This is a genomic window from Streptomyces sp. NPDC111656, from assembly GCF_055656965.1.
This window is the reverse complement of the sequence record NZ_JBVKCA010000015.1, coordinates 1-55,212: the sequence shown is the minus strand read 5'-3', so window position 1 is coordinate 55,212 and position 55,212 is coordinate 1. Positions and strand designations below refer to the sequence as shown.

Annotated in this window: 53 protein-coding genes and 11 pseudogenes (1 of these 64 only partly in view); 25 read left to right on the top strand and 39 right to left on the bottom strand. The window is 68.3% G+C overall.

The genetic code is table 11. From position 1 onward, the window contains the following. The 12 genes from pyrF to ACZ7M3_RS35360 form a co-directional block, all read left to right on the top strand. Positions 1–347: the final stretch of an orotidine-5'-phosphate decarboxylase gene (pyrF, locus tag ACZ7M3_RS35415; protein ID WP_329329302.1), read on the top strand. 400 nt of this gene lie to the left of the window's left edge; the window shows 347 of its 747 coding nt (coding positions 401–747); its start codon lies beyond the left edge, outside the window; it ends in the stop codon at positions 345–347. Position 348: 1 nt separating this feature from the next. After that, positions 349–1,167, top strand: coding sequence for a BtpA/SgcQ family protein (locus ACZ7M3_RS35410; protein WP_472068803.1), 819 nt, complete (start codon positions 349–351; stop codon positions 1,165–1,167). A gap of 29 nt (positions 1,168–1,196) precedes the next feature. After that, entirely contained in the window at positions 1,197–1,859 is a 663-nt protein-coding gene (gene tmk / locus ACZ7M3_RS35405) for a dTMP kinase (protein ID WP_472068801.1), read from the top strand. Between the two features lie 58 nt (positions 1,860–1,917). Further along, a complete protein-coding gene (locus ACZ7M3_RS35400) occupies positions 1,918–2,697 on the top strand; it encodes a hypothetical protein (protein ID WP_452974812.1) in 780 nt (259 codons plus the stop codon). Between the two features lie 8 nt (positions 2,698–2,705). Continuing rightward, positions 2,706–2,984 (top strand): PqqD family protein, encoded by a 279-nt coding sequence (locus ACZ7M3_RS35395; protein ID WP_328982668.1) that lies wholly within the window; start codon positions 2,706–2,708, stop codon positions 2,982–2,984. A 41-nt stretch (positions 2,985–3,025) separates the two neighbouring features. Further along, positions 3,026–4,009: a diiron oxygenase gene (locus ACZ7M3_RS35390; RefSeq protein ID WP_472068799.1), complete on the top strand. Its 984-nt coding sequence runs from the start codon at positions 3,026–3,028 to the stop codon at positions 4,007–4,009. A gap of 365 nt (positions 4,010–4,374) precedes the next feature. Then, positions 4,375–6,612: an asparagine synthase (glutamine-hydrolyzing) gene (gene asnB / locus ACZ7M3_RS35385; protein WP_472068797.1), complete on the top strand. Its 2,238-nt coding sequence runs from the start codon at positions 4,375–4,377 to the stop codon at positions 6,610–6,612. A gap of 4 nt (positions 6,613–6,616) precedes the next feature. After that, the gene (locus ACZ7M3_RS35380) at positions 6,617–7,624 is read left to right on the top strand and encodes an ABC transporter ATP-binding protein (RefSeq protein WP_472068795.1); all 1,008 of its coding nucleotides are present in this window, start codon (positions 6,617–6,619) and stop codon (positions 7,622–7,624) included. Further along, a complete protein-coding gene (locus ACZ7M3_RS35375) occupies positions 7,621–8,424 on the top strand; it encodes an ABC transporter permease (RefSeq protein ID WP_472068793.1) in 804 nt (267 codons plus the stop codon). The genes ACZ7M3_RS35380 and ACZ7M3_RS35375 overlap by 4 nt, the downstream gene beginning before the upstream one ends. Positions 8,425–8,437: 13 nt before the next feature. Beyond that, entirely contained in the window at positions 8,438–9,235 is a 798-nt protein-coding gene (locus tag ACZ7M3_RS35370) for an ABC transporter permease (protein WP_472068791.1), read from the top strand. A gap of 62 nt (positions 9,236–9,297) precedes the next feature. Then, positions 9,298–9,786 carry a GHMP family kinase ATP-binding protein gene (locus ACZ7M3_RS35365; RefSeq protein ID WP_472068789.1) on the top strand — a complete coding sequence of 163 codons (489 nt, stop codon included), beginning with the start codon at positions 9,298–9,300 and terminating at the stop codon, positions 9,784–9,786. A gap of 1,033 nt (positions 9,787–10,819) precedes the next feature. Then, positions 10,820–12,418, top strand: coding sequence for a TROVE domain-containing protein (locus ACZ7M3_RS35360; protein WP_472068787.1), 1,599 nt, complete (start codon positions 10,820–10,822; stop codon positions 12,416–12,418). Between the two features lie 531 nt (positions 12,419–12,949). On the opposite strand, the gene ACZ7M3_RS35355 is transcribed toward ACZ7M3_RS35360, so the two are convergent. Continuing rightward, positions 12,950–13,615, bottom strand: a complete 666-nt coding sequence (locus tag ACZ7M3_RS35355) for an FAD-dependent oxidoreductase (RefSeq protein ID WP_472068785.1) — start codon at positions 13,613–13,615, stop codon at positions 12,950–12,952. Positions 13,616–13,922: 307 nt separating this feature from the next. On the opposite strand from ACZ7M3_RS35355, the pseudogene ACZ7M3_RS35350 reads away from it, so the two are divergent. Continuing rightward, positions 13,923–15,327: pseudogene (locus ACZ7M3_RS35350) on the top strand (IS701 family transposase). A 224-nt stretch (positions 15,328–15,551) separates the two neighbouring features. Here the strand turns inward: ACZ7M3_RS35350 and ACZ7M3_RS35345 are convergent. Continuing rightward, positions 15,552–16,592: a tetratricopeptide repeat protein gene (locus tag ACZ7M3_RS35345; RefSeq protein WP_472068783.1), complete on the bottom strand. Its 1,041-nt coding sequence runs from the start codon at positions 16,590–16,592 to the stop codon at positions 15,552–15,554. Between the two features lie 39 nt (positions 16,593–16,631). Beyond that, positions 16,632–16,895: a hypothetical protein gene (locus ACZ7M3_RS35340; protein WP_472068781.1), complete on the bottom strand. Its 264-nt coding sequence runs from the start codon at positions 16,893–16,895 to the stop codon at positions 16,632–16,634. A 318-nt stretch (positions 16,896–17,213) separates the two neighbouring features. Between ACZ7M3_RS35340 and ACZ7M3_RS35335 the strand changes: the two genes are divergently transcribed. Continuing rightward, the gene (locus ACZ7M3_RS35335) at positions 17,214–17,663 is read left to right on the top strand and encodes a hypothetical protein (RefSeq protein ID WP_261687379.1); all 450 of its coding nucleotides are present in this window, start codon (positions 17,214–17,216) and stop codon (positions 17,661–17,663) included. Between the two features lie 689 nt (positions 17,664–18,352). Here ACZ7M3_RS35335 and ACZ7M3_RS35330 read toward each other — a convergent pair. The 4 genes and pseudogenes from ACZ7M3_RS35330 to ACZ7M3_RS35315 all read right to left on the bottom strand — a co-directional run. Further along, positions 18,353–18,911, bottom strand: a pseudogene (locus ACZ7M3_RS35330) (transposase); the annotation flags it as partial. A 386-nt stretch (positions 18,912–19,297) separates the two neighbouring features. Then, a complete protein-coding gene (locus tag ACZ7M3_RS35325; RefSeq protein ID WP_472068779.1) occupies positions 19,298–19,513 on the bottom strand; it encodes a DUF6243 family protein in 216 nt (71 codons plus the stop codon). A 436-nt stretch (positions 19,514–19,949) separates the two neighbouring features. Then, entirely contained in the window at positions 19,950–20,609 is a 660-nt protein-coding gene (locus ACZ7M3_RS35320; protein WP_472068777.1) for a response regulator transcription factor, read from the bottom strand. After that, on the bottom strand, positions 20,609–21,703 hold the full coding sequence (locus tag ACZ7M3_RS35315) for a sensor histidine kinase (protein ID WP_472068775.1): 1,095 nt from the start codon (positions 21,701–21,703) through the stop codon (positions 20,609–20,611). Before ACZ7M3_RS35315 ends, ACZ7M3_RS35320 begins: the two co-directional genes overlap by 1 nt. Before the next feature lie 299 nt (positions 21,704–22,002). On the opposite strand from ACZ7M3_RS35315, the gene ACZ7M3_RS35310 reads away from it, so the two are divergent. Together ACZ7M3_RS35310 and ACZ7M3_RS35305 are read left to right on the top strand one after the other, a co-directional pair. After that, the gene (locus ACZ7M3_RS35310; RefSeq protein ID WP_472068774.1) at positions 22,003–22,599 is read left to right on the top strand and encodes a DUF308 domain-containing protein; all 597 of its coding nucleotides are present in this window, start codon (positions 22,003–22,005) and stop codon (positions 22,597–22,599) included. A 176-nt stretch (positions 22,600–22,775) separates the two neighbouring features. Continuing rightward, positions 22,776–23,822: a DUF3710 domain-containing protein gene (locus ACZ7M3_RS35305; RefSeq protein WP_472068772.1), complete on the top strand. Its 1,047-nt coding sequence runs from the start codon at positions 22,776–22,778 to the stop codon at positions 23,820–23,822. Between the two features lie 253 nt (positions 23,823–24,075). Here the strand turns inward: ACZ7M3_RS35305 and ACZ7M3_RS35300 are convergent. The 3 genes and pseudogenes from ACZ7M3_RS35300 to ACZ7M3_RS35290 form a co-directional block, all read right to left on the bottom strand. Beyond that, positions 24,076–24,282: pseudogene (locus tag ACZ7M3_RS35300) on the bottom strand (amidohydrolase); the annotation flags it as partial. Between the two features lie 60 nt (positions 24,283–24,342). Continuing rightward, positions 24,343–25,112, bottom strand: a pseudogene (locus tag ACZ7M3_RS35295) (transposase family protein). Between the two features lie 130 nt (positions 25,113–25,242). Beyond that, a complete protein-coding gene (locus tag ACZ7M3_RS35290; protein WP_472069153.1) occupies positions 25,243–25,674 on the bottom strand; it encodes a hypothetical protein in 432 nt (143 codons plus the stop codon). Between ACZ7M3_RS35290 and ACZ7M3_RS35285 the strand changes: the two are divergent. Next, positions 25,613–25,834 (top strand): annotated as a pseudogene (locus ACZ7M3_RS35285) (DciA family protein); the annotation flags it as partial. The gene ACZ7M3_RS35290 and the pseudogene ACZ7M3_RS35285 sit on opposite strands and share 62 nt — an antisense overlap. Before the next feature lie 357 nt (positions 25,835–26,191). Here ACZ7M3_RS35285 and ACZ7M3_RS35280 read toward each other — a convergent pair. The 3 genes from ACZ7M3_RS35280 to ACZ7M3_RS35270 form a co-directional block, all read right to left on the bottom strand. Next, positions 26,192–26,554 carry a hypothetical protein gene (locus tag ACZ7M3_RS35280; RefSeq protein ID WP_472069151.1) on the bottom strand — a complete coding sequence of 121 codons (363 nt, stop codon included), beginning with the start codon at positions 26,552–26,554 and terminating at the stop codon, positions 26,192–26,194. A gap of 101 nt (positions 26,555–26,655) precedes the next feature. Continuing rightward, positions 26,656–26,973 carry a hypothetical protein gene (locus ACZ7M3_RS35275; protein WP_472068770.1) on the bottom strand — a complete coding sequence of 106 codons (318 nt, stop codon included), beginning with the start codon at positions 26,971–26,973 and terminating at the stop codon, positions 26,656–26,658. Between the two features lie 456 nt (positions 26,974–27,429). Continuing rightward, complete coding sequence (locus ACZ7M3_RS35270; RefSeq protein ID WP_472068768.1) at positions 27,430–28,062, bottom strand: DUF2461 family protein; 633 nt, start codon at positions 28,060–28,062, stop codon at positions 27,430–27,432. A gap of 400 nt (positions 28,063–28,462) precedes the next feature. Here ACZ7M3_RS35270 and ACZ7M3_RS35265 point away from each other — a divergent pair, with 400 nt between their 5' ends. Next, on the top strand, positions 28,463–29,026 hold the full coding sequence (locus ACZ7M3_RS35265; protein WP_472068766.1) for a dihydrofolate reductase family protein: 564 nt from the start codon (positions 28,463–28,465) through the stop codon (positions 29,024–29,026). A 56-nt stretch (positions 29,027–29,082) separates the two neighbouring features. Further along, positions 29,083–30,024 (top strand): transposase, encoded by a 942-nt coding sequence (locus ACZ7M3_RS35260; protein ID WP_472069129.1) that lies wholly within the window; start codon positions 29,083–29,085, stop codon positions 30,022–30,024. A gap of 16 nt (positions 30,025–30,040) precedes the next feature. Here ACZ7M3_RS35260 and ACZ7M3_RS35255 read toward each other — a convergent pair. From ACZ7M3_RS35255 to ACZ7M3_RS35190, 14 genes and pseudogenes are all read right to left on the bottom strand, one after another. Continuing rightward, positions 30,041–31,003 (bottom strand): annotated as a pseudogene (locus ACZ7M3_RS35255) (ISAzo13 family transposase); the annotation flags it as partial. 52 nt (positions 31,004–31,055) lie between these two features. Beyond that, positions 31,056–31,709, bottom strand: a pseudogene (locus ACZ7M3_RS35250) (IS256 family transposase); the annotation flags it as partial. A gap of 124 nt (positions 31,710–31,833) precedes the next feature. Then, on the bottom strand, positions 31,834–33,009 hold the full coding sequence (locus ACZ7M3_RS35245) for a hypothetical protein (RefSeq protein WP_472068765.1): 1,176 nt from the start codon (positions 33,007–33,009) through the stop codon (positions 31,834–31,836). A 135-nt stretch (positions 33,010–33,144) separates the two neighbouring features. After that, positions 33,145–33,276, bottom strand: a pseudogene (locus tag ACZ7M3_RS35240) (IS701 family transposase); the annotation flags it as partial. 153 nt (positions 33,277–33,429) lie between these two features. Beyond that, positions 33,430–34,637 (bottom strand): IS3 family transposase gene (locus tag ACZ7M3_RS35235; RefSeq protein ID WP_472068763.1). Its coding sequence is split into 2 segments (ribosomal slippage): positions 33,430–34,343 and positions 34,343–34,637, totalling 1,209 coding nucleotides; the frame shifts between segments, so codons are not numbered across the junction. A gap of 136 nt (positions 34,638–34,773) precedes the next feature. Then, positions 34,774–35,322, bottom strand: coding sequence for a GNAT family N-acetyltransferase (locus tag ACZ7M3_RS35230; RefSeq protein ID WP_472068761.1), 549 nt, complete (start codon positions 35,320–35,322; stop codon positions 34,774–34,776). 293 nt (positions 35,323–35,615) lie between these two features. Beyond that, positions 35,616–36,620: a class I SAM-dependent methyltransferase gene (locus ACZ7M3_RS35225; RefSeq protein WP_472068759.1), complete on the bottom strand. Its 1,005-nt coding sequence runs from the start codon at positions 36,618–36,620 to the stop codon at positions 35,616–35,618. A 185-nt stretch (positions 36,621–36,805) separates the two neighbouring features. Further along, positions 36,806–37,135, bottom strand: a complete 330-nt coding sequence (locus tag ACZ7M3_RS35220; protein ID WP_472068757.1) for an RRQRL motif-containing zinc-binding protein — start codon at positions 37,133–37,135, stop codon at positions 36,806–36,808. 922 nt (positions 37,136–38,057) lie between these two features. After that, on the bottom strand, positions 38,058–38,678 hold the full coding sequence (locus tag ACZ7M3_RS35215; RefSeq protein ID WP_261692215.1) for a hypothetical protein: 621 nt from the start codon (positions 38,676–38,678) through the stop codon (positions 38,058–38,060). After that, entirely contained in the window at positions 38,654–38,971 is a 318-nt protein-coding gene (locus ACZ7M3_RS35210; protein WP_472068755.1) for a hypothetical protein, read from the bottom strand. The genes ACZ7M3_RS35215 and ACZ7M3_RS35210 overlap by 25 nt, the downstream gene beginning before the upstream one ends. A 16-nt stretch (positions 38,972–38,987) precedes the next feature. Next, positions 38,988–39,428: a hypothetical protein gene (locus ACZ7M3_RS35205; protein WP_472068753.1), complete on the bottom strand. Its 441-nt coding sequence runs from the start codon at positions 39,426–39,428 to the stop codon at positions 38,988–38,990. 315 nt (positions 39,429–39,743) lie between these two features. Then, a complete protein-coding gene (locus tag ACZ7M3_RS35200) occupies positions 39,744–40,460 on the bottom strand; it encodes a hypothetical protein (protein ID WP_472068751.1) in 717 nt (238 codons plus the stop codon). 251 nt (positions 40,461–40,711) lie between these two features. Then, complete coding sequence (locus ACZ7M3_RS35195) at positions 40,712–40,855, bottom strand: hypothetical protein (RefSeq protein WP_472068749.1); 144 nt, start codon at positions 40,853–40,855, stop codon at positions 40,712–40,714. Beyond that, positions 40,855–41,760 (bottom strand): hypothetical protein, encoded by a 906-nt coding sequence (locus ACZ7M3_RS35190; RefSeq protein WP_472068747.1) that lies wholly within the window; start codon positions 41,758–41,760, stop codon positions 40,855–40,857. The genes ACZ7M3_RS35195 and ACZ7M3_RS35190 overlap by 1 nt, the downstream gene beginning before the upstream one ends. A gap of 285 nt (positions 41,761–42,045) precedes the next feature. On the opposite strand from ACZ7M3_RS35190, the gene ACZ7M3_RS35185 reads away from it, so the two are divergent. Then, the gene (locus ACZ7M3_RS35185; protein WP_472068745.1) at positions 42,046–42,444 is read left to right on the top strand and encodes a helix-turn-helix domain-containing protein; all 399 of its coding nucleotides are present in this window, start codon (positions 42,046–42,048) and stop codon (positions 42,442–42,444) included. 98 nt (positions 42,445–42,542) lie between these two features. On the opposite strand, the gene ACZ7M3_RS35180 is transcribed toward ACZ7M3_RS35185, so the two are convergent. Together ACZ7M3_RS35180 and ACZ7M3_RS35175 are read right to left on the bottom strand one after the other, a co-directional pair. Beyond that, positions 42,543–42,890, bottom strand: coding sequence for a WhiB family transcriptional regulator (locus tag ACZ7M3_RS35180; protein WP_472068743.1), 348 nt, complete (start codon positions 42,888–42,890; stop codon positions 42,543–42,545). Between the two features lie 312 nt (positions 42,891–43,202). Next, positions 43,203–43,715: a diguanylate cyclase domain-containing protein gene (locus ACZ7M3_RS35175; RefSeq protein WP_472068741.1), complete on the bottom strand. Its 513-nt coding sequence runs from the start codon at positions 43,713–43,715 to the stop codon at positions 43,203–43,205. A gap of 528 nt (positions 43,716–44,243) precedes the next feature. On the opposite strand from ACZ7M3_RS35175, the gene ACZ7M3_RS35170 reads away from it, so the two are divergent. Further along, on the top strand, positions 44,244–44,564 hold the full coding sequence (locus ACZ7M3_RS35170) for a hypothetical protein (RefSeq protein WP_472068739.1): 321 nt from the start codon (positions 44,244–44,246) through the stop codon (positions 44,562–44,564). Between the two features lie 23 nt (positions 44,565–44,587). On the opposite strand, the gene ACZ7M3_RS35165 is transcribed toward ACZ7M3_RS35170, so the two are convergent. Continuing rightward, positions 44,588–44,734 carry a hypothetical protein gene (locus tag ACZ7M3_RS35165; RefSeq protein WP_382320967.1) on the bottom strand — a complete coding sequence of 49 codons (147 nt, stop codon included), beginning with the start codon at positions 44,732–44,734 and terminating at the stop codon, positions 44,588–44,590. A 704-nt stretch (positions 44,735–45,438) separates the two neighbouring features. Between ACZ7M3_RS35165 and ACZ7M3_RS35160 the strand changes: the two genes are divergently transcribed. Next, positions 45,439–45,741, top strand: a complete 303-nt coding sequence (locus tag ACZ7M3_RS35160; RefSeq protein WP_382320965.1) for a helix-turn-helix domain-containing protein — start codon at positions 45,439–45,441, stop codon at positions 45,739–45,741. 449 nt (positions 45,742–46,190) lie between these two features. Here the strand turns inward: ACZ7M3_RS35160 and ACZ7M3_RS35155 are convergent, their stop codons facing one another. The 4 genes from ACZ7M3_RS35155 to ACZ7M3_RS35140 all read right to left on the bottom strand — a co-directional run bounded on the left by ACZ7M3_RS35155 (position 46,191) and on the right by ACZ7M3_RS35140 (position 50,956). Beyond that, positions 46,191–48,458, bottom strand: coding sequence for a tetratricopeptide repeat protein (locus ACZ7M3_RS35155; RefSeq protein WP_472068736.1), 2,268 nt, complete (start codon positions 48,456–48,458; stop codon positions 46,191–46,193). Positions 48,459–49,138: 680 nt separating this feature from the next. After that, the gene (locus ACZ7M3_RS35150) at positions 49,139–49,471 is read right to left on the bottom strand and encodes a hypothetical protein (protein WP_472068734.1); all 333 of its coding nucleotides are present in this window, start codon (positions 49,469–49,471) and stop codon (positions 49,139–49,141) included. Next, entirely contained in the window at positions 49,468–49,932 is a 465-nt protein-coding gene (locus ACZ7M3_RS35145) for a Pycsar system effector family protein (protein ID WP_472068732.1), read from the bottom strand. The genes ACZ7M3_RS35150 and ACZ7M3_RS35145 overlap by 4 nt, the downstream gene beginning before the upstream one ends. Positions 49,933–50,296: 364 nt before the next feature. After that, on the bottom strand, positions 50,297–50,956 hold the full coding sequence (locus tag ACZ7M3_RS35140; protein ID WP_472068730.1) for a hypothetical protein: 660 nt from the start codon (positions 50,954–50,956) through the stop codon (positions 50,297–50,299). Positions 50,957–51,115: 159 nt separating this feature from the next. Between ACZ7M3_RS35140 and ACZ7M3_RS35135 the strand changes: the two genes are divergently transcribed. Next, positions 51,116–51,697, top strand: a complete 582-nt coding sequence (locus ACZ7M3_RS35135; protein WP_472068728.1) for a YrhB domain-containing protein — start codon at positions 51,116–51,118, stop codon at positions 51,695–51,697. A 48-nt stretch (positions 51,698–51,745) separates the two neighbouring features. Here ACZ7M3_RS35135 and ACZ7M3_RS35130 read toward each other — a convergent pair. From ACZ7M3_RS35130 to ACZ7M3_RS35115, 4 genes and pseudogenes are all read right to left on the bottom strand, one after another. After that, positions 51,746–52,060: pseudogene (locus ACZ7M3_RS35130) on the bottom strand (IS982 family transposase); the annotation flags it as partial. Between the two features lie 414 nt (positions 52,061–52,474). After that, positions 52,475–52,684, bottom strand: a pseudogene (locus tag ACZ7M3_RS35125) (hypothetical protein); the annotation flags it as partial. A gap of 89 nt (positions 52,685–52,773) precedes the next feature. After that, complete coding sequence (locus tag ACZ7M3_RS35120) at positions 52,774–53,079, bottom strand: hypothetical protein (RefSeq protein ID WP_472068726.1); 306 nt, start codon at positions 53,077–53,079, stop codon at positions 52,774–52,776. Positions 53,080–53,167: 88 nt separating this feature from the next. Then, positions 53,168–53,854: a DUF4232 domain-containing protein gene (locus ACZ7M3_RS35115; protein WP_472068724.1), complete on the bottom strand. Its 687-nt coding sequence runs from the start codon at positions 53,852–53,854 to the stop codon at positions 53,168–53,170. Positions 53,855–54,253: 399 nt separating this feature from the next. On the opposite strand from ACZ7M3_RS35115, the gene ACZ7M3_RS35110 reads away from it, so the two are divergent. Further along, positions 54,254–54,595, top strand: a complete 342-nt coding sequence (locus ACZ7M3_RS35110) for an SMI1/KNR4 family protein (RefSeq protein WP_472068722.1) — start codon at positions 54,254–54,256, stop codon at positions 54,593–54,595. Positions 54,596–54,654: 59 nt separating this feature from the next. On the opposite strand, the gene ACZ7M3_RS35105 is transcribed toward ACZ7M3_RS35110, so the two are convergent. Continuing rightward, complete coding sequence (locus ACZ7M3_RS35105; protein ID WP_472068720.1) at positions 54,655–54,828, bottom strand: hypothetical protein; 174 nt, start codon at positions 54,826–54,828, stop codon at positions 54,655–54,657. A gap of 122 nt (positions 54,829–54,950) precedes the next feature. On the opposite strand from ACZ7M3_RS35105, the pseudogene ACZ7M3_RS35100 reads away from it, so the two are divergent. Then, positions 54,951–55,212, top strand: a pseudogene (locus tag ACZ7M3_RS35100) (IS6 family transposase); the annotation flags it as partial.

The window sequence follows — 55,212 nt, the reverse complement described above, 5'->3', positions numbered from 1 at the left end:
GCGTCGACCGCGAGACCCTCAACGGCGACCTGAACGTGCGCGGCTCAGTCGAGGACGAGGTCCGCCGACGAGCTCTGCTCGCCGCCGAAGCCGGTCTCGACGGCATCGTGTGCGCCCCGTCCGAGATCGAGCGGGTCCGCGCGGAGCTGCCGGACGACTTCTTCTACGTGACGCCCGGGACCCGCTCGCCGGGCACCAGCGACAACGACCACAAGCGGACCGGCACCCACAGCGAGGCGCTGGCAGGCGGCTCGTCGCTGCTCGTCGTGGGCCGGTCCGTCCACGACGCGTTGGGGCCGCGGCAGGCTGCCCAGCGGATCCTCGCCGAGATCGAGGGAGCAGCCTGACATGTTTGCGCTGCCGGAGAAGGCCGTCATCGCCTGTGTGCACCTCCCCCCCACCCCTGGGTCACCGAGGTACGGAGGACGGATCGACCACATCTACGAGTCCGCGATCTCCGATGCCGAGATCTTCCTGAGGCACGGCGTCGACGCCCTGATCGTCGAGAACTTCAGGGACGCGCCCTTCCATCCCGGGACCGTCCCCGCCGAGACGACGGCCACGGTCGCCGGGGTCACACGCGAGATCGTACGGATGTCCGACGTGCCGACCGGCGTCGCGGTCCTGCGGAACGACGCCTCGGCGGCACTCGCCATTGCCACGGCCACGGGCGCGGACTTCATCCGCGTCAACGTGCACATCGGCGCCGTGCTCTCAGAGCAGGGCATTCTGGCCGGCAACGCGCACGAGACACTGCGGCTGCGCCGGGCCCTCGAAAGCGACGTGGCGATCTTCGCCGACGCACGGGTGAAGCACTCGCAGCCGTTCGTCTACGGGGATCTCGCGACCGAGGTCCGAGACCTCTCCCAGAGGGCGGACGGGATCATCGTGTCGGGGGAACTGACCGGCGTCGAGACCAGCCCCGAGGACCTGCTGACGGCGCGTGCGGCGACCGCCGGCCCGCTTCTGGTCGGAAGCGGTGTCACCCCGGAGAACCTGGCGGCGGTCTTCGCCCCCGCCGACGGATTCATCGTCGGCAGCTACTTCAAGGTGGACGGAGTGCCCGGGAATCCGGTGGACGAGTCCCGTGTGTCGGCCCTCATGGACCGGGTGCGCTCGCTGCGCCGGAGCGCGGGCGTTGAGACCACCGAGACCCGCGCACGATGACGACGAATCGACGAGGACAAGGACGGAACATGCAGGAGCGCAGGGTCGACGACGCGGCCATGGCGGAGCTTTTCCAGCCGGAGAGGACCGACGAGGGGCTGCTCATTTCGATCGTCGGGTTCGACGGTTCGGGCAAGACCACCCAGATCGAGCGCGTCGCGGAGGCCTTCCGCGCACAGGGTCGCGAGGTCGTCGAGACCCGACAGCCTTCCGACTGGTACCGGCAGCTGGCCGAGGTCCAGGTCTTCCACGGGCAGGGAGGTTCGGCGGAGACGGCCCGCATCCTGTCGCTGCTGGCCGCGGCTGACCGCCACCGCCACGTCATGGAAGTGATCAACCCCGCCCTGGAACGGGGGGCTGCCGTGATCTGTGACCGCTACGTCTACGCCACCTTCGGTGTCTTCGTGCACCGCGGTGTCGACTTCTCCTTCCTGGCCACCATCAACCAGGGCATCCCGCGCCCCGATCACGCCTTCTACCTGAAGCTCCCCACCGACGAGCTGATCCGGCGTCTGCGGGAGCGGGACGGCGACCGTCTGCAGCACGAGGAGAAGTCGGCCGACCGCGTCGAGTCGATCACCCGCACCTACGAGGAGCTCGGCACGGAGCTGGTTCACATCGACGGTACGGCCTCCCGGGAGGACGTCACCGCCGAGATCCTCCGTCACATGAAGGACTCCCTCTTCCGGTGATCCCGCCAGGTGTCCGTACGTCCCCCACCAGCCATGAGACCGGAAGGCCGACTGCCGCATGAGCATCGATTTCTCCAGCTGCCTCGATGATCTGGGGGCCCGGGGGCTGCTACCCGAGCGGTACGAAACCGCCTTTGTCGTCGGATCCCAGGCGCGAGGGTGGGGCAACGCGCTGAGCGACGTGGACATCTGCCTCGTGACCCGTGATCCCTGGACCAGCGACGACCACGGTCTCATTCACGTACTGCTCACCCCGGACACCGTCACCACCGAGGGATTCCACACCGGCGAGCTCGCCTGGGAGCTCAAGTACTGGCTCGACGGCCAGGTGGACCAGATGATCGAGAAGGTGGCCTGGAGCGCCTTCAACGGCTCGACCCTCGTGGGCCAGCGTCTCACCCGGGAGGAGGAGAAATTCCTCGACCGGATGCTGACCTGCGTCCCCCTTGCTGGCGCCGACTGGATCCTGCGGCGCCAAGAGGAGATCAAGCAGTCCGCGTTCCAGGCGTTCGTGACGACGGAATGCCTCAATCTCGCGGACGACTACGTCATCGACGCCACGGGACAGCTCGAAGCGGGTGATGTGGACAGCGCGGTGCTCTGCGCCCGGATGGCCTTCGGCCATGCGGTGGACGCCGTGCTCGCGTCGCACGGGGACCTCGGGAGGCTGAACAAGTGGCGGGCGCGCCGGCTTTCGAGCATCGGGCCTGAGGAGATCTCGTACGAGGAGTACTGGAAAGTGGAGACGATGCGGACCTTCGACCCGGCCGCACCGGAGGAATGGGTCCGGGAGACCGCTTGGCTCTGCAAGCGCCTGGCCATGGAAGTGCAGGTCTGAAACCCGTGATGACGCCCGATTCCGTGCCGGTGCCCCGGCTGGACGTACGCTTCAGGAACATCCGTGGGCAGGTGTTGATCGCCCGTGGTGAGGATGCTCTCGAACTCACGGAGGCCGCCGCCTTCGTCTTCCGCCGGATCGACGGGACGCGCACCGTCCGGCGGATCGGTGAGCAACTCGCCGCGGAGTACGGGATCGGAGCCGACGAAGCGGTCACCGACGCCGGTGACGTGCTGACGGACCTGGCCGACGCCGGTTTCATCGGCGTCGAGGCGCCGAGCTCATGACCCCCCCTGGGACGTACCGGCACCGAACGCTCTCCGAACTGGTGGTGATACGTGAGCGGTTGCCCGGCCCGCTGGGGGACGTCGGCCGGCGTCTGCCCGGGTACCGCAGTGCGTTCGGCAAGTGGGACGACCGCGCGAGCGTACGGACCAAGCCGAGCAGGCGGGTCGCGGAAGGGCGGGCCGACGGACCGCAGCTCTACTTCCCGCCCGAGTTGGTACCCGCGGCAACCCATCCTCTGTTCATGGGAACGGTCGGCCCGACCGGGGTGAACGAGTTTCTCACCCAACAGCTCTATTCCTACCTGAGCTTTACTGTCGACCTCGAGATGTCGGCGGTCGTGCCGGTCACCTCCGACATCAGCCTCGGGCGGAGCGGGCTGAATCTACCCGCCCAAATGCGGAGGGATGCGTTCAATATTTCGACCGACGAGGCGTGGCATGCGCAGTTCTCCCACGATCTCATCGTGGAGGTCGAATCGGAGACGTCGGTGAGGGCCCTTCCGAACCCCGAGCCGGCGTTCCTTTGTCGGCTTGCCGAAATCGAAGCGGATCTGGACGGCGATACGCGGGCGATGAGCGGCCTGCTTTTCGCGGTGGTGAGTGAGACGCTCATCTCGGCGCTCCTCTCGGACCTTCCGAAGGACCGCAGACTGCCCGGGGCCGTCCGCGAGGCGGTGGCCGATCACGCGGAGGACGAGGGGCGCCACCATGCGTACTTCAAGAGTCTCCTGCACCACTTCTGGTCGGCTCTGGACGGCCGGCAGCGGCGGAACGCCGGAGTTCTGGTACCACGCCTCATCGCAGCCTTCCTGGAACCGGACTATACGCACCTGGCCCTGGGGCTCTTCGGCCACGGGCTGACGGCCGAGCAGGTGGCGCAGATCCTGGAGGAGTCCTACCCGGACGCAGAGGTGGAGCGCCGCATCAGACAGGGATCGAGTGCCACGGTGAAGTATTTCACCGAAATCGGAGCGATCGACGACCACGCGATTCGCGACGCTTTCGAAGAGGCTTCTATTTCCTGAGTGCTGGCCGCCCGAAAATAAGGCCTTCCGAATTCTGGTCGGAAGGTCGATCTCGAATGCCCGGAATTCTTCGATCCGGGATTCAGTCCCCACGATTTCGATCCTTGCGTGATCTTCAATTCCGTGCATATGATCGGCGCATTCCATCGCGAGACATTCTCGCGGCCACTGGGAAATTCAAAGCGAAGGGGGTGTTCTCGCATGAAGAAGTATACGAAGCCGCAGGCCACGAAGGTCGACATCACGACTGTTCTGAAGAACAACAAGTGATGCGAGACGGGCGTGCCAATCACCGGTTCCCCGGGAATTGGCACTCCCGTCGGCACAAGCGGGTGAGCACTGCTGTCAGCGAAAGGTGAAGGGGAATGTGCGGACTGGGCGGCCTTGCCCGTATCGACGGGCGGGATCTGGACGGAGCCGCCGATGTAGTCCTGGCGACCATGGCACGGACCCTGGCACATCGCGGACCCGACGCCGAGGATCTCCTCCGGGACGGACCCGTCGGCCTCGCCTTCACCCGCCTGTCGCTGGTTGACCCCGAGGGCGGCGGACAGCCCCTGATCAGCCCTGACGGCGCGATCGTCCTGATCGCCAACGGGGAGGTCTACAACCACCGCGCGCTGGCCGCCGGACTGCCCGCCGGCGGCAAGGAGCTGCGTGGAGGCTCCGACTGCGAGGTGCTCGTGCACCTCTACCAGGAGAAGGGGCTGTCCTTCCTCGACGACGTACGTGGCATGTTCGGACTCGTGCTCTGGGACCGGCGCCGCAATGTTCTGGTGATGGCTCGCGACCATTTTGGTGTGAAGCCGCTCTACTTCAGCCGCAACCGCGAGCGCGTGGTCTTCGCCTCGGAGATCAAGGCCCTGTTCTCGGACCCCGACTGCCCGCGCCAGGTTGCCTGGGACGAGGCACTGGCCAGCCCGACGCTCACGGCATCGCCCGCGCTGGACACCTCCGCGCCCACGACCTGGTTCGAGGGTGTGGAATCCGTGCCGGCGGCGACGATCATCGAGATCGATCTCGCCGACGGCACGACCCGGGAGCACCTCTACTGGACCGCTCCGGACTTCATGGGAGATCCGGCCTGCGCCACACGCGACGACCGCGACATCATCGCGGAATTCGGTGAGTTGCTGGCCGATTCGGTGCGGGACTGCGCCACGGCCGACGTGTCCATCGGGCTCTTCCTCAGCGGCGGCGTCGACTCCGCGGCCGTCGCGGCCCTCGCTGCGGACACCGCCTCGCTGGAGACGTTCACCGTCCTCAACGGCTCGACGGTCGCCAACGATGACGCCCGTTTCGCGCGGAGGGTGGCCGATGAGCTCGGCGTCCCCAACCACCAGATTCTCTTCGAGGCGTCCCACGTCCCCTCCGCGGCGGAGTGGAAGCGCCTTCTCTGGCTGACCGAGATGCCGACCTGCGGCCCCGAGCAGTACTACAAGCATGAGCTGCACAGGCATGTGCGGGCCCATCACCCCGGAATCAAGGGCATGCTGCTGGGCGCCGCCGCCGACGAGTTCTGCGGCGGGTACTCCGTACAGACCTCCGGAGGCCGGGGCTGGGAGGGCTTCATGGAGGCCCTCGGAGACATGGACCGCCGCGGCCGGCTGCAGAGCGGTCCGCACGCGCTGGACATCTGGTGGGAGGGGTCCGAAGCGGGGCTCCTGTCCGAGGCGGCCCTGGGCCTCCGCCACGATGGGCGGGGACGGGATCCCTATGCTCTTTTCGTCGCCGCGAAGATGCGCGACGTGGCCCAGTACAACTGCTGGCACGAGGACCGCACGGCCGCGGGCAGCGGTATCGAGGCTCGTGTTCCCTTCCTCGATCGACGCCTGTTCGAACTCGTCGCCTCGATTCCTCCGCACCGCCGTGAACGGCTGCTGTGGAACAAGGCCATCGTGCGGGAGGCGGTCGCCGGCCTGCTTCCCCAGGACGTCGTCCACCGCCCCAAGGTGCCCTTCTTCTACGGCGAGGGTGTCCAGCACACCCACCGGACGTTCATCTCCATGCTCACGCAGGACGGCTGCGCCCTTCTCGACGAGGCGCTGGAGAGCCCCCGCGGAAAGGAGTTCCTGAACGCCGACCGGGTGCGCGCGGTGCTGCGCCGCCTGGAGCAGGCACCGCTGTCCGGGGAGGTGGAGCGGATCCTCCCGCTGATCAACCTCTGTCTGCTCGAACGGATGGCCGCCGAGCCTCCCAGCCCCCCCATCGACTCGGCGACGGTGCTTCCCCCGGTGCGCGAGGAGTATCCCGTCGACGGGGAGAGCGGAGTCGACGACGCCGTCGCGCTGACGACAGGGGCACGGCGCTGGGACGGCCACAGCCGCCTGGCCCTCGCCGACGAAGCCGTCCTGCTGCGGGACACCGACGAGACCTGGTACGTCGCCGTCGACGGTTCCCTGGAGTACGTCCTGGACCACGAGGAGCCGTGGCTGGCCTTTCTGCGTGGCCTCGACGGTACGAGCACCGTGCACCAGATCTGCGAGCGGGCCGGCACCACCCCCGAGACACTCTCCTCCCAGCTGACGGAATGCCTCGACCTGGGGCTGCTGGTGCCCGTGACTCCCGCCCCCGTCTCTCCAACGCTCACAGAACGGTCCTGACCCGATGCCCACCTCCGAATACGCGATCGAAGCCGTCGGACTGTGCCGCTCCTACGAGACCAGGACAGGGTGGCTCAGACCGCAGCGCCTCGTGATCGAGGCCGTGCGCGGTGTGTCCTTCCAGGTGCCCAGAGGAGAGCTGTTCGGTCTGCTCGGCCCGAACGGCGCGGGAAAGACCACCACCATCAAGATGCTCAGCACCCTTCTGCTGCCCACGTCGGGCAGCGCCTCGGTACTCGGATACGACGTGGCCCGGGACCCTGTGCAGGTCCGCCGACGGATCGGGTATGTCTTCGGCGGAGACAAGGGTCTGTACGAGCGGCTGTCCGCGCTCGACAACCTCCGTTACTTCGCCGAGCTCTACGGGGTGGACCCTCGGGAGCAGAAGACCCGGATTCCCGAGATGCTGGAGACCGTGGGGCTGAAGGGCCGGGAGCAGGAGCGCGTCGAGGGTTACTCACGCGGCATGCGGCAGAAGCTGCACATCGCGCGCGGACTGCTGCACCGGCCCGAGGTGCTGTTCCTGGACGAGCCGTCCATCGGTGTCGACCCCGTCGCGGCCCGGGAGTTGCGTGCGATGGTCGCCGATTTGGCCGCCTCCGGCATCACCGTCGTCCTGACGACGCACTACATGGCGGAAGCGGACGAACTCTGCGACCGTATCGCCGTCATCGACAACGGCGTCATCCAGGCGGAGGGAACCCCGACCGAGCTGAAGGAGCGCGTGCGGAAGCTCGACGTGATGGAGATCGAGGTCCGGGACAGCCTCGACGACGTTCGTACGGACGCACTGCGGAGACTCCCCGGTGTGGAGCGGCTCAGCGTCGAGACCGGAGACATCACCGACACCCTGCGGATCCACGTGAGGCCGTCAGACGACGTCCATGGCGCCGTGATATCGGCGCTCGCCGGCGTACGAACCGGGCGGATCGTGACGCGGGAACCCACGCTCGAGGACGCGTACATCGCCATCATCGCGCGGACCGGTGACGCCGAGCAGGTGCCGGCATGACCGCAACCCTCGGAACCCTCGGAACCCTCGACCGGATCCGGAGGCTCGTAGCCGTCGGAGTTCGCACGCACCTGCTGCACCTGTCCCGGTCCGGCGTCGATCTCGTCGTGGCGCTCTTCTCACCCCTCGTCTACGCCACGCTGGCGGTCTACCTCTTCCGCGCCGGCGGCCACCCCGACCGCCTGCTGCAGGCCGCGGTCGGAGCGGGGCTCATGGGCGTCTGGTCCTCCGTGCTCTTCGGGTCCGGCGGGGCGATCCAGGACCAGCGATGGCTGGGTACGCTCGAATCGCTGGTGATCGCCCCGACACGGCTGTTCCTGGTGCTGCTCCCCATCACCTTCGCCACCTCGCTGGTGGGCATGTACTCCATGTTCGCCACGATCGCCTGGAGCACGCTGCTCTTCGGAGTCCCGCTCACCCCGGCCTCCCCGGAGCTCTTTGCCCCCGCGCTGATCGTGTGCGTGGTGGCGCTGGGCATGCTGGGCATGTTCCTGGCCTCCACGTTCGTCCTCCTCCGGAACGCCAACGCGCTTGCCAACGCGCTGGATTACCCAGTGTGGATGCTGTCGGGAATGCTCGTGTCCACCACCACGCTCCCCGGCTGGACGCATGCCGTGACGTGGGTCCTTCCCACGAGCTGGGCGGCGAGAGCCGTTCAGGCCGCGACCGGAGGAGGCGCGGTCGCCTTGCCGGCGGCCATGGCCCTCGTGCTGGGTGCCACCTACATGCTTTTTGCCTTCGTGGCCCTGAAATGGGTCGAGAAGCGTGCGCGCCACGCAGGGACCCTGGCACTGACATGAGTGGAGACAACCGTTGAGTAGCTTCGCGCGTACGGTGCGCTTGGTGGTCCTGGGCGGAGCGATGTCCTATCGTGCCCTGTTCAACTGGACGAGTCCCCCGATCTTCATCGGGACACTGATCGTCAGTCCACTCTTCCAGATCTTCTTCTTTGTCCATGTGGGCCGGACGCTGGGAGTGGCGGACGACCGCTTTTACCTCATCGGCAACACCGTGCTCGCGGCGAGCGTGTCCTGCGTGTACGGCGGTGTCATGGCCGTTTCCAAGGAACGTCGCTGCGGCACACTCGGAATGGTCCTCCTCAGCCCGCGGGCCCGGATTCCGCTCTGGGCAGGGCGTGTCCTGCCCTATGTGGGCAACGGCTTCCTGGTCATGGGCTTCATGCTGGTGACGGGAGCGCTGGCGCTGGGAATCGAACTGCCGCTGTCCGTCGTCGGCGGCGTGGTCATGACCTTCCTGGTGGCGGCAGTCTCCTGCGCCTTCTTCGGCCTCTCTCTGGGGGCGCTCTCGCTCCGGGTTCGAGACGCGTCCGTCGTCTCGAACATGGCCTTCACCCTCCTGATCCTCTTCAGTGGCGCGAACATCCCGCACGAGGCCATGCCGGCCTGGATGCAGGCTGTCGCGACCGTGACACCCATGTCCCACGGCATCGAAGCACTCCGCGAGCTCTTCGCGGGAGCCTCCTACTCCGTCATCTGGCCCGACCTCGCGGCCGAGGGCGCACTGGCAGTCGGCTACGCGACTCTGGCTCTGGTCCTGCTACGCCACTTCGAGCGGCGGAGCCGGGCGACGGCCTCTCTGGACATCGCCTGAGGAAGCCCGCCTCGAGCCGCCGTCATGAACGCGGCTCACGATCCCTGGATGAACTGATCAGAATGCTCGACACGCCGTCCGAAGCCGGTTCTGCGGTAATCGACAGAAGGAGCTATTGCGGTGTGAGTCACGGCACCCTGGGTGAGCTCTATCAAGGTCCCTTCTGGCAGGGTCTCGAACCGCACATAGCCATCGTCTCGCTGCCGGTCGACAAGTTCAGCTGGTGTCATTTCATCGAAGGTGTGGATGCTTCTCCCGGGGATCCCGCGGGTCTGACGGGGAGGGCGAAGTACGGAGAGAGTCCGCGACCGGGACGCTGGGAGTACTTCAGCGAACTCGAAGTGGGCAAGAGGATGGCGAGTTCGACCGCCGATATCGTTGCCACAGTGAGGTGTCTTCTCAACCTCTACGACATTGCGTACGACCAGCGAGTGGTCACGCACATCCTCAATCGGATCGAGCGAGCCGACAGCGTATTCATCGACGAGTACGCCCTCTACCTGAGCGGGAGGCACCAAGCCATCGGCCAGGTATGCCCCAGCAGCACTTGAACGTCCCAAAGCGGCATCCCCGACTCGTAGTTGTGCGTCGCGCAGGCGTGCCGCTCGGAGCTCACCCGTCTCGTCCGGTCCGGCAGCCACCACCTCGCCAGCGGCGGGTACGGCGCCGAAGAACGGGACTGCTACTACGCCGACGCCATCCCCCTCCTCTTCACCACCCTCGACCGCATCCAGACCAGCGGCCCCCGCGAAGCGGTGTGGTGGCGATGCGGACACGGCCAGTGGGAAACCCTCCCCGAGAGTGGGCAGCGGAGAGGGAACGCCGGTCACAGGGACCTGACCCGGAACCCGAGTCCACCCCCGAGGCCGCGCCGTGTGAGCGGTGCAAAGGGCCGATCACCGACCCACCCGGCTACGACCTTGAGTTCGTCCCGCCGGAGGACGGACGGTACTGCCCCGTCTGCCCCACCGGCCTGTGCCAGTACCCGACCCTGCGCGAAACCCTCTTCGGACGTCGGCAGCGCAGCAAGTAGCCCGGCCCCGCCAGAGCGATACCGGGGCCGGGCTACGGCTGAGAACCCTAGACCGGGCAGCGGAAGTCAGGTCCTCAGCCGTCGCGCATCAGGGAGGTCGTCGAGTTCCCGGTCCCAGGCCGCGTCCACGAGGTCGTCGATCACGCCGGGAGGCTGCCCGGACCGTAGCCCAGACAGTTCTCCATCCACTCGTTGGAGGGACGGTCCGCCAACTCCCCCCTGTCCCACCATCAGCCAACTACACTCCCGACAACACCTCTGACCAGGCCAGATAGCGAAACGCAGCTGGAGTACTAAATCGCTGGTGTACGACCCGGTGGCGCTTGTACATTGGGATCGCGACCGCGCCTCCGATGCGCTCGGCTGCGGCTACTTCCTTCCGAAAACCAAGTAACGCCGCCGCCACCTTTGATCTCGGCAGGCGCGGGCGTGTTCGCCCCGTCGGGGTGTCTTCGCCCCGTCGACCTTTTGGCCGGGGCCGTCCAATCCTTTGAATCCGGGGGGATTCGCTGCCTCGTCACACCCCGCGTGTCTCCAAGATCTGGTCCGAGATGCTCGTGGCCCCGCACATATCGGCCGCCGCCCGCTCCCTGTCCCCACCACGGCCCGGTCACGAGTACACGCCGGACTTCCGCACCTACGAGGGCGGCCAGGCTTTCGTCCGGGAACCCCGCGAGGAACTCTTCCTGCTCGCGGTCGGCAACTTCGTCTCCCAGCACACCTTTTACGAGAGCGGTGCGGAGCGGGACGACCGGTACGCCCGCCTCGTCGGTGAACTCGCTCTCCAGGACCCCGAGTGGACGGCCGGCCTGCTGCGCTGGCTTCGCGGCGAGGGCAACATGCGCACGGCGTCCCTGGTGGGCGCTGCCGCATACGTGCGGGCCCGGCTCAGGGCCGGGGAGTCCGGGGGCCCGTCCAACCGGTCCGTGATCGACTCGGTGCTCCAGCGCGCCGACGAGCCCGGCGAACTGATCGCTTACTGGATCTCGGCGTACGGGCGGAACGTGCCGCAGCCGGTGAAGCGGGGCATCGCCGACGGCGTACGCCGTCTGTACACGTCTCGGTCCCTGCTCAAGTACGACACCGCGTCCAAGGGTCTGCGCTTCGGCGACGTGCTCAACCTGGTGCACGCCTCCCCCGACCCGGACAAGCCCTGGCAGGGTGCGCTCTTCCGGTACGCCCTGGACCGCCGCCACCACCCGGAACAGGCAGTTCCGCCGTCCTCCGACCGTCTGCTGACCGCGCACCGGACGCTGATGGAAGCGCCTGCGGACGAGCGGCGTGCCTTGGTGACCGGGCCGGGCGGCTCCGAGCGGCTGGCCGCGGCAGGCATGACGTGGGAGGTGCTGGCGGGCTGGCTCCACGGACCGCTGGACGCCGCTGTCTGGGAAGCCGTGATCCCCACGATGGCGCCGATGGCACTCCTGCGGAACCTGCGGAACTTCGACGAGGCGGGGGTCTCGGACGACGTCGCGGCCGAGGTCGCCGCCCGGCTCTCGGACGGCTCCGAGGTGGCCCGGTCCCGGCAGTTCCCCTTCCGCTACCTGGCCGCCCACCAGCACGCGTCGTCGCAGCGCTGGGCGGCCGCGCTGGAACAGGCACTGACCCTTTCCCTGGCCAATGTGCCGCCGCTGCCCGGCCGGACCCTGATCCTGGTGGACCGGTCCGACTCCATGTTCTGGGACACGGTCTCCGAGCGGTCCAAGCTGACCCGGTCGGATGCGGCAGCCGTGTTCGGCACCGCGCTGGCCATGCGCGCCGAGCAGGCGGATCTGGTGGAGTTCGGCTGGAGCAGCGCGCAGGTGCCGTTCGAAACGGGCGAGCCGGTGTTCGAGGTGTTGAAACGGTTCCACAGTCTTGGAGGCACCCAGACCACGAAAGCGGTGCGGACCCATTACCGGGGGCACGACCGGGTCCTGATCGTCACCGACGAGCAGGCCGCCCCCTACGGACGCGGCGGACCGGCAGAACCGGTCCCGCCCGGCATCCCGGTCTACACCTGGAACCTTGCGGGATACCAACCCGCCCACGGCCCGACGGGCCCCCACCGGCACACCTTCGGCGGCCTCACGGACGCCGCGTTCCGGATGGTCGGCCTCATCGAGGCTGGCCGCGAGGCCGCGTGGCCGTGGACCGCCGAACCCGCGTGATCCGTACGGTCACCCCGCAGCCGGTGGATCGGGTGCGCCACCGGCTGCGGCGCGGCACGCGGGGTGGCCGGCCGCCGGGCTTCGATCCGAGCAGCTCTAGGATTGACCGGCAGCGTTGAGGGTGTGCTCTTCGAGGAACGCGCCCGCATGGGCCGCTGCTTCTTCCGCGGTCGTGTAACACGTCCCGTCAGCCGCCGGGCCGGATGCGCCATCAGTACCCCTGCCCATCCAGCTCCCATCACCGGAAGGCGCCTGTACCAGCTCGGCAGTCCCCCCGAAGAGCGCAAGCGTGCCTTCGATGGGACCCGCTGTGACGGAGAGCGACAGTTTGCGAGTGATCGCTCAGATCGTGCCGGTCAGCGCCATGGTGGTGCATCGCTGTGTGCGATTCTGGAGCACGCTATGTTGCGAGGAGGGCTGCCCAGCCGATACGCATGCTGCACATTGACTGCACCGTGCCTGTGCGGTGGGTGAGTTCGTTGTGTCTTTGGTGTCACCGTCGACGGAGCGCCGGAGGGGGCTCGCCGTCCGTTAGACGGTGCGCTTGTGCAGGCGGGGCATGGCGCGCAGCATCAGCCACTGGGCGAGCTGGCCGGTCTGGGTGAGCCGGTTCATCTGCTTCACGGATGCTTCGACCTCCTTGAATGCGTAGGCGCTCATTTCCTCGCGGTAGGCGGCGAGCGCCTGTGTGAGTGGGAGGGTGCGCAGCTTTTCGGCGAGCACGGCGGCATCGCGCTGTGCTGTGTTTCCGTCGGCCGCGCCGAATGGCGGCATCAGTTGTGCGGCGTCGCCCAGGAGGGCGACGTGCGGCATCGTCCAGGTGGTCGGGCGCTGTGCGGCGCGCATGAAGGTCTGGATGAGAGAGCCGGGGTCACCCTGTTCGACCATGCGGCGGATCACGGGGTGGAAATCGGCAGCGAGCGTGCGCGCGAAGGCGTGCAGCGTCTCGGGTTCCTGGCCGGCGGGGGCGTCGGAGCGGGGGAAGGTCAGGGCCCACATGACGTAGTCGTGGTCGTCCGGAGCGTCGGAGCCGGGCGCGAGCCGGGCGCACGCGGTCTTTGGGGCCTCGCGGTACTGCATGGAGGCGAAGAACGTGCCGCGGCCCGGGGCGCCTTCGAGGGCGAGTACGCCGCTGTCGGACAGCTCCTTGGACTGCGTCTCGATCGGGGAGCGGCCGTAGATGGCTGCGACCGGCAATTCGACCGGCTCGCTTCCAGGGGGTCGCGTGTGCGCGCAGCGCCGAGTTCGCTCCGTCGGCACCGATCACGATGTCGGCGTGGGCGGTGGTGCCGTCGGCGAAGGCAAGGATCGCGCGGTCGCCGATGTCCGTGACGCCGATGGCGGCCGTTCCGCAGTGGATGCGCACTTCCAAGCCCAGCATCAGGATCGAGCGCAGCACCTGGCTCCACAGCGCCACCACACCCTAGCGGTGGTTTGTTGACGGCGGGTTGTACGGGAGTAGGGCGTGAGATGGAGGCGTCAACTACAGCCTGGGGAGCCTGAGATGACCAAGCGGCTGCCGTGCCCGCCCGCGCCTGGTCCGCTGGAAGCGTACGCCGTCCGATTTGATGATCTCTTCGGGACGCTGGCGCAGCGGCGTGGGTTTCGCAAGTACCTGGCCGGGCTGCTCCTGCCCCGGGACCGCAACAAGACGCTGACCTGCCTGGCCGGCGCCGAACCGGTGGCGGGCGCCCAGCATGCGGCGGTGCGGCGGCTGCAGTTCTTCCTGTCCGAGTCGGTCTGGAGCCAGGAAGCCGTCAACGCCCGCCGCCTGGAGTTGCTGCTGGCCGACCCGGCCACCGCCCCGCACTCGGGCGGGGTACTGGTGGTCGATGACTCTGGCGACCGCAAGGACGGGACGGCCACCGCCCACGTGGGCAAGCAGTATCTCGGCTCGGTCGGGAAGATCGACCGTGGTGTGGTCACGGTGACCACCTGCTGGGCGGACGAGCGCGTCTACTACCCAGTGCATGCCCGTCCCCATACGCCGGCCCACCACTTCCCGAAAGGCAAGAATGACCCGGGCTTCCACACCAAACTGCACATCGCGGCCGACCTGGCCGCCCGGGCCAAGGCGGCCGGGCCGGTCTTCCGGGCGGTGGCCGCCGACTGCGCCTACGGCGACCAGGACGGCTTCCGCTCCGACTTACACGCGACCGGTCTGCCGTTCGTGATGGCACTCAAGCCCCGCCACGGCACCTGGGCCTACGGGCGTGACGCACATACCCCGGCCGACGCAGCCCGCCTCCTGACCTGGTGGGATGCGGACCATCCCGGGGACTGGACGCGCACCGAGCGCACCTTCCGTGACGGGCACACCGCCACCTGGTGGGCCGCCGAGGCCCGGCTGGGCTGGTGGGGCCCGGACGGGAACGTCCGCCTGATCGTGGCCACCGTCGATCCGGCCACCCTGCCCGCGAAGGCCACCTGGTACCTGGCCACCGACCTACCCCGCCCGAACTCTCCCCGCGCCGCCGCATTGCCCTACCCGCCCTCCACCCTCGCCGAGATCGTCCGGATCTACGGGCTGCGGCACTGGGTCGAGCAGAGCTACAAGCAGGTCAAGGACGAACTCGGCTGGGCCGACTTCCAGGTTCGCTCCGATGCAGCCATCCGACGCCACCAGACCCCTCGTCAACTGCGCGTTCAGCTTCTGCTGGAACACTTGGTTCGCCCCGCCCATACCCGCCGCGGACGAGGAGGAGCCGGTGCCCAGCCGGCCAGAGAGGGGGCACTCCGCCATCCCACCAGCCGCAGCCGGCCTCCTGGCCCCAAGCCCTACGGGCCGTCCGTGGCTGGCTGACGCCCTGGTCCACGCTGCAACGCTACTGGCGGGCATGGTCGACGAAGCCCCCACCCGCAGCACTCCAAGAACTCATCAACACCGTCGCCAGCGGCAGACCTCTTGATCTCTACAACCCTGGTTAACAGACCACCGCTAGGTGAATGCGCCGGATCACCGGAGTTGTCCGTAACTCACCGTGATCTGATCGCTCCTCAGCGCGGACTCGCAAGGTAGCTTGCTCCACTCGCAACCAAAGATGCTCCGTCACACCCACTTCCCGCATGCGGTTCACGGGCAGCCCGGTCACATCGGTGGCCCGATCCGCCCTCGGTTCGTGCCAGGCACGCATCAGAACGGGAGCTCTGCGCTCCAGACGGTGGTTGAGGGCTGTGGCGGACGGGACTCGTCCTGGCGCAGGACGGCAACGGCCTCTTCGACCCGGCCGAGGTCGATGAGGTACCCGGCCAACTCGTGACTGTTCGCGGAGGCGTGGGGTCGGAGGACCGCGACAGCCTCCTCCGTGCGTCCGACGCCGGTCAGCAGCTTGGCAATGTGCGGCGCCGCGTACGACGTGCCGCCCTCGGGGTGAGCCCGGGCCCGTTCGATCGCTTCGTCAACGTGGGCGCAGGCAGCCAGCAGCGGAAGCCGGATCCAGAAGAGGTCCCACTCCTCCTCGCCACGGCGTGCCTTCAGGGCGTCGAGGTGGGCCAGGCCGTCCTCGGGGCGGCCCGCGTCGGTGCAGAGGGTGCAGAGCACGTGAAGAATCCAGTCATCGGCCCCACCGGCCAAGGCCCGCATCACCTCGATCGCCTCGTCCCCGCGGCTGTGCCGCGCCAGGAGCTGCGCGAGATGCACCGTCATGTTGCCCCGGCACACGGACGAGCGGCCGGCTCGCCTGTACACGGCGATCGCGCCCTCCACGTCACCGCGTTCCTCCAGCAGTTCCACGAGGCGCCGCGCGGCGTGTCCCAGCACCTCGGTTGCCGCGTAGGCGCGCAGTTCCCCGGTCCGGTCGTGCCGGGCCAGCAGGTCGGCCAGCTGGTCGCGGCCGTTGACCGAGGTGCCGTTTCGGGTCCGAAGCAGGGCGATCGCTTCGTCGGTGCGGCCCTGACGTTCTCGGATCACAGCGAGCAGACCGATCGCCGTGTCGGAGTCGAGGCCGTGGCAGCACCACGGCGTGTCGCAACGGTGCTCGTCCGGGATCCGGGCGGCGAGCAGTGCTGCGGCCTCCTCGTCGCGGCAGGCGCCCGCCGCGACGTCGACCAGGGCCGCAGCGAGGGTGCGGTCGTCGACGTGTGGCCGCAACAAGGTGAACGCCTCGTCGCTCCGGCCGTGCCGGGCGAGCAATCGCGCATAGGACTCCAGCGCCGACGGATGCCCGGCCTTCATTCGAGATCGGGTCAGCGCGATCGCCTCGTCGGCCCGCCCTCAGCTCTCCAACAGCTCCGCCGTGGTCCTGGTGGCCGTCCACCAGCCCGAAGCGAGGTACGGGGCGAGTATCTCCAGCGCCTCGGCCCGCAGCTCCTGTTCACCGAGCAGGCGCGCCCACTCCCGCGCGCAGAACCACTCCCCATGGCCGGCCCGGTACCCCACCGCTTCGGCATGGCCGAGTTCGAGAAGCCGGGAGACCAGATGCGGCGGAATGCAACTGGACTGCGTCCGGACCCGATAGTCAAGATCAGCAGCGTCCACAGCGACGTACCGTAGTGCCTCCGTCTGACACCGTGCCGATGCCCGGTGCAGCGCCGACGACCACGACGCCTCTCACACACCGATCGCCGGGGTTTGCCATCGACGGCTGACTGCGATGTTGCGGTCATGAGTAAAAGTACTCATGACGCCCGCCGAGCTGCGGGAAAGGATCAGGGAATGACGACGCCAAGGAAGATGAGAGCCCGGCTCGGTATGCTGACGTTAGCGGTGTTGGTCCTGTCGGCGACAGGGTGCGGAACGCAGCGGGCAGGGGATGCCGCCGACGCACACCGGAGTTCGCATCCAACGCCGACCGGCATGGCGACGCCGAGCACACCAGTGGACTTCACCTGTCCAGGCGAGAGCCCCGAGCCGACGGAGTCCACGGCCGCCGCCCCCGGCTCCACCGAGTCGCCGGCCGACCACTACGCCGAGAACCACGGCTTCAGGGTTCCCATTCCGCTCCACGGCCAGAACCGCTGCGACGGGCTGACCGTCGTCGGACGCGTCAAGGATGCACTCGAACCGCTGCGCCGGCGTGGCGACTTCGCCCCGGACAGCGTCCGCGACGCGCTCACCGGTCTCGGCTACTCCGCCGAGAAGGTACAGGCGTACCAGAACGGGTCCGCCGGGGTCGGCTTCCTCATCGACATCGGCGTCTCTCCCTGGTGTGTGGAGGGCACGATGAGCAGTGGCTCCACCAAGGCGGATGCTTTCGGCGGCTACCCCGACGGCAGCAATTGTGAGCCCCCGAGCGGCGGCCACTGACCAGAGCTTGCGATGCAGGTGTTCGGGCCGGCCCGTCGTGAATGCCACCGAGCTCCGGTTGAACGGGGTGACTTTCCCAAGTCGCCCCGAACCGTGGTGCTCACGGATTCACGATGGGACCGCGGTGGCTGTCCCGCTCGGACTCCGACCCCACGTCTCGTCGTAGTGAAGCTCTTCGCTGGCGAGCGTCTCCTTGACGAGGGGAGGGGCACCTCGAAGTCGCCAGTTGGGAAACAGCCCAGGGCCAGTACTCCGAGGGCGCAATCCGCTGCGGTGAGCAGCACCGTGCGCGATCGCGGGGTCTTGAGGGCGGGATCTTCCAGGGTGCCGACTGCGGCGAGGTCGAGGAGTTCGCCGCGCAGCTCCCTCAGTCCCTGCCGCAGGGGGAGCCCGCCGTGGCGCATATCGGACCAGTGGCCGATGGCCCGGCGGACCCCCGCTGGCGGGTGTCCTCAATTCGCTGCTCGTCAACGCCGTGACGTGTCACTTCCTTGATCGTCATGTGCGTCATCCTGGCAGCCCCCACTGACACCGCAGACCGACGAGGACCGACCTCGGCAGACTCCCAGGACCGGGTGGCGGCGCACGGTGGATGCGCAGACGGTTCATGCCGAGGCCGTGCTTTGCGGCTGGGGCCGTAACGGGCGTCCGGGTCCGATTCCCCTCAGAGGTCGTTTTCTCCCGTCGTTTCATCCCGGAATCTGCTGTTTGGTCTGCGGTGTCGGGTCGCGCCGGGAGATGGCGTTCTCGCTGGTAAGGCGGCGGGCCATGGGGTCGGTCATGGCGATGTGGATCATGGCTTCGGAGCGGACGGACAGGGTCTCGTAGTCGCGGGCCAGTCGGCGGTGGAGCATGAGCCAGCCGTAGGTCCGCTCGACTGCCCAGCGTTTCGGGATCGGGGTGAATCCCCTGGTCCCGGGCTTGAGTTGAGTGATTTCCATGTCAATGCCGAGGGTAGCCGCGCGCTCGACGAGGTGCTGGCGGTAGCCGCCGTAGACCCAGACCTTGCGGATGCCGGGATGGACAGTGGCGACCTGGTCGCAGGTGGGTGCCGGCGACCGAGTCCTGCACGCTCGCGGCCGTGACCAGCACCGCGAGGGGGAGGCCGAGAGTGTCGGTCACGATGCTCCGCTTCCTGCCCACGATCTTCTTGCCCGCGTCGATGCCCTGGTCCGCGGCGTGCACGCTGGTGGAGGTCTTCACGCTCTGCGCGTCGATCACACAGGCCGACGGCCGGGCGCGCTTGCCCTAGGACGGGCCGGAAAGGCTGGCACCCGGAAAGGCTGGCACAAGGACATGCGTGACGTTCGACGGATCCCGAGGCAGCTGCATGACACGAGGGTAGGCGGCGAGCTCTCGCTCCCTCAGCCGCCCGCCTCAACGATGCGGGGCAGGCATTAGCTGCGGTGTCGCCCGGGCTGGGCACGGGGAACGCGCTGAGCTGCTGGTGCAGCTCGGGGTGGTGGCCGTGACGGGGCTGCCGGATCTGTGGCTGCCCGGGTGGTCAGCGGAGACGCGGGTGGTCGGCCGAGAGCTGAGCGGGACCGGCCGCGCCCGGTACGGCAGCAGGGCCCGGACCGCGACGCGCGGTCCGGGCCCTGCCCCATGCGGTGCCGCCCTGCGGCGGCGGTGCGTCAGCTCTCTGCGGTGTCGTCGCCCGCCTGCCCGGCGCCCTCGGCTGCACTTGCCTTCTCGCGCATCTTGCGCACCAGCTCCGCCTTCTGGGCGGCTGCACCCTGGCGGTCGAGGTTGCGGTGCGGACCGTTGTTCTGCCGTTCGGCGCGGGACAGCTTCTTGCGCTGGCCGCCGCCCATGCCCACGGGGTTGTTGATGTTCTTGCTCACGGTCACGGGTTCTCCCGGTAATGATTTGAAGTGATCTACGGATTCCTCGGTGGGGGACGGGCGGCGACGTCGAAGGACGTCAGCAGGGGCCCGTCACGCTCTCACTCGTAAATCGGCGTCTGGAAGAACATGACAAAGACGTTACCCGCTTTCGTCGGCCCCGCGCACCAACCTTTTCGCCGCCCCGGCGTCGGCCGGGTCTTCGGCGAGCGCGCGAGCGCCCGGGGCAGCCGTTTCCTTCCGGGAATCTCAGCACCGCCAGCACCCGCCGGTGGTCGCCGTTCGCCCGGGCAGGTCCAGATGGGCGTTGCTGGGCCGCCGCGGGCGTTGCTCGCGCTGCGCGGCGGCGAGGTCTTCCAGGTACGTGCCCACGCCGTGCCGCCCGCCGGACTGCTCGGCATCGCCACGGCGGCCACCTGTTTCGGGGTTCCGCTCGGCAGGCTCAGGGGTAGAGGCCGGCCCGGAAGGCGAACGAGACGAGTTGCGCTCGATCACGTGCGCCGACCTTCGTCATGGCCCGCACCGCATGCGTCTTCACGGTGAACGGCGACACGGACATTTGGGCCGCGATCTCGTCGTTGCCGAGACCGCTCGCGACGAGAACGACCACGTCCCGCTCCCTGGGTGTCAGAGCGTCGAAGCGTCGCAGCAGTTCCTGGTCGATCACCGGGGGCGGACTGTCGGTCATATGACCGATGAGCGCGGCCGTCGCGGCGGCCGACAGCGCACCGCCACCGCCAACGACCTCGGTGATTCCGGCGACGAGTTCAGCGGGGCTCACGGTCTTGCTCAGGAAACCGTTGGCGCCCGCGCGAAGGGCGGCGAGAACGATGTCGTCCTGGTCAAAAGTGGTCAGCACGATCACCCGCATCTTTTCGGGTGGGTGCTCTTTGCGGATCCGGCGGGTGGCTTCGACACCGTCGATGCCGGGCATCCGGATGTCCATCAGGACCAGGTCGACGGGGTGCTCCCGGAGGAAGGGGGCGACCTGGAGTCCATCGGAGAGATCACCCGCAACAACGAGACTTGGATCGAGCCGGAGCATCGCTTTGATGCCGGCCCTTATCTCCTCCTGGTCGTCGACGATCAGAATTCGCGTCATCAGAGGACGGCTCCCAGGGGGCTGAACTCCGCATGGACCCGGAATCGCCCGTCGTCACTGTCGATCGTCAGCCGCCCGCTGGACGATTCGACGCGTTCGCGCATCCCCACGAGTCCGAGTCCGCTGCCTGAGCCGGAGCCACGCAGTGAGTGACCGACGCGGTTCTCCACGGTGACGCAGATCCTGCCGTCGCGCTCGCGCACATCTACCGTTGCCGCCCCCTCTCCATGCCGGTACGCATTCGTGAGAGCTTCCTGAACGACCCGGTAGACCGTTACGCCGACGCTGGGCTCCACGAAACCGCCGGGGATGTCGATGGATGGATGGACGTCGAGGCCGATGCTCTCGAAAGAGGCGATAAGGCCTTCCAGGCCGCTGAGCGCCGGGGTCGGCCGGAGCGCCTCATCGTTGGAGATGTCGTCTCCGAGGCGGAGGAGCGCGAGGATCCGTTGCGTTTCAACGACGACGGTGCGGGCGCTGGACCTGGCTGAGACGAGGGCCTGCCGGGAGGACTCGGCGTCTTCGGGCAGCCCGATCTCCGCGGCACCGAGATGCAGGCTCAGCATCGCGACCTGGTGGCCGATGACGTCGTGGAGGTCCCGGGCGATGCGGAGTCGTTCCTCGGTCACCCGTCGGGTGGCTTCGATCTCGCGGGTGGCGATGGCGCTTTCGGCCCGTTCCTCCAGGGTGCGCCAGTGCTCTCGATGGATGCGCAGCGCGGCCCCTGTCGCACCTCCTGCTATAGCTGAGAAGAGTGCGGCGGCTCCCACGATCGCGCCGCCACGGAATCCTCCCAGTGTCATGAACGCCCCCAGGAAGAACGCCGCCACGATGCCGGTTCCGACCAGCGGCTGCTGCCCCCTGAGGGTGACCGAGAACAGCACAAGCACCGCCATCATCCACACCGACAGGGGGTCATGGCCCACCGCTGTGACGGCGAAGGACGCCGCGCTCGTCACGACCAGTCCTGCCCACGGCCTCCACCATGAGAGGGCGACACCGCCACCGGCGAGAAGCACGGAGAGGGCCGTCGGCCAACCCGACCCTCGCAGGGTCACTGCCACGATCTGGCCTGCGAACACCAGCGCGGCCACCGAATAGGCGACGAGATGCAGCGCCTCGGGGCTGCGGACCCACAGGGGTTCCACGGGCCCGTCCTGATTGTTCTGCGCCTTGACCATGGCCTGATTCTCGTCCACGTGTGCTGCGGCCGTGTACTTCGAATGAAGTAGACGGCGAGCCCGGTCCGGGCGATGGGGACGGCAGAACTCATTCGATTCGAAGTGGATGGCAGAACTACTTCATTCGAAGTACACAGCCTCTCCCGAGGCCGCTGAGACTCCTCATCGAGGCGACCGTCTCACACCATCACGATCACAAAACGGGACACCCGATGACTCAGACCACCGTGACTTCGAGCACGACCACGACCTTGACGACGCTCTCCGGGCTCCGATCGCTCTACCTGATCCGAGTCGCCTTCTCCCTGATCTGGGTGGCACTCGTCGTCACGACCTCCGCCTCGCTCGTGTCGACGGACAAGCCCACAGCGATCGCAGCCGTCCTGCTCGTCAGCTACCCCCTGTGGGACGTCATTGCCACGCTCCTCGAGCGTCGCATGGCCGGCACTGACTCCACGGACCGCGTCGGTACCACCAACATGGCTCTCGGCCTCGCCACCACCGCCGGGATGATCACCGCCGTCTTCTCCACCATCGGGTCGGCCCTGCTCGTGTTCGGCATCTGGGCCCTCCTTTCCGGAGCGATCCAGCTCGTCGTGGCGATCCGGCGCCGACGCACCGTCGGTGCCCAGTGGCCCATGGTCATCAGCGGCGGACTGTCCGTCCTCGCCGGTGCCTCCTTCGCCGCCATGTCCGCCTCGGCGACGAGCAGCCTGTCCACCGTCGCCGGATACTCAGCCTTCGGTGCCTTGTGGTTCCTTGTCTCCGTCATCGCCCTGAGCATCCGCAGCCGACGCGAAAAGCGTTGACCATCGCCGTCGGAGCCACCGCCTCTCCCGGAGGCGCGGCGTCTGCCGCAAACTCGGCGTCGCCCCCCAGCACGCTGGTGTTGAGGAGCCGGTGAGTTCCATCGCCACACTGGGGATGGTGGTGGGTACGGCCATTTCCCGAGCGATACGGCGACGCAGATGATGAGGATCAGAACATGAAGGACGAGGCCAGGGCCATTCTGCGGCAGTTAGAGCAGGGCGAGCCCATCTTCTCCGAGGACGGCAGGCGCACGGCTGCTGCTTGGGACCACGTGTCACCGACCGCGGTGATCGCCCACGCCTACGGTCTGTGGGCGCACGAGATGGCGGCCGTGCGGCCGGACGGAGGCGACCGACTTGAGGAGGTCGTACGCGGCCTGTTCCCGGACTCCGGCGGGAACCGATTCGCGGGCACTGCGGATGACGCCGTACTCCTCACACGGGGGCTGCTCGGCGACTTCGACGCTGGTGCCGAGGCGGACGCCAAAGGCCTGGGCACTCTGTACAACCTCGCGGCACTGCTGCACGCTGCGATGCTGCGTTCTCATCTCTCTGAGCCGGACCTGGAAGAGCTGCTGGCGCGGGCAGAGGCCGAGTATGCGGGAACCCTGGCCTCCGGCGAGCTCGCCCGCGTGCAGCTGCGGGACGGCCACGTGGGGCCTTGGGATATGACCGAAGTCGAGAACAGTGCCGTCGAGGGTGGCCAGATCGACCTCGGTGCCCTGCGAGTGCCTGTCGTCCCGGGCATAGAGATCCGGCCCGAGGGGATTGATGCGCAAGGTCAGGGAGAGGACGCTCATGGCGTCACGCTGAGGGTGGGGGGTTCGCACCTGCAGTTGCAGCTCTACAGCGCGCCGGAGGGCGGGTGGTGGGACTGGAGCCTGGGCGAACTGGCGGCGAAGATCGCGGCCCGGGGCGGCGAGGTTCAGGAGATCACCGGGCAACTCGGGACGGAGATCCGGAGCACGATACCTGCGGGCGACTCCGGCAGTGCATCGGTCGCGGTCCGCTTCGTCGGCTGTGATGGCCCCGGGTGGATGCTCCGGGGAGTGCTGACCGGGCCCGGAGCAGACTCCGACATTCTCCAGGAACAGGTACGGCGGATCTTCCTGGGGACGGTGGTTGACATCCGTGACGCCAGGCCGCTGTCCAACGGGCTCATCGCGCTGCGATGGCCGCCTTTGGGCGGGTGGAACGAGACTGACACGCCGTTGTTCGACTGATCTGTGCGACATCCCGTGAGTTTCCCTGGGTCTCGATGAGACCCTGCGCCCCTGGCAAGCAGACTTCATCTCGTTCTGGAGGCGCGGAGCCCTGTGATGGAAGTTCGGGATTCCTGAAGGCTGCTCGGCCTGTCGGAACGATCTGCGGTCCGATTGAAGACGCGGTTTCGCAGTTCGGCTGCCTCTGGATGGAGCCGTGGGGAACCGATCGCTGGATGGCGGAGGGGGCCAAATCTCCTCGTCACCGATGCCCCCAGTAGGTGCACGGCGCGCCGAACACCTTGGGGATCTCGCTCATGTCCTCGCTGGCGGTCTGCAGGTCGATGGTGTGTGCGTCATCGCCGAAGTGGGCGGCGAACGCCTCGGCGACGCGCCAGGTCGGCGCCTCGTCGTTCACGGTGGGCGGGAAGGAGGCGGTCCGCTCGATCTCGGGCCCCTTGGGCGAGCGGACCGCCTCGCACTAAAGCGTGTTGCAGAAGGCCGTGATTTTGCCGGTCAGGGCCCGGCTACGACTTCTTGATCACGCGGCCAGGGCGAGGTTGTGCATGTGTGCGACGGCCCGGAAGCCGTGGTGGAGGCCGTCTCCGCGCTGCCGACAGTCGCGCAGGATCTTGTAGTTCTTCAGCCGGCCGATCGCATGCTCGACCCGCGCACGGACCCGGCGATGCTCCCGTTGTCGGCTTCCTCACCGGCCAGCAGGGGCCGGCCGGGTCGTTTGCGGTGCGGGACGACCAGACCGGTGTTGATGTAGGCGCCGTCGCCGAGCACGGTGACGCCCCGGCACTGCTCCGGCAGGCCGGAGTCGCGCCACACATGGGCGTCGGCCCTGTTGCCCGGGGCCGGGCGGGCGGTCGCCACGACCAGGCGGGTGTCGGCGTCGATGATGACCTGCACGTTCGCGGAGAACCGGTAGTTGCGGCTCGAAGCACCGACCTTGCGGTCGCGTACCGGGACCAGCGTGCCGTCCACGATACACAGCCGGTCCGCGGCATCGACGGGACGGGAGGCCGGCTCGAGCGCGAGGAGGGGCCGCAACCGCTGAATGACCCTGCACACCGTGGCCGGCGACACCCCGAACAGCGGCGCGAGCTGCCGCATCGTCAGGTTCGTCCGGTGGTAGACAGCCACCACCAGCACCCGGTCCGCAAGCGGCAGGCACCACGGCCGCCCGATTCGCGGCCCGTCGCCACCCCGCTCCCGCACCACCTTCAGCAACCGCTCGAACTGCTTCATCCGCAGCCCGGTGAACGTCTCCACCCACAACGGATCAGCTCTCAACACCCCAGCCATACAAGAGAAATGCCCTGATCACGGCCTTCTGCAACACGCTTTCATAGGCCCTTCGGCTTGTGGGGCGGCGCCGAGACCTGGCCGGGGAACTCGTTCGCGAGACCCCGGTAGCCGTCGTCGACTACGGCTTTCACGGCTGGGTGCTGGCGGAACTGCTCGGTGATGCCCCTAAGGCCGTCGTCGTCGACCAGGAGCTGGTCATCGAGGACCTGAACCGCGAGCAGGTCGCGGACTGCGCAACCGCGCCGCGACGGACCACCAGGTGGTGTTCGACCACCTCGACCGGTACGGCGAGGTGTCGGCGAGGCGCCTGTTCACGAGCGTGTTCGTCGACCAGGTCACCCGCCTGTCCCGCCTGGGGCACGTCTCCCTCGGCTACACCACCTGGGAGCGGGCAGGAGCTGTCCGGCGTCGACCTAGCCCGGGTCGTGCTGCGGGCCTCGCTGGAGACGGCGCGCAAGAACGGCGGCCGTACGACGAAGGTGAAGACGAAGCTGGGCATGTCGTCGCTGGTCCGGCGGGGCAGGCGGGAGCCGATGAGGTTGGGCGACGCGATCGGCATGCTTGTCACCGAGCGGGCCTGGGAGCTTCCGGCCGCCGGCGCGTCGCTGCGGGAGCGGTGGGCGGCAATCGCCCCTGACTTCGCCGGGTATGTCGGTGCCGTCGGCTACGACGCCGACTCTGGCCGGCTCACCGTGTGCCCAGAGTCGGCGGCCTGGGCGACGAAACTGCGCCTGGAGCAGGCACGCGTCATCGGGGCCGCGAACGAGTCGGCAGGCCGTACGTCGTGCGCGGCCTGCGGATCCTCGCGCCCGGTTCCGTTCCCCGTCCCGGAGCTGGCCGACGTCCCCTCGGCCACCGCAGCCGCATCCACGGTCCCGTTTGGCCGGCGATCTTCGCGACGACGACTTCGAGGACCGCTTCATCGACGACATCGGCGAAAGCACCGACGGCTGACGAAAGCTCATATTCGGCCGGGCTCAGGTGATACCGAAGCCGCCAGGCGCCCAGCGCCTGAGGATCTGCGCTGCCGAATAGCTCCGTTTCTGACAGGTGAGAGACCCGAGCACGCCGGTTTGTCATGCGCACCAGCCTCGGTCCGCCACGAGGCCAAGTTCGAGGCGGCCGCCGCTCGGTGCTGCGGACAGTGGGGCTGTGAACACGCAGTGGTAGGTGTCGCCGGTGGTGGGGCCGTCGGCAACGAGTATCAGTACGTCGTCGCCGATGCGGCCCTGTTTGATGACGAGTGATCTGATGTTCTTGCCTACGGCGTTGCTGATGGTGACCGTCCAGCTGCCGAGGTAGGCCTCTGGCACGTCACCGCTCACGATGGGAGTGGGGGACGGTTCGTTGCTTCCTACCGAGTGTGAGGGCTCCACGTGGATGATCGGGCGTAGCTGGTAGCCGAATGCGGTGAAGGCGATTGCGAGGACGGCGGCCATCGCGATCAGTGCCAGGGTGTGGCGTGGCCGGTGCTGACGCTGGTGTGGCGGGGTTCCGTTCGTTCCGATCACGACGGGTGATACGGGATCGGAAATGACCGTCACCCGTGCCGATGGGTCTGGCCGAGGCTTGCTGTGGTGCGGTGGCCGGTGGCCGTGTCCTTCTCGGCCTGCGGCGTGGGTGCCTTGACGGTGGAGAGGCGTAGGGCGTCGTCGGTGGGGCGGCGGACTTCCCAGAGCCTTGACGTTTTGGAGGAGGTGCCAGCTGGCTGGTAGGAGCGGATACCGAGGACGGCGGCTGCGACCCGGCGGGTGAGACGGAGCTCAAGGGCAGGCGTCAGGACGGTGGTCCGGGTGGGATGCGAGGTGGCGCCGGGGGTGGCTGCGGCGCCCCGGCGCAGCAGACTGGACCGGCTCATCCGGTGCCGTCCTGGTCCGTGACCGTCCCGCGCACGCTGCCCGGCGATGGGGGAAGAACGCGATGGCTGCGGGCTGTTGGCCGGCGGCGGACTCGGTGTGACAACGGACAGCATCGAACCCCGTCCACAATTTCACCTCGTAGCTCCGGTCCGTTCCGGTGGGCAGTTCCGGTACGGACTGTGCGAGGGCGACGGAGGCGGGCCAGTCCACCCGTCCAGCCTGCGGTGGCCGTGGCCGCGGCGCCCGTCGGTGTCGTCGGGCAGCGTGCCGTGGCGGGAGCTCATCCGCTGGTTGTAGGGTCTCGCGCTTCGCTGCATACACCAAGGCTGTGACCGGCGGCTTCTCGCGGTGCCTCACGCTGCTTCATCTACGGTTGTCTCGGCTCTCGGTGCATCCCCGCCAGGTTTGGCGACACGGGTGTGGTTCCTCCCGTGCCGCGCGGGGCCTTCGTGATGTCAGGCGGCGCGCTTCACGTGGCGGACCAGCCACATCAGCAAGGCGTCCAGGTCGGCGGCGGCCGAGAGGACCCGGTCGACCGCCTCGGGGGTGTGCAGCCACTCCTCGCAGCCGAGGGGACGGGCGGCTATCAGCGAACGGTGGCGCAGCAGGTTCGTACGGGTGTGGTTCGTCGGATAGCCGCGTGGGGGGCGTTTCATCAGGTCCCCAGAGATGTCGTAGCCCTTCTTCCGCACGTCCTCGACGATGGCGGACAGTTCGCGGCCGCTCCCCTCGGAGGCCACGGCTTTGCGGAACATGTCCACCTGGCCGGGATCGGGGTACCACCAGGCGCCCTGGACCCGCAGGCCGTCCAGGTCGAACCGGAGACCGATCTCGATCTTGCGGCCGAGCCGGATCACCGCGCTCTGGTGCTGCCACCACCAGGAGTCGGTGCGGTAGTGCCAGACGGAGAAGTCCTCGTATCGGGGGTCGGCGTCCGCGACCTCGTTGAGCAGGGCGATCATCGGCTGCCGGACCAGGCGTTCGCGGTCCGCGCGACAGCGCTCGCGGGTCGCGTGGGTCGGTTCGCCCTGGAGCTGCCACAACACGTCCATGGCCTGCTCCGGCCAGCCGGTGAACTGTCCGCGCATGCGGGCAGGTTAGCTCACCCATGGTCCGCGCGTGGAGAGTGAGACGGGTAGGGAGCCGTGACCCCAGACAAGGTGGGACATGCTGCGGCGGGGTTCCTCGGCCAGTCGAGAGTGCAGTCGATATGAAGCGGGCCAGCCGAACTTGAGATCCCACACTGGTGGTGTAAGGTCTCGCCGCCGATGACATGTCGATCTTCTGTGACCTGCTGGTTCTCTGTTGTCTCACCGCGATGTCACCCAAGATCAGTCTCAGATCGATGCCATTTCCTCGGCGGAACGATGAGTCTGCGGCTGAGCCACCGAGCACGAGGACTACATGCGAGCTCAGATCGCGCACCGATGAGTTTCCCGCGCCGCGCCGGTCTGTACGCGTGAGACCGACTCACGGAAGGCTGGCGCCATGCGGAAACTGATCTACGGCATGAACCTGACCCTGGACGGCTACATCGCCGCGCCCGGCGACGACATCGGCTGGAGCGTGCCGAGCGACGAGCTGTTCCAGTTTTGGTCCGACCAGTTGCAGGCGACCGACCTGTCGCTGTACGGGTGCAAGCTGTGGCAGACGATGAGCTCCTACTGGCCGACCGGCGACCAGCAGCCCAACGCCACCCCGGCGGAGATCGAGTTCGCGCGCCGCTGGCGGGACATGTCGAAGGTGGTGTTCTCCTCGACGATCGACAAGGTCGACTGGAACACCCGCCTGGTCACCGGCGACGCGGTCGCCGAGATCACCCGGCTCAAGGCCGAGGACGGCGGCCCGATGGACATCGGCGGCGCGACGCTCGCCGGGGCGGCCATGCGGGCCGGGCTGATTGACGAGTACGTGCTGGCCACCGCGCCGGTCCTGGTGGGCGGCGGCACGCCGTTCTTCACCGCGCTGGACAGCTGGGTGAACCTGAACCTGGTGGAGACGCGGATGTTTCCCTGCGGCGTGATCCTGACCAGGTACGAGACGAGGCGCTGAGCGCCCGTCACGCGACTCGACCGCCTGCCGGGTCCACGCGAACGTGAACGCCACCACTGGGGTGGACAGCCGGCAGCGCGGCTTCACATGGCCAGCCGGCGGGGTTCCCTCAGGTGCGGGTGGTGACACTGACCGAGTGTGGCACGCACGCGCAGATCGACGCGGCGGTGGGCGGATTCAACGGCGGTGAGCGGGAGTTGGCGATCACTCTGGCGACCTCGGCGAGCAAGATGCTCGTCATCATGGACCGGGGCTTCCCCGGGGTCGAGTTATGGAAGGCCTATCTCGGATTCGGGGCCCATCTGCTGATCCGGGCTCGCTCGCCGGTGGCGCACCGGCCGGTTGAGTATCTGCCCGACGGGACCTATCTGGGGAGGATGAATCTGGGCGGGCAGAAAGGCGCGCATCCTGGCGGAGTGCTGGTCCGGGTGATTGAGTACCGCGTCGACGGCGGCGAGGTGGTCAGGCTGTTGACTGATCTGTTGGACCCGGTTGCGTATCCGGCGGCGGAGTTGGCAGGGCTCTACCATGCCAGGTGGGAGGCGGAGTCGGCGTTCCGGCAGATCAAGACGTTCCAGCGCGGGCCGGTCGAGGTCCTGCGCTCGGGAGACCCGGATCTGGTGCGGCAAGAGGTCTGGGCTCACCCGGTCGTGCACCACTGCCTCACGCGGGTCATCATGTGTCTGGCCGACGACAACGACATCAACCCGGACCGGGTTTCGTTCGTCAAGGTCCTCAAGCACACGCGGCGCAGCGTGGTCCGACAGTGCGCGGATACGCCCAAGAAGATCAAGAAGTTCCTGGCCGTGCTGGCGGCGAAGGTGCGCCGGAAGCTCGACAACGGCGCCAGGCGCCTGCGCGAGGCTGACCGGCACCTCAAACGGCCGGACTCAAAGTACTCCTCGAAGCTCTCCTACCGGATCAACACCCGGGACCGGCAACCGCCACGGCGGGTCACCCCCAAGGTCATCACGCTGCAGCCCGCGATAGTCCAGTAATCAAGCAACGGCATTGTGTCGCCGGAGGGAAGTGGCAGACCGTGACGCGCAGGCCGGTTTCGGCGGCCAGGGCAGCCAGTTCGCTCTTCCAGACCCGGTAGCGGTAGCCGTTGGAGCCGTCTGCGTCCGCGGTGATCAGCAGCCGTGATGCCTTCGGGTAGTCGAGACTTCCGCGAGAGCGCCACCAGCGGCGGATGGACTCCACCGCGAAAGTGGAAGTGTCGTGGTCTCCACCGACGTTGACCCAGCCGGTGTTGCGGGCGATGTCGTAGATCCCGTACGGCATCGCCTGCTCAACATCTGGGCCGCTGAAGAAGAAGTGGTGGTCCTCGACCTCGACGGGTTCACCCTGGGGGCGCCACTCGCGCCCGGCCATCGGCAGCCGTCCGATCTATTCCCGCTTCTTCGTGTCCACGCTGATCACCGGCTCGCCAGCGGCCTGGTGGAACTTGACCTGCTCATTGATGTAGCGGAAATGCGCGTCTCGGTCAGGGTGCTGGGCACCCTCAAGGGACTTGACGTTCGCCTGCAGACTGAAGCCCTCCTGCCGGAGCAGCCGGCCCACCGTCGGCGCGGAGACCGGGTGCCCTTCCCCGGTCAGCTCCTCGGCCAGATTCCGCAGGGACTTCGTGGTCCAGCGCAGTGGGGATTCAGGATCACCTCGTTCGTCGGGCTCGACCAGCCTCAACAGCGCCTTCAGCAGGGCGGGGTTGTTCTCCTCGGCCCGCTTGCGGCCACCTCCCGGCGCACGCACCCGCCCATCCGGCAAAGGCCCGGCTCCCGCTTCGAGCTCCGACACCCCACGACGCACCGTGGTCTCGCTGGCCTTTGCGATCCGCGCCACCGCGCGTACGCCGCCGTGCCCGAGCAACCGGGCCTCGGTAGCCAGCGCAAGACGTCGCTGCCGCTCGTTCAGATGCGGCAGCAACACCGCGAACCTGCACTGGAGTTGGGAACAGATCTCTTCCGGTACCGCCATACCCCAACAACGAGCATGGACATGAGAAGCAACATCATGATTCTTTACGGCTTCTGTGGACCCAGCAGCGCTGGTGGCGGGTGGCGGGGAACGCCTCGGCCAGTGCGCTCCACAGCCCCATGGCGCCGTCGCCGACGACCAGTTCGGGGTCGCGCATGCCGCGTCGGCGGCAGTCGCGCAGCAGGTCGGCCCACGACTCGGTGGACTCGCGCAGGCCCTCGGCCAGGGCGATCAGCTCCTTGGTGCCGTCCAGGCGGACGCCGAGCAGGACCAGGACACAGGAGTGAGCCTGTCCGAGCCGGACCTTGGGGTGCACGCCGTCGGCCCACACGTAGACGTAGTCGGTCTGGGACAGGTCGCGGTCCTGGAAGGCGGCATGGTCGTCCTGCCACTGCCTGGTCAGCCGGGTCACTGTGGCCGGTGACAGGCCGGCCGCAGAGCCGAGGAACTGCTCCAGCGGGGGCACGAAGTCCCCAGAGGACAATCCGTGCAGGCAGAGCAGGGGCAGCACCTCGGAGACCTTCGGGGACTTGCGGCACCACGGCGGCAGAATCTTCGAGGAGAACCGCTTGCGCTCGCCGGTGGCCTCGTCGACACGTCGGTCGTCCACGCGCGGGGCCCGGACCTCGACCGGCCCGGCCGCAGTGACCACGGTCCGGGGCAGGTGGTGGCCGTTGCGGACCACCAGCCGCCGCCCGTGATCGTCGGTCTCAGTCGCCACCGTCGATCAGTTGCCGCCGGGGCCAGACGGGCGGCCGGCCCGGGGGCCCGACCTGAGCAGGCCTGGCGTATGAGAGCCCCCGGTCGGTGACGCCGACGGGGGCCGTGGGCTACGTGTAGCCGCCGCGGCGTGGCAGGCCGTGTTCGTCGCGCAGCATCTCCTCCGTGGTGACCGGCACCCGCCGCTGCTCGTGCAGGGCGGTGGAGGTCTCGTTGCCGGTGACGGTCGCCGCCTCCTCGTCGCCGATGTTCCGGATGTTGATGCCGTGCATGTTGTGCTGCGCGTGGATCAGCTCGTGCCCGTAGACCAGGAAGGCGGGCGAGACGGCCTCGCCCTCGTGCGCACCCTCGCTGTCCCGCAGGCCGTGCGGCACGGCGACGACGCTGGTGCTGCCCCTGCCGGGGGCGTTGGGGGCGGACGCGAGCCCTTCGGGCGTGTCGACGGCCGCCTCCGCGCCGACCACGCTGTTGCCGCCCATGAACTCGATCTGCTCGGGGTGGAAGGGCACCACGCCCGCCATGGCCGCGCCGGCGCCCGCGACCCCGGCGGTCAGACCGCCGACCAGGTCCCGGCCGTGCTGCCGGGAGAGCAGCCGGGCGTGGTGGGACAGCATCTGGTCCGCGAAGCCCGGCAGCGGCGCGGGCGTACGGTCCTCGCCGAACGGCCGCGGGGTCGACGAGGTCCTGATGCCTTGCCCGCCGACCACCCGCGACCAGGTGTTCGACAGCTGCGCCAGGCCCTCGGTGTCCTGGGGACTGATGTCGGCGCCGACGGGACGCAGGTTGAACCGGCGCAGGATGCCCACGTACTCGATGTGCCGCTGCTGGATCTCGTCAAGCAGGGCCTTCAGCGCGGTGGTGCGCGGGTTGGTCGTCCGGCCGGCCAGGCCGTCGGCGCGGAACTGCCCGTAGACCATGTGCTCGGCGGTGTCCAGAGACATGCCGAGGTCGTCGCAGTGCTTCTGCTGGCTCTCCCTGCCCCGCAGCCGGAACCCGAAGCCCTGGGCCGTGGCGATCAAGGACCGGGCGGTCCCCAGCATCTCCTCCACCGCGTCGACGATGGGCTGGATCTCCGGGTCGGCCGTCCTGGTCCGCTGCACCGTAGCGGCGGGGTCCCGGAGCCGCTGGACCGTCCGGGCCACCGCTTCGTTGCCGGCGGTCCGCTGGAGGTCCCGGACGCCCGCGGGGCTCAGGTCCCGCACGGGCGGCCGGACGGTCGCCGCTCCGGACCGCTGCAGCCCGGCCCCGGTCTCCTCGACCGCGCCGGGCCGTGTCTGCGCGCGCACGCCACTTCTCCTTCATGTCCGCCAGGGCAGAGAAGGAGAATATTCCACCCCTGGCGGCTCGCGGAGAAGGGTCGGGGGGGGCAAGCCCGGGGGCAGACAGCGAAGGACCTGACGCCGTGCCGGGGTCAGGGCCCGAGCGATCAGGCCCCGCATATAGGCCAGCGCCGACTCCCGCGGCTCGGACCGGTTGAACCGGTGCACGAACCGCCCGTGCACGGCATCCAGCTCACTCGCCCACACACGCACGTCAGCAAGGTCCCCACCTATAACCACATCAACGACGAACCTGGCCAGCAGTCACGGTAGGCACCGTTGCAGTACTAGGTTCTTTCCGGCGATCATGTGACCACTAGATGATCTATTCCAAGGGGTCAGTGATCGTACGAGGTGGGGCCCTGACCCTGGATGTTGGACACGGGGTTATGCGGCTTGAGGAAGTGTAGTTGAGGGTTCGAAGAGCGCGTTCTCGTAGGCGATTGGGGAGCGTTGTCCGAGGCGGGAGTGTCGACGCCGGGTGTTGTAGCGGCTGGCCCAGCGGAACGCCGTGAGCCGTGCGTGACGGGTGGTGGGCCATGCTTTCGCGCCCTTGAGTGTCTCCCTCTTCATGGATGCGTTCCAACTCTCTGCGGCGGCGTTGTCCGCGCTGCTGCCCACGGCGCTCATGCTCCGTCTTACGCCGGCTTGCTCGCAGGCGTCGGCGAAGGCGGCACTCGTATGCGAGCCGTGGTCGCAGTGAAAGATCGCGCCGTCGAGGCTGCCGCGGGTTCGCTCGGCCACCGCCGGGGCGTCGATGACGAGTTCGGCCCGCATGTGGTCGGCGATCGCCCAGCCTGTCAGGCGGCGTGAGCACAGATCGATGACCGTCGCCAAGTAGAGCGGCTTCGCGCCGCTGACCGGCAAGTAGGTTATGTCGCCGACGTACTTGGTGTTCGGACGCTCGGCGGTGAAGTCCCGTCCGATCAGGTCCGCGGCCTTCATGGCGGCCGGGTCCGGGATCGTGGTGCGGTGCTTCTTTCGCAGGCGCAGGCCGGCGAGCCCGATGGACCGCATGACGCGGGCGACGCGCTTGTGGTTGATGTGCTCGCCGTCGTCGCGGAGTTCGGCGGTGATGCGCGGGACTCCGTAGGTGCCGTCCGAGGCGGTATGCACGGCCCGTATTCGCCGCGCGAGTTGGTCGTCGGTGGCCTGCCGGGCGGCCCGCGCGGGCGGGGTCTTGCACCAGTAGTAGAAGCTGGGCCGGGCGATGCCGATGATGGTGCACAGCCGCTTGACGCCGTAGCGGCGCTGGTGGTCGGCAACGAACTGGCAGCGGGTCACCAGCGCGTCTCCCCTGCGAAATACCGGGCAGCCTTGCGCAGAATGTCGCGCTCCTCCTCCAGTTCGCGGATCCTCTTCCGCGCGGCGGCGAGCTCTGCTTCCACCGATCCGGGGGCCTGGTCCGGCGCAGCCGTACGCGTCGGGGAGTGCACTCCGGGGCGTCGTCCGTCGTCGGCCTGGATCCAGTTGCGCAGTGTCTCGGTGTTGATCCCGAGGTCCTCCGCGACAGACTTGATCGTCGCTCCCGGCCTCGATCGGTACAACGCGACCGTGTCCGCTTTGAACTCGACGGGGTAGTGCTTCATAGCCATCTGCGCGGGACTCCATATCCACCCGAACCATCAAGATCCAAGTGTCTCTGGTGTCCAAAACCCGGGGTCAGGGCCCGTCCGCGTTTCACCCATCGCGCTGGTCCTGTCGGCCTGAACAGCGGGCAGGCCAGCTACATCACTGCTCGCCGTTCAGCAGCGAATACATGAACATGTCCCGCCGGTCGGCCCCCACCTGCTGCCAGCCCCGCAGCAGCCCCTCACGTTGGAACCCCGCGCGCTCGGCAGTGCGCACGGAACCCGTGTTCCACGGCTCGACATACAGCTCAAGCCGAGGGATCCGCAATTTGCGCAAGGCCCAGTCGGCGACGGCGCCGACCGAAGCCGAGGCCGCCCCCTGCCCACGCGCCGACTCAACGACCCAGTAGCCCAACGATGCCCGGCCCTGCCCCAGGTCCTTCAGCCACAGCCCCACATTCCCGACCGGCCGACCATCAGCGCTCACGATCACAAACGGATACCCAGTCCTCGCGGTCGCCCGACCCCACTGCCGCTCGACGAACGCGACAGCTGCCGACTCTGAATAGGGCGAGGGCACCGTCGTGATCAACGGGATGTACTCGTCCTCGGACGCTTCGCGGACAAGCTGAAGATCCGAAAGGCGCCACGGCCGAAGACTGAACCCCGCAACAGCAGCGAGTTCGGGCACGTCAAGTGGTTGCTCCATCCGCCCATCCTGCCGTGACACGAGACCGGCCGCACACAGGTATTCGCGCCCGTTCCGCGCTCTGCTTCCCCGCTGGATCGACGAGCCGCGCTGGCCCCGGTGACGTCATTTCTCATGAACATCCGCGAACCCGCCGACCGCCAATCGCTGTTGAAACTCGTCGACAAACGCTGTCGCTGAACGTGAACGAAGCCAGGGACGGGCTGGTGCGTCGGACGCTGCCGGGCCCGGTGCGCGGTCGCGCCGGGCCCCGCAACGGGGAGTCGTAGGACAGACGGTGCGGGTCGCGAGGGTCAGTCCCGGCGGGCCACCAGCCGGTAGGCGTTGGAAAGGCCCAGGGGCCGGGCCACGCGTTTGACGACGAGGCGGTCCAGCAGCCTGCCCAGGAGCAAGGCCGGGATGCCGGCGATCACGGTCATGGTGCGCAGTGTGCGCTGAAGGCGGGACGGCGGGACCGGCAGCCAGGGCAGGTCGTCGCGCGGTGCGACCGCGTCCAGGGCAAACCAGACGGCAGCCAGCAGGTCGACGGGGTCGTGGGGTTCGGCGTGCTGCTCGGCGACCACCGTGAAGCCGAGGTCCGTGAGACGAGCACGCAGGTTCTCGACCGGGACGAAGTGCAGGTGCTGCGGCTGCAGCCAGGGCAGCCACCAGCGGCCGAGAAGGCGGGCATAGCGGCTGTCGGGGTCCGGGACCTCGATCAGCAGGTGGCCGCCGGGTCGGACGGCCCGGTACGCCGCCTGAAGTTCGCGGGCCGGTTCCGTGCTGTGCTCCAGGTAGTGGAACATGCTGACGACGTCGTAGCCGTCGGCGAGTTGCTCAGCCAGCTCGGGAAAGCTGCCCCGGTGGCCCTGGTCCACGCGTCCGGCGCGCTCGGCGAGTTCGGCGCCGTCGGTGAAGTCGAGGCCGTCGAAGCTCGTGTCCGGGAAGACAGTGCGGGCCGCCTCACAGAAGTGGCCGTGACCGGTGCCGACGTCCAGCCAGTCCTTGGGCGTGGGGGCGAAGGGGACCAGGGACTCGGCACGCTGCACGTACATTTTCGTCCGGCTTGCGAAGGTCATGGCGAGCTGCTTCTCGCCCAGGCCGTCATAGAAATCGCGGTAATAGAACTCCAGGCCGGCCTCGCTGAGTCGCGGATTCTGGAAGGTGTGCCGACATCCCTCGCACCGGTCGAGGACGAAGCGGCCTGGCTTGTGCTGGATCAGGTCCGTGGTGCGCAACCGCGTCGCCAACCGGGTCGAGCCGCACCACGGGCAGGTGTCGCGCCGGGGTTCGAAGAAGCGGTCCAGGCCTTCGCCCATCGTGCCGATCGCAAGGGCGAGGTCGAAGAGGACGGCGAGCGGCGAGTCCGCGCCGACGGCGGCGAGCGGGGTGAGGTCTCGGTCACGTGCAGCTCCTTGGGGTGTTCCGGGCGACCGGGCTGTCCGGTCCTCCGCGCCGTCCCCGGCCAGCGCAACAGGCTGGTCGGGGGCGGCACGGGGAGCCGTCAGGCGGCTAGACGGTGCGTGGCCGGGGAGGTCATGACGGTGTCGGGGCTGGGCTCGAAGCCCTGGTGGCACGGGTCGCACACGCCCTGAGTCCGCAGCGGGAGGCAGAAGTAGTACCGGCGCCTGCACCGGGGACATGTGCTCCTTGCGGCCATCGCCTGGTCCAGGGCCTGCTCCTGGAGCGTCGGGATGCGTTTGGGCGTTGCCAGATCGACACGGAGCAGGAAGCCCCGTGTGGGGTGGTTGCACGACTGGTCGGGCCTGTACGAGCAGTACTTGCAGCGCAGGATCGCGACCGGGCCGTCGTCGCCGCCCGGGCTGAGGCCCATCTCCCGAAGCTGACGCCGGGTGGCCAGTCCTTCGGGAACAGCGGCGCGGGTCAAACTCGGAAACCAGCGGGTTCGCAGAATCTGAAGGCCACCGGGTCGGGAACGCGCTGGCGGAGGGTGGGCAACACCCGGGGAGGCACGCGGGTTCGCCCGGGATGACGGCTTCGGCTGGCCTCGGCTGGTGTCAGTGCGCTGTGAAAGCCTCGCGGGCATGAGTTACGACTTGGCTGTATGGGAAGGCGAAAGACCAGCGGACGGCAAGTTCTGGTGGGGGTGTGGTGGGTGGGTCCGGACACTGCTTCGGCGTCCGGACCCACCTGGTCAGAACGTACGCCGTGTGGTGCGGGGTCCAGTTCGAGGCGCGTCCTGGGGCTCCGTCCGCTCACGCATCGCTCACGCAAGAAGCCGTGCTGAACAGCGGCTTCCCTGCCACTCCAGGGTGTGGCAGGCGAGTCAATGACTCCACCACAAGGGGATCAAATGACGTGGGGTGGGGGCTGACCTGCGGATTCGCCGTGAAAACACTGCGGACCAGGGAAAACACGCTCGGCGCGGTGGGTGCGTTTCTTCTTGAGGGACCCGATGACCTGGGCATCTACGAGAAGGCGCATCTCGCCGACCCGCGAGGCGACCTGCGCTGCCGCGTGGATGCTCTGGGCCGAGGCGGTCGTCGGGCAGGTCAAGCGGCTGCGTCCCTCCAAAGGAAACGCACCCCGGCGCGGTCGGCGCCCCGGTAGTGGTCGCGGCGCTCTTCGAGGGCGTCGGTGGGGGAAAATCCCCAGGTCCTGGCCTTCTCGCAGTCGATCCTGTGATCGGGCCGGCCTTCGACATGGAGTGGACCTGCGAACCGATCCGGTTGGCGAAGTCCTCACGCCAGCCGACATCGCGGCCGTCGAGTGGTGCCGGAGCGGGGCCGGTCACGTCAGGGATGGACAGCCGCGATCTCGGCGGCCTTCTCCTCCGTCGGGCCGATACCCGTGTCGCTGCTCATGACGCGTATCAGCCGTCCTCCTGAATCCGTTTTCACGCCGCTCACGATCATGTCGACGACCTGCTCGCCCTGTTGTCCGCCGACCTGCTCGACTCCATTGAGGCGTATCTCTGTTCTGCCCGACCGGGTGTCGGCCACCGTGACGTCATACTCCAACGATGTCGAGTCGTATCCCATGGTGAGGCGGGGGCAGGCTTCCGCGGCGTTCTTCAGGTGGGAAGAGAGGTTGCCCGGGTCCGGGACATCGGGTTGGTCGATGACCAAGAGGTAGGAGCCGGTTGCGGAATTACGGAATCCGAATGAGCGCGCATCGGCGCCGTTGGCCTGATTCAGCAGCTGGAACAGGTCCTGGCATGCCACCGGGCGGATATCCCGGGTCTGGGATTCCATACCTTCGATCACTGGTTCTTCGACCCACCCGGTTGCCGCCAATTCCTGAGCCATTGACCGCTCGGCGGATTCGGCGGTTTTGACGGAGCAGCCCGCAACCGCAACCGAAACTGCACAAAGCGACAGGGCGAGGCAGGTCAGTAGCCTTTCATTGCCCGCCACACAGGCCCCAGATACTCGGAGAGTTCGGATTCTTCGCGCCGCGCCAGTTCGACCAGTTCGGAATTCCGGAGGGCACCCTCTCCGGACGTCATGATCTCCTGCACTTCGTCGGCCATCGGTAGCATCTCCGGTGAGAGCGACACAGCCGCCGAGTCCTCCACTTCCTCCTCCGAGCGGAGGAAGTGAAGGATCAGCGCGGCCAACGCGACATCTCTGACCTCGAGTTGCTCTGCGTCCCGAAGCCTGGCGACCTCCTGAGCCGTGACCATGAGGTCGTGCGCATCGGCCGTCATGTGTCTCATTGCGCCCCTAGTGCACTCGTGTCAGCGTGCGGACCGGCGAATAGTATGTCGGCAGCGTCCATATGTTGCCATGCTGCCCGAAGTGGGTGCCCTTGGTGCGGTACTTCCAGGTGCCCGGCCGCTTCAGGGTGTCATCGTTCACTTGGATGACCGGACCTTTGTTGTGGCTGACGATCGGGTCGCCACGGTCCTTCCACGAGCGGTCATAGATCTGAATGTGCGCCTGCGTGTTGGCCTCGTCAAGCTTGTCCGTGCACCTGACCCGGACGAAACCTTTCACCGTCACACTGTTCGGCGCCCACGGTGTTCCCACGTTCTTGTCCCACGAGCAGGTGATTACATGAAGTGGGCCGACCTCGGCGGCCACAGCCATCGGTGCCGGTCCGACAACGACGATGCCGAGAGCGAGCGGCGAAAGCAACGCGGCAGCTCTCATCCGTGTACGCATGAATACGTTCCCCGTTTCCCCGTTTCGACACGAGGGGAGTAGTTGCCCCTGGCCGGGCGAGCCCCTCGTAGCTGCTTAGGAGACTATGACCAACTCCCAATGGTCACAAGTGATTACTGAAATTCGGAACATGGTCAAAAAATGAACAAGGTGAACAAAGGGAGCTCAACCACGAGTCGGCGGGGCAGAGCTTCGGCGTGAAGCCCTGGGTTCGGGACCTGTCGGGCCGAGTCGCGGGTGTCAACGCGGTGGCCAGAGTCCATCCACACACCCGGAACTGGCCCCGGGGCTCGTGTCGGCGACATCCAGTACGTGTCAGCGAGCGGCAAGCCCCGGTATGACCGCGATGGCCCGACGGCCTTCGTACTGGTCAGGTGCCTCTTTGGTCGGAGCACAGGACAAGGCGAAGGCTGTGTTCACGTCCGGGAGATCCTCGTACGGGCGATCACGTTCGGAGCAGAGGGTCCTCGGCGGAGACCTGGCCGCGAACCTGACGAGGAGCGATCTCGTGATGGACCGACGCGCGGCGACCCGCGCCCTGGCCGGGGGAGCCATCACCGGCGCCGCCCTGCTCGATCCCTTGGAAGGATGGCTCCAGCCTGCGGGCTCCGCCGCCCGGCCAAGGCAGATCTCATGATCGATCCGGTTTGGCCTGCGGATTCGTAGTCGTCCTGCGGACCGGTCGAGGTCGTCGAGGAGGATTTCGGCGACTTGCTTGGGACGAACCGCATAGGCAGCCATCAGGACGAGAGCGAGTCTGTCTTTGGCGCCGCAGGCCTGGTTCAGCAGTCCTCTGAGCCGGTCCGATGGAATGGGCCGGGGGACCCTGACTGGGGTGGTGAGATGCACGTTCCTGGCCGGATCGCGGAAGAATCGACGCTCGCGTCGCAGGGCTCGGAACAGCGAGCGCAGTGAGGTGAACACCGAGTAGTTGACGGCTGCTGCCTTCATCTCCTGCTCAGTCACCTCGCTGAGCGAGGCGAGATACTCCCAGGCTCCAAGGACGGCCAGCAGGGCCTCGCTGCGCGTCACCCGCCTCACCTCGCGGCGGCGCCGCTTCCTGGCGTGCGGCATCACTGCCTCCAGGTGCCGGGCAGCCGGGCGGGGCGCTGCGGGTAGCGGGGGCCGGGCCGCTGCGGGCGGGGCCTGCCGATCCGGCGGCGCGGTCTGGGGATGAGCACGGGCGGTTCCTCCAGCAGGTCGGTGGCAGGGACGGCCGCGCCCCGCCGGCGGTGTTGCTGTCCGGCGGGGCGCGGTGGTGCTGTGCGGCTGGTGGTCCGCGGCTACGGGGCGTCGTCGGGGGCCGCCGTGGTGGGCGACGTCGTGGCCGACGGGCTCTGGGACGGGGTGTTGGCCTGCCCGTCCGCGCTGGCGTGGGAGCCGAGGACGACAGCGAGGATGGCCGCGGTGATCAGCACGAGACGCATCAGGAGCGGCATCTTCGGCTTGGCGGGGGCTGTGGGCTGCGTGGGTATGAACCAGCCCTGCACCGGCTTCGGCGGGGTGTTCTGCGGCATGACGAACCTCCTTGCGGATCGGCGGCGTTGGGGTGGTGCGCGGGCCGGTCGGCCTGTCCAGCCCTCGCCAACCCGGGACGGGTGGGCGAGGGCCAGGCGGAGCGACCGGAGGTCAGTCCCGGAAGGCGCAGCTGTTGTGCGGGGTGCTGGTCGGCGGGCGCGGCCTGGGCGGGCACGTGAACGTGGATCTCGGGCCGGACGGCGACCTTCGCCGGGCGTGCCGGGCGGCCGACGGGGCGGCGCAGGGTCAGGCCGCGCATCGCGAACGCGGACAGGAACGTCCAGGCGAGGACGGCGAGCCCGGCCGCGACGGGGCGGCTGGTTGCCGGGGTGGCCGTCCAGACCATCCAAACGGTGGCCGCGCCCCACGCGGTCCACATCGCGCGCACTCCGTTGTTCCGCGAGAGGTAGCCGAGGGTTAGGCCGACGATGCCGGTGAGCAGCCACAGCGTGTAGATGGTGGAGGCTTCGACGGCGAGGCCGACGGTGTGCGATGCGATGTACGTGCGCACTGGCTGGTCGACGACGGCGAACACGCCGCTGGAGGTGTCGACGCCGACCTGCACCTTGGGCACGGCGGTGAGCAGGTGCTGAAGCGCCTGGAGGATGACTTCGCCGGCGGCCCTGGCCATCAGCACGACGAAGGAGACTCCGGCCACCGTCAGCAGGGCCCGGAGCCAGGGGGCCATGTACCGGAAGCCGTCCTCGGGGGCGCTGAGGATGTCGTCCCACATCGCTGTCAGGACGCCGCCCTCTTCCCAATTCTTGAGCCGTCTACCTGCTTCTACGACCTCTTCGGAGTCATCCGGAACCATGCGAGAATTGCCGAGAGTTACCGAGACGCGCGAGGTCTCAAGGCACCAGGGGGAACGCTGGCAAATCGACGTCGCAGTGTTGAACCAGGTGATCCTTTTGCTGATTTCGCAGCCAAACTCCGGGCGCTCCAAGCCGCAGCCATCGCTCGCGCCACCACTCCAAAGGACGCCGAAGCGCTCAAGGTCGACAGCGTTGCAGGAAGCGAGACCTGGCCATGCGGCGCTTCCACGACCTACGCAGCGTTATCCGGAGCGAGGCTGCCATCAGTCCAGACTTTGCGCGCCATGGTGCAAGCCTGGGACCCGCGGAGGGGGGAGGGATTTGCAGCCTGGTGGAGGGAACGCGACGCCACACAAGACAAGATCATTGCGCGTCAAAGTGCAGATCATTCCGCCCGCGCCTCCTCCTCGCGCCCGGCCCGTCCAACTCGGACAGTGGCTAACGCTGATGCGGCGAGAGAACTTCGAGCCCGTTTCCAGGCTGCTCGAGCCTCCCGAGGCATGACTTCCACCATGTTGGCGAGGATGACAGGGCTGGGCAGAACCACCATCAGCCAGGCTCTTAGTGCCACCGACTCACTGCCTTCGGCAACGACCGTTGCTACCCTGTCGGCTGCTCTGCGCCTGGAAACTCGTCAAATGCTGGATCTCCTGGCTGTGGCGAGAGGCGCGCGTCAACCGTGACGGTTCACAGGTGTTCAACTTGTTCCGAGCGAACGACGATGAACACCGCATCGTCCGCTTCCTAACGCGCGCGTGGCCGTAGCGGCGGAAAGGCAGCGTCACCGGGGTGGGGCGGTTGACGGGGTCTGTGCGGCGAGGACGTTCACCCAGTCCGGACCGAGACGGTTCTCCAGCCGCCGGCGCAGGGCAGTGCGGTCCGGGGCGGTGGTGGCGGCCCATACGCCGATGCGGGTCAGGTCCGGGTGGGTGAGTGCCCAACGCAGGCAGGCCGCGGCGATCGGGCAGGTGCGGCACGTGGCCTTGGCCTGCCGGATGCGGTCTGCTGCGGCGGGGTCGGTGACCTCGCCGCGGTCGACGTCGAACGCCTGCGGGTTGCTGTGGCACGCGGTCGGTGTCGCGGGGGTGGGCAGTGGGATGCGCTGGTCGAGTTCGAGGGTGGGGCCCATGGGGGTCTCCAATCGCACGTGAGTCAGGCGTGGTCGTCGTAGTCGCTTACGCGTTTGGGCTTCGCGTCGGAGGCGAACCTGCCGAGGCGCGCCTCGGTGGGGTTCGCGCTGATCCAGTCCTCTCGCAGACCTTGTGCGCGGGCTCGCCGTAGTGGGAGCGCATCGGCGTGGGAGCACCGCACAGCACGCAGGGCAGGTCCTGCCAGCGGTCGAAGTGCCGGGCGTACCGCCAGTCCAGGAGGCCGCCGGGAGCCGGTATGAGGCCCGGCTCCCACAGCGGTGCCTTGCTGCGGCGGTGCCGGGCGGGCGCGCTCATCCGACGGGCAGGTGGGTGCCGGGGCGGCCCGGGCGGCGCCCGTGGACCGTGGGCGTATAGGCGTCGTGACGCGTCGCCAGGTAGTCATGCGGCTGCTCGCCGGTCTTCACGCGGTACATGGCCGTGTCCGCACCGCGCAGAAGACGGGAAGCGCCGGCCGCGTCGGACAGGTCGACGGCGCGGCCCGTGCCGATGGACACCGCCGGGCGCAGGATGTGCCCGTGGTGGTCGACGGGCTGCTCCAGCTCCTCGCGCAGCGCCGCTGTCTCCCGGAGCGTTGCGGTGGGCGGCAGCAGGAGAGCGGCGCCGAATTCGTCGCCCCCGAGGCGTGCGGCGAGCCCGCCACGGGCAGCGGCCCATGCCCCGATCCGGTGACCGATGGCGGCGATGAGGGCGTCGCCGGCCGCGTGCCCAAGGCTGTCGTTGACGGCCTTCAGGCCGTCGGCGTCGGCGACCAGGACGTGCAGCTGCTCGCGGTGGGAGCGGGCGAGACGCTCGGTGCGGACCATGAGGGCGTCACGGCCGGGCAGTCCGGTCAGCGGTGGATCGTGATGGGCCCGCCCGGGATCCTCGGCGGCCGTGTGGACGGTGCTGCGATGCGCCGATCAGCGCCAGGAGCGCATTCCTGGGCAGGCCCGGGTAGAGAGGGGCGGTCATTCGGCCGGGTCAAGGGCGTGGGCTGCCCAGATCAGGCGCATCCCGGCGTTGTCGGTGATCAGGAGGGCGGCCTCGCGGGCACGAGGCGTCGCTGTCGCGGCCGGGCTCGATCCGCTCGGCTCGCTGCGCGGCGGCGGTGAGCATCTGCGCGAGGGACGCCATGAACCCGCCGGGTGGGTCGGTGTCCTCGCTCAGCTCGCGCACGATCGCGGCGAGCTACGCCGGGTCGACGTCGTCGGCGGCGAGGTCGTCCTGGATCTGCTGGAGCGCGAGTTGGGCGATGCCCACGGAGGCGCGGACGCTCTCCAGCCGGGTGCGGCTCACCGGCGGGCGCCGGGGCGGGTGAGCCAGGTGGTGACGGCGGCGGAGCCGATGGCGCGGTGGCCGCGTCCAGCTCCATCCGCGCGCTGCCCGGCCCGGTAAGCTCCGAGATGGCCTTGCCGTCGACGTCGACGCGGGCGGCCTTGCAGTGCTCGATGGAGCCGGTCTTGTCGGTCTTCTTCGCCAGCCACAGCAAAACTGCTCCGTGGTCGATCGCAGCGTGCGTCGACGCGTTGATGGCCGCGCAGGTGAGCATGGCTCTGTCGGCGCTGGCGGCCAAAGACGACGAGGTCCAGCGGCTCCGCCGCGAGCTAAGTACGTTCAGCCGTACTTCCTCGGCTCCTGTTCCAGAACGGCGGCAGGGGGGACGACGCCCGTGACGCCGTCCCCCTGCCGCCGGGCCTCAGGCTCGGCGACGCAGTGCGCCGCGCTCAGTACGACAGGTAAGTGCCACCGCACTGGCAATCGCGCTGAACAGACCAGTGCATGCGGCGATCTGCACGGCGGGCAGGACCAGGGACAGGCCCACGACCACGATGACGATCACCACGAGGACGCCAACCTCCTTGGATCCCTTGCGCGCCCAGGGGCGCCATGGGAGACGATGCGAGAGCGACTGACCCATGCGGTCACGTCCGTTCTGCCGACAACGTCGGCTGGCTGGGCCGCCAGTCGTCCCCTTCAGCTTGGCGGCCGGGGTCGCTGGCGGCTGGTCAACTGTTGCTTTTCCAGCATGTGTTGCCCCCTGACCCTGTTCAATTGGTCGAGACAATACGAGCACAATCTGCGCTCTATACACGACAACAAACTGCAGATGGGGTGGTCATGCCGAGACGGCCCTCGCACCTGGCGCCATCAGACGGTCCCCTCGCGCGCTTTGCGCTCAAGCTCCGAGCGTTGCGTGACGCCGCCGGCTTCGAGGCCCCCAGCGTGGATCAAATCGCAGCGCGGACTCATATCCCTCGTTCCACACTCTTCGCGGCTCTGCGGGGACGGCGCCTGCCTACCCGCTCCGTGTTAGGAGCATTGGTCACCGCTTGGGGCGGTGACGCAACGGAATGGCTCACCCGGCGCACCGTTACAGAAGCCGAACTGGAAGAGCTACGTGCTGCTCGGCCCTCCAAAGGCCGCGTGACCCCGACAGCAGAGCCGAAGGCCACACCAGCACCAGCCCTAGAACAAGCACCGAAGGCCACACCACCACCAATCCCAGAACAAGCAGGCGACGAGAAGCTCCGCTCGGCAGTGCAGGACATGGCCGAACAGCTCAGGAGGCTCCGCGTCGAAGCCGGTGCACCCACATTGCGCCAGCTCTCGAAGAAGATCGAGGAGAACCCCGAGTTTCCAGGAATTGCCAGTCCCTCGACGCTCTCCGACCTGTTCAGCGGGAAGCGACTGCCGAAGTGGCCGGTCCTTGAGTCCGTCGTTCGCGCGCTGGACGGCGACGAGAGGCAGTGGCTGCTCACCTGGGAAAAGCTCGTGATGCTTCGGGAAGTCCAAGCGCTCACCACAGCGACGGACCCGACCCGACCCTGGACGCCTTACCCGGAAGAGTGACTTTCTGGTGGTGTGGCCTTCGGTGATCTCGAAAGGTGAAGGAGGGGGTGGTTCTTTGCCGATGCGCGGCCACCAGCCCTGGCCTGTGAGAACGAGGGTTCGTCCGGCCAGGGATCAGCGAATCCGATGCCGATCACGCCGCCAGGTCGTGGCGTGACTCGTGCACGTAGCTGCTGGGATCGGCCGGGGTGCCGTCCTGGCGCTCCAGTCAGCTGCCAGCCAGAAGATCACCCAACCGATGCGGCGGCCTCGAACTCACGCCCATCGAGATCGATAGAGCAAAGACCACTCAGACTCCCAGGGCAGAGCGGCCCCAGACCTGTGGGCTCTGGAGGCAAGGCACCGGAGCCTCCTTGGAGGTGGTGACAAGGACGCGCCCTAGCCCCGAGGCCGTCCTCGTACGTGGTCCGGCGCCGTTCGGGACGCGAACCGCCGCTTTCTGGGCTTGCTCATGAATCGGTCGATAGATCAACATCCTGGTCCGCTGCCATCTGCCGCCATCGCGCGAGCTCGGCGCGGGCGGCAAGGGTGTCGGGATGATCCTCTCCCAGTACCCGCATCTGGTCATCCAATAGTTCGGCGAAGCCGGCGGCGGCTTCGGCTGCATTCCCCGCCACGCCACGAACCTCGGCAAGGGCGCCCCGGGCGTGAAGGGTGCCGGGATGGTCTGGGCCCAGGACCCGCACCATGTCGTCCAGCAGCTCGGCCAAGTTGGCCACCGCCCCGGCCGTATCCCCTGCATGCCCTTGCGAGCCAGCAAGATTCAGTCGAGTGGTCAGGGTGTATGGGTGGTCCGGGCCCAGGACCCGCACCATGTCGTCCAGCAGCTCGGCCAAGTTGGCCACCGCACCAGCTGCATCCCCTGCGTCCCCTTGCAAGCCAGCGAAATCGCTGCGGACGGCGAGGGTGCCGGGGTGATCCGGGCCCATAACTCGCTTGAAGTTCTCGACGAGTTCGGGACAGGCAGCCAGTGACGCCTCAAGATTCCCCGCTTGGCCTTGCCAGTACGCAAGGAGGTGTCGAACGTGGAGGGCGTCGGGGTGATCCGGACCCTTTGCCTCGAGCAGATCCTCGAGAACGTCGAGGAGGGCGTTCGCGGCTCCGACGGGGTCCCCCGCCTGGCCTCGTGTGGTGGCAAACCAATGGCGGGTCGCCACCGTGTCGGGGTGATCCGGGCCCAGTACCCGCACTCGGTCATCCAACAACTCGGCGAAGGCGGCTACGGCTCCGGCCGCATCTCCTGCCTGCACCTGCATGGAAGCGAGGTGATGCCGGGCGGCGAGGGTGTCGGGGTGATCCGGGCCGAGACGACGGGAAGCCGCATCGGCGAGCTGGGCAAAATGGTCGCGCGCGGCCGAAACCTGGCCGACTTGACCCAAACTGTGGCCCGCGCGGTACAGCACCTCATGAGCGGCGAGCCGGTAGAGCACATCTTCTCCGACGTGGTTGACCAGGGCGGTGGAGTTGGTGCGCAGGAATTGAGCGAGGGCGGTATCCCGTTCAACGTCGGGCCAGGCGGCGAGGAGGGCGTCGGCGACGGTGCGGCTGAGCTGATCCAGCACCGCGGAGGTGAGGCTGTCGCGCGCTGCACGCTGGATGAGCTGGTGGATTCGCACGGCCTGGTGAGGGGCGTCCGGATCGTGGTCGATCAGGTGGAGGCGATGCAGGGCGCGCAGGGCTCGTACCGCGTCCCGGGAAGAAATCTGGCCCCGTTCCGCGGTGAGGTCTTGGTCAGTTCGGGTGCAGGACTGGGCAAGGTGAGTGAGGGCGGGCTGGCTGGTCAGGATTGTTTGGGGGATGCCGTTGGGGTCGAGCAGGGCCGCCAGATGAAGCATGGGGCGGGCCAGGCCGACAGGCCGCAGGCTATCGGCGCGGTCGAGGGACAGGGACCAGGCGGCGGCGAGGGGAACGGCCTGTTCGTCGGGGAGACGGTCGGGGGTGGTGTCGGCGAGTGCGGTGGCGCGATCGGCGAGCAGCTCGCGATAGGTGGCCACGTCCTCGCTGAAGTCGATGAGGTAGACGGCAGCCTGGGAAAGCGCCAGGGGCAGATGTCCGAGCTCGGAGGCCAGTGCGGTGAGTTGGTCGACGGGCTCGTGGCGGCCGTGGGCTTCCAGAGATGTGGTGAGGTGGGCGAGGGCTTCGGCCTCGGTGAACAGACCGACCTCGATCCGGCGGCGGCCTTCGCCGACCAGGGCGGCGTCGCGGCGGCGGGTCGTGACCAGGGTCCGGCCATGCGGGCTGGCGGGCGGCCACAGGCCGCGCAGGTCGTCGGGGTCGGCGACGTCGTCCAGGACAATCAGCCACTGGCAGGGGTGTGCCCCTGGTTTCGGGGTCAGCCACGCGAGAAACGTCCGTGCGGCCTTTTCGGGGTCGTCGGGGTCGGCCCGGCACAGTTCGACGCCTGCCTGCGCGAAGCCGGTTACCACAGGCGAGCGGGCGCTCGCGGTGACCCAGACGAGGACGTCAAGGTGGCCGCCTTCCCAGGTGGAGCGGGCGTAGTCGGCGGCGAGCTGGGTCTTGCCCACCCCGCCCATGCCGGTCAAGAGCTGCCCCGACACAGCCGTTCCGCCGTCCTCGACCGCAGCCCGCAGCCGTTCCGCCTCGGCACGGTGCTGGAAGGACTGCGCTCGGGAGGGGATCACACCGACCTGGTGCGGCCAGACTGCGGGCTCCAGCAGCGGACGCTGCTGCACCATAGTCAACTGCTCGGTGCTCACCTGGTGGATGTAGCCAGTGTTGGAGAGCCCGCCCTCGGAGACGTTCGCGTCCCCAGTCCCGGACACTCGCACCGAACCAGCAGGAGCGCCACCAGTTCCCGGTACCGGCCCGCGGTAGCCGGTCACCGCCGTTGCCCCGGATGCGGCCTTGGCGTTCCCGGTGTCGGTCACCGCAACCTCTTCGTCTGCAAGACCCTTGGGGCCTTCTGGGCGTTTCTCTCCTCTGCCCACGCGACCGTTCCCCCCGCCTCAATCCGCGCTCTGGCCAGGCCGGTCAGGTGTAGTCGATGCCGCTGACAGCGCTACTGCCTTCGCCGGAGGCGGTGGCGTCCCCGGTCCTCTCCGCCTTCGCCGATCCGCTACTCCGGCCCCCTGAGCGCTTCACACCGGTGACAGCCGTTCCCCCACGGCTCGCGCGAGCTTGTCCGGTCCGGATAGCCGTGTCGTCCGTGCGGTTTCCCGAGGGTTGGAACAGTGCCCAGACCAGGGCGGCTACGCCGACGCCGGACTGGATGGAGGCCGCGGCCAACTGCCCCGCATCGGGACTGTCCAGCAGCCAAATGAGCGGCGTGGAGACAATCGCGGCCGCCGCCAGCACAATGACCGTGCTCTTCCACCCCTGCGACATGTCGCCCCTCTCTCGCCCCGGCGCCGACCGCCGCCAGAGGGCCGGCGATTCGCTACTTCATATCCTCTCGTGGCGCCTTCTTTCCTGGATAGGGAACGCACTCCATCAGCAGCGTGGTTCCGGAACCTCCGGCCAGGCCATCGCGGTCGGGTCCGATCCGCTCCACTCGATGCGCGGCCACGGTGAGCAGCTGCGCGCCGGACGCCATGAGGCCGCCCGGTGGGTCGGTGTCCACGCTCAGTTCGCGCAGGGTCGCGGCGAGCTCCGCCTGGTCGACGTCGTCGGTGCCCAGGTCGTCGTGGATCTGCTGGAGTGCGAGCTGGGCGATGCCGGCCGAGGCGCGGATGCGTTCCAGGCGGGTGCGGGTCTGCGCGGCCGCTGTCACAGCGCGAGGCTGGCGGCGGCCAGTGCGAGCAGGGCCAGGGCGGCGAGGGACAGGTCGACCGCGCGCCGCAGGTGGGTGAATTTCCGTACGGCGAGGGTGGACAGGACCCGGATGCGGGCGGCGCGGGTGTCGCCGTCCATGCAGGCGCGGATCTCGTCTTCGTCCAGGCGTGCCCGGTGAGGGAAGGACGCCTTGTCGTCGCCGCGCAGGCGGGGCCTGACGACCAGGAGCAGCAGCACGGCGGCCGCGGTCAAGGCGAGGACGGCGAGCGCGCCGAAGACCTTCGTCGCGGTCGGCAGGTCCTTGTCGGTGACGGACGCGAGGCCGGCGAGGACGGCGCCGTTGAAGGCGAGCAGCAAGGACGCCTTGCCGTCCGTGCATCCGATCTCACTGACGACGGAGGCGCAGGCGGTGTCCAGGTTCTTGTCGACAGTGGGGGCGGGGACCGTAACGGTCGTCATGAGCGGGGTTCTCCTTGGGAACGTGAAGGGGCGGCCCGCGTGGTGTGCGGGCCGCCCGGGGGTAGCTTCGGTGGGTCGGAGGTCAGAACGGCGGTTCGTCCGGCCAGGGGTCACGGACGGGCAGGAGCCGGAGAGTCCGCGTCGGCCGGTCCCAGCACCAGCACAGCTCCCCGCCCGGATACGGGCCTTGGGACCACCAGCCGCCCTCGCCACGGCAGTCCGGGCAGCCCGGGCGAGGCGGAGGGGAGAGCCGGATGGCGTTCCGGGAGACGGCCAGCTCCCCAGGCGCCGGCCTCGAGTGCGACGGTGGCCGCCGTGGCCGTGACGGCTACGACGGCCGCAAGCAGCAGGGCGGTCCGGGTGTTCACGGCCGGGTGTCGCCCCAGGCACGCAGACGGCGCTGGCCGTCGCAGTCGGGCCAGCCACCGTCGTGCGGGAAACGGCCGCCGGTGGCGCGCAGCTCAGTTCGGATCTGCAGCAGGTCGCGCTCGCCTTCCAGGACGGTGTCGACGTACCCGTCTCCGCAGGTGCAGGGCGCGATGAGAGTGAGGACGTCCTGCTCCTGGTCGACGTCGACGGTGTGGTGCAGCCACAGGCCGCCGTCCAGGTAGGCGACGGCGCACGGCTCCAGCACGGCTTCCGGCAGGGCGGGCCGGCCGGACCAGTCTTCTTCGTCCACAGCCTTGCCGAGAGTGTCGGGGTAGTGGTACCAGACGTAATCCAGGGCCGCGGTCTTGGCGTCCTCGCGCTGTTCCTCCTCGCCCTGCGTACCGATCTCAAGGGCGATATCGAAGAGCAGGGCGAGCGGCGAGTCCGCACCGACGGCGGCGGGCGGGGTGAGGTCTCGGTCACGTGCAGCTCCTTGGGGTGTTCCGGGCGACCGGGCTGTCCGGTCCTCCGCGCCGTCCCCGGCCAGCGCAACAGGCTGGTCGGGGGCGGCACGGGGAGCCGTCAGGCGGCTAGACGGTGCGTGGCCGGGGAGGCCATGACGGTGTCGGGGCTGGGCTCGAAGCCCTGGTGGCACGGGTCACACACGCCCTGGCTGCGCAGCGGTACTGGCGCAGAGCACCCGTTCCGTGGCTGTCGTATTCCTGAGCAAGAAGGTCCGTCAGCCCCCTCGTACGTCGCTCTGGGCCGTGCGAATTCGCTGGTCGACAGAAGGCCCGTACGGGATGCTGCACGCGTGATCGAGCGAGAAGCCGCCGTTCGGGCTGTCGAAGAACAGCTGGGGCGCGACTATCAGCAGTGGCGGGCTGTAAGCGCGGACGCGGCGAGGATGGCTGTGGTCCGTGTCGAGGAGCACGAGCTGGTGTGGATCGTCTCCTGGCAGTCCGAGGACTTCGTACGCACCCGGAACTCGAAGTACGCGCTGGTTGGCAACGGGCCGTACCTGGTCGACCGCGTCGACGGGGGACTACACCAGATCGGCGTCGTCTCCGCGGTAACCGGGGAGTGGGAAGCCGACTACCGGGCCCGGATACGCGGGCTGCCGGTGCGTACTGCAGTGGACGATCTACACGATGCACTCCGCGGAGTCGCCACGCGCGGACGGATGCATGCTGTGCGGACACTGCGCCAAAGGCTGCCTGTGCTCTCGCCCGCGGAGGCCATCGAGTACGTGAGCGCGTTGCTGGAGGGTGATGCACCCGCCCGCCTCGTGGCCGTCGCCACCATGGAACTCGTGGAGCCTCTCAACCCGGTACTTGGGGTGAAGACCGTTCTGAGCGGGGCGGCGATCCCAGCCGGTCAGAGACCCGAGGGATGACTGGAAAGCCAGTCGGCATGCCGATCGCGAATCTGGTCCCGCTCGTCGGGTGTTGATGGCCCCGATCCGGTTGACGCGGCGGAGCAGTTCGGCGGACTTGCGCAGCCGCTTGTTGTAGCCGGGTTGCTGGGGCAGGTACGGAAAGAGGTGCCGCAGGTGGGCCCGGGCATGCCGGAGCCACCTGGCTTCAGAGGTGAAGCCGAGCATGGCCTGCATCATCGCAAGAGTGACCAGCTCGGCGTCCGTGAGCTGCGGCGCGATCCCCACGGCCGGCCGCCACGGCGCCAAGTCCGGACGCTCCTTCAGCAGATCGTCGGTCGTCGCATAGAGTGCTGTCGCGAGGGTGTCTAGGTTGTTCGTCACAAAACGATCTTGGATACCCTCGTTCTCGTCTCCGCGGGCGCCCCTTGAAATAGATCATCTAGTTGGTCCGGGCTCGCGGGCGTATCGGTGACCGTGCTCAGGCCCTCGAGCCGCACTCAACAAGGCGGCTGACTTTCGCCTCCTTGTTATTAATAAGGCCCAAATCGCCGGGGCGGCGGTGTGCGGGTTCACTGTTTGTCTCCATCAGCCGACCATCGCCCCACCGCACCCACCGTGTGCCGTCGTTCGTGGTGAAGTGCAGCCCCTTAGCCATCCGGCCAGTCCCATGGGGCTTGGCCAGATCAGCCGCGCGGGCGTTGACCACTCTCTGCGGCATCCGTACGGCTGTGCAGGGCGGCATTACCCCAAGGTAGACATACGTGAGGGTGCGTTTCCTCTTGAGTGAGCAGTTCTTCAACGGTCATGCGGCGATGCCGAGTTGTTCCTTGTAGAGCGTGGCGTGGGTGCGCGCTGATACTCGCGACGGGCGTGGTAGTTCCAGTACTCGTTGAAGTCGCCGTTGGCGATGACGGCCCGCAGCAGCAGGACCGCCTCGCCGCCGGGCAGGCTCCACCTGGCTCCGGTCACGTCGAGGCGGTCCTTGACGAGGTAGCGGCAACATCCCGCGCTGCAGCGGGAAGGAGTGCAGGCGACTTGGCAGGGCCAGGGCCAGGGCCTTGTCGCCGGGGTGCAGGTTCGCCGCCTTCGGGGCGCTAGGCGATCCGGGTCACCTCCACCCGGCCTACCGTGGTGGCCACCTGGCGGCGGTGGCCGTGCTCGGCCCGTACCCGCACCACGCCGTCGGTCCCGGTCACCGACGCCCGGCGGGCCTCGCCGCGGGCCCGGGCGTCCAGCTGGTCCTGCATGAGCCGGCGTTGCAGCTCGCGCCCGGTCTCGGTCAGGTAGTCCTCCAGAGCTTGTCGGCGGCGAGACAGTCCTGGAACGAATCCGTGCAGCGGCTTCTCCAACGACCCCAGGGCGGCCGGATCCGGCCCCGGACGGTTGACGTTTCCCCGCATCCGGGTGTGGTGAAGCAGTCCGCTTCTGGGTCAGTTCCCCGGTCGGCCACGGCGGCCAAGCGCCGTTACCTGCCAGGAGCCGCCGCTCTTACTCGGTGGTGTGGGTGGGGTAGACCTGGACGTCGGTGTAGGCGCCCTTGATCTGGCCGGCGGCGGCGGGCCACTCCAGGGTGACGGTGTGGGTCTCGTTCGGGGGCGTGACCAGGATGTTGGTCGGGGTGGCGAGGCTGTTGCCGGTGGTGTCGATGGTGTAGGCGAGGTCGAAGATCGCGGCGTCGCCGGGCTTCAGGGTGGTGATGCGGGGCTGGGCGTGGCCGCGTTCGATGGGGTTCGAGGTGTGGTCGGCGTCCTTGATGTCGACGCCGGCGAAGCCGGTGGCCGAGCAGGTGGTCGAACCCCGGTTGATCATGGTGATGTTGATCCGGCCGGAGGTCTTGTCGGGCGCGGCGTTGGTGGCGTCGATGGCCAGGTCCTCGGTCTTGCAGAACGTGACCTTGTTGCTGGTCTTCGCGGCGCTGTTCGTGCTGCCGGTGCCCGCCTGGGTGTCCTGGCCGCCGGAGTCCGGCTTCGTGTTGGTGGCGGTCGAGTCGCCGGAGTTCGAGCCGCTCCCCGACTTCGAGTCAGCGTCCGAGGTTGCAGAAGACGCGGCCGAGGGCGGGGTGGAGGCGCCCTTGGCGGAGGAGTCCTTGCCGGAGCCGTCACCGCTGCAGGCAGTGAGGGAGAGGGTGGCGGCGAGGCTGATGGCGGCGAGAGCGGTGATGCGGGTGTGCTTCATGGTGTTCCCCCGTGAGTAGTGAGGTCCGTGCGGTCAGAAGTATTTGTATCTCGCACCGAGTTACAGGCGGTTCTTCGCGAGGTCTTCGTTCTGTCACAGGCGTATCGGCCCAACTGGCCACCCGTGGAACGTCGCAGAACCCGCTGCCTTCCTGAACGCGACTGCTCGGGGTCACGTATGTCGTCGCGTGCGCGGCTGGACCGGGGCTACGCAGTTGCCGGCCGTACGGCGCAGACAGCTACGCGCGCGTGATGCGGCGGCGTGCGTCGGAATCGCGCACGTAGCGCCCGCAGCGCCCGTAACGCACTCAGGCAATTCGTCCGGATTTCCGCATGAGAGACCACTGACTGGTTCCGGGCATGGACCGGGAACGGTGAACTACGCGGAGACGACTTCCGGGTGTTCAGGCAGGACGGCTCGGGCGGGTACGCGGCTTTCTGGCGGGTGCGCTCAGGTCAGTCGCTGGCCGATCAACCCGTCGTCTTCCTCGGGTTCGAAGGGGAGACCGGTGTTGTCGCCCGTGACCTGAGCAGCTTTCTGTGGCTGCTGGCCGACGGTTTCGACCCTTGGGAGGCAGCTCCTTCGCATGAGCCTGACTGGACCCCGTGTCCCAATCAGGAGCTGGCAGCCGTTGCGGCGCGGTTCGCGCCGCAACGACGCCAGCCGGCCGCTACCGTGCTTGAGCAGGCCGCCGAGGAATTCCCCGACTTCGACGACACCATCATGGAACTCTGCCGCTGAACCCTGGGAACCCTGTCCTGCGCGGTCAAACTCACCTGGCGAACGGTCAGGATCACCTGTCAGCAGACACGCACGCCCTGGCCCGGCCTGCTGGCGCGGAGGACGATGGAGTCATGGGCGAGCACGACCAGGACCAGGACGACGTCGCCGAACCGGCGCGGCCGCCGCTGACCGTCGCCCGCGCCCGCGGAGTTGTGGCGTACGGACTGCGGGGACAGGCGGGTACGAATCAACGTGCTCAGCCATCTGCTCGATGGTGAGCCGTCATCGCCGGTCGGGCCTTACCGTGGGCGCTGTCACGTTGGCTGACCGGGTGGGATGGTCTTCTGGTTGATCACGCGGGGAGGGGTCGTCCGTGGGGAGCGCGTTGCCGTCGTACAGGGGGCACCGGTACCCGGTCGGGGTGATCTCGTGCTGTGTGTGGCTGTACTTCCGCTTCCCGCTCAGCTTCCGCGAGGTGGAGGAGCTGATGCTCGAGCGAGGCGTCATCGTCTCCTACGAAATGATCCGCCGCTGGTGCGGCAAGTTCGGCCAGGCCTACGCGAACGGACTGCGCCGCCGCCGTCCCCGGCCTGGCGACAAGTGGCACCTGGACGAGGTGTTCGTCAGGATCAGCG

Bases quoted from the DNA above. Each gene is read 5' to 3' on its own strand.
- ACZ7M3_RS35410 (WP_472068803.1), top strand. From the start codon at position 349: ATGTTTGCGCTGCCGGAGAAGGCCGTCATCGCCTGTGTGCACCTCCCC.
- tmk (WP_472068801.1), top strand. From the start codon at position 1,197: ATGCAGGAGCGCAGGGTCGACGACGCGGCCATGGCGGAGCTTTTCCAG.
- ACZ7M3_RS35400 (WP_452974812.1), top strand. From the start codon at position 1,918: ATGAGCATCGATTTCTCCAGCTGCCTCGATGATCTGGGGGCCCGGGGG.
- ACZ7M3_RS35395 (WP_328982668.1), top strand. From the start codon at position 2,706: ATGACGCCCGATTCCGTGCCGGTGCCCCGGCTGGACGTACGCTTCAGG.
- asnB (WP_472068797.1), top strand. From the start codon at position 4,375: ATGTGCGGACTGGGCGGCCTTGCCCGTATCGACGGGCGGGATCTGGAC.
- ACZ7M3_RS35380 (WP_472068795.1), top strand. From the start codon at position 6,617: ATGCCCACCTCCGAATACGCGATCGAAGCCGTCGGACTGTGCCGCTCC.
- ACZ7M3_RS35375 (WP_472068793.1), top strand. From the start codon at position 7,621: ATGACCGCAACCCTCGGAACCCTCGGAACCCTCGACCGGATCCGGAGG.
- ACZ7M3_RS35365 (WP_472068789.1), top strand. From the start codon at position 9,298: ATGCTCGACACGCCGTCCGAAGCCGGTTCTGCGGTAATCGACAGAAGG.
- ACZ7M3_RS35360 (WP_472068787.1), top strand. From the start codon at position 10,820: ATGCTCGTGGCCCCGCACATATCGGCCGCCGCCCGCTCCCTGTCCCCA.
- ACZ7M3_RS35345 (WP_472068783.1), bottom strand. From the start codon at position 16,592: ATGAAGGCCGGGCATCCGTCGGCGCTGGAGTCCTATGCGCGATTGCTC.
- ACZ7M3_RS35335 (WP_261687379.1), top strand. From the start codon at position 17,214: ATGGCGACGCCGAGCACACCAGTGGACTTCACCTGTCCAGGCGAGAGC.
- ACZ7M3_RS35320 (WP_472068777.1), bottom strand. From the start codon at position 20,609: ATGACGCGAATTCTGATCGTCGACGACCAGGAGGAGATAAGGGCCGGC.
- ACZ7M3_RS35310 (WP_472068774.1), top strand. From the start codon at position 22,003: ATGACTCAGACCACCGTGACTTCGAGCACGACCACGACCTTGACGACG.
- ACZ7M3_RS35305 (WP_472068772.1), top strand. From the start codon at position 22,776: ATGAAGGACGAGGCCAGGGCCATTCTGCGGCAGTTAGAGCAGGGCGAG.
- ACZ7M3_RS35290 (WP_472069153.1), bottom strand. From the start codon at position 25,674: ATGCCGATCGCGTCGCCCAACCTCATCGGCTCCCGCCTGCCCCGCCGG.
- ACZ7M3_RS35280 (WP_472069151.1), bottom strand. From the start codon at position 26,554: ATGGCCGCCGTCCTCGCAATCGCCTTCACCGCATTCGGCTACCAGCTA.
- ACZ7M3_RS35275 (WP_472068770.1), bottom strand. From the start codon at position 26,973: ATGAGCCGGTCCAGTCTGCTGCGCCGGGGCGCCGCAGCCACCCCCGGC.
- ACZ7M3_RS35270 (WP_472068768.1), bottom strand. From the start codon at position 28,062: ATGCGCGGACAGTTCACCGGCTGGCCGGAGCAGGCCATGGACGTGTTG.
- ACZ7M3_RS35265 (WP_472068766.1), top strand. From the start codon at position 28,463: ATGCGGAAACTGATCTACGGCATGAACCTGACCCTGGACGGCTACATC.
- ACZ7M3_RS35230 (WP_472068761.1), bottom strand. From the start codon at position 35,322: ATGGAGCAACCACTTGACGTGCCCGAACTCGCTGCTGTTGCGGGGTTC.
- ACZ7M3_RS35225 (WP_472068759.1), bottom strand. From the start codon at position 36,620: ATGGGCGAAGGCCTGGACCGCTTCTTCGAACCCCGGCGCGACACCTGC.
- ACZ7M3_RS35220 (WP_472068757.1), bottom strand. From the start codon at position 37,135: ATGGGCCTCAGCCCGGGCGGCGACGACGGCCCGGTCGCGATCCTGCGC.
- ACZ7M3_RS35210 (WP_472068755.1), bottom strand. From the start codon at position 38,971: ATGACGGCCGATGCGCACGACCTCATGGTCACGGCTCAGGAGGTCGCC.
- ACZ7M3_RS35205 (WP_472068753.1), bottom strand. From the start codon at position 39,428: ATGCGTACACGGATGAGAGCTGCCGCGTTGCTTTCGCCGCTCGCTCTC.
- ACZ7M3_RS35195 (WP_472068749.1), bottom strand. From the start codon at position 40,855: ATGCGTCTCGTGCTGATCACCGCGGCCATCCTCGCTGTCGTCCTCGGC.
- ACZ7M3_RS35190 (WP_472068747.1), bottom strand. From the start codon at position 41,760: ATGGTTCCGGATGACTCCGAAGAGGTCGTAGAAGCAGGTAGACGGCTC.
- ACZ7M3_RS35185 (WP_472068745.1), top strand. From the start codon at position 42,046: ATGGTGCAAGCCTGGGACCCGCGGAGGGGGGAGGGATTTGCAGCCTGG.
- ACZ7M3_RS35180 (WP_472068743.1), bottom strand. From the start codon at position 42,890: ATGGGCCCCACCCTCGAACTCGACCAGCGCATCCCACTGCCCACCCCC.
- ACZ7M3_RS35175 (WP_472068741.1), bottom strand. From the start codon at position 43,715: ATGGTCCGCACCGAGCGTCTCGCCCGCTCCCACCGCGAGCAGCTGCAC.
- ACZ7M3_RS35160 (WP_382320965.1), top strand. From the start codon at position 45,439: ATGGCCGAACAGCTCAGGAGGCTCCGCGTCGAAGCCGGTGCACCCACA.
- ACZ7M3_RS35145 (WP_472068732.1), bottom strand. From the start codon at position 49,932: ATGACGACCGTTACGGTCCCCGCCCCCACTGTCGACAAGAACCTGGAC.
- ACZ7M3_RS35120 (WP_472068726.1), bottom strand. From the start codon at position 53,079: ATGCGGGGAAACGTCAACCGTCCGGGGCCGGATCCGGCCGCCCTGGGG.
- ACZ7M3_RS35115 (WP_472068724.1), bottom strand. From the start codon at position 53,854: ATGAAGCACACCCGCATCACCGCTCTCGCCGCCATCAGCCTCGCCGCC.